At 37.2% G+C, this 57,671-nt stretch carries 36 protein-coding genes (2 of these 36 running past the window's edge); 22 read left to right on the plus strand and 14 right to left on the minus strand.

All coding sequences use genetic code 11. The features are described from left to right. The 3 genes from TERY_RS16665 to TERY_RS16675 form a co-directional block, all read left to right on the plus strand. A protein-coding gene (locus tag TERY_RS16665; RefSeq protein WP_011612905.1) for a glycosyltransferase family 39 protein crosses the window boundary here: on the plus strand, positions 1-1,061 show its 3' portion. The gene continues 757 nt to the left of window position 1, outside the view; only the last 1,061 of its 1,818 coding nucleotides appear in the window; its start codon lies off the left edge, out of view; the stop codon is at positions 1,059-1,061. A 184-nt stretch (positions 1,062-1,245) separates the two neighbouring features. Next, a complete protein-coding gene (locus tag TERY_RS16670; RefSeq protein WP_011612906.1) occupies positions 1,246-1,914 on the plus strand; it encodes a hypothetical protein in 669 nt (222 codons plus the stop codon). A gap of 462 nt (positions 1,915-2,376) precedes the next feature. Next, entirely contained in the window at positions 2,377-3,084 is a 708-nt protein-coding gene (locus tag TERY_RS16675; RefSeq protein WP_011612907.1) for a hypothetical protein, read from the plus strand. 612 nt (positions 3,085-3,696) lie between these two features. On the opposite strand, the gene TERY_RS16680 is transcribed toward TERY_RS16675, so the two are convergent. After that, entirely contained in the window at positions 3,697-5,172 is a 1,476-nt protein-coding gene (locus tag TERY_RS16680) for a hypothetical protein (protein ID WP_011612908.1), read from the minus strand. 213 nt (positions 5,173-5,385) lie between these two features. On the opposite strand from TERY_RS16680, the gene TERY_RS16685 reads away from it, so the two are divergent. Beyond that, entirely contained in the window at positions 5,386-7,080 is a 1,695-nt protein-coding gene (locus TERY_RS16685) for a glycosyltransferase family 39 protein (protein WP_011612909.1), read from the plus strand. Positions 7,081-7,230: 150 nt separating this feature from the next. Here TERY_RS16685 and TERY_RS16690 read toward each other — a convergent pair whose 3' ends face one another. From TERY_RS16690 to surE, 4 genes are all read right to left on the minus strand, one after another. After that, positions 7,231-7,473, minus strand: a complete 243-nt coding sequence (locus TERY_RS16690) for a hypothetical protein (RefSeq protein WP_011612910.1) — start codon at positions 7,471-7,473, stop codon at positions 7,231-7,233. Between the two features lie 363 nt (positions 7,474-7,836). Then, entirely contained in the window at positions 7,837-8,496 is a 660-nt protein-coding gene (locus TERY_RS16695; RefSeq protein ID WP_011612911.1) for a GNAT family N-acetyltransferase, read from the minus strand. A 228-nt stretch (positions 8,497-8,724) separates the two neighbouring features. Beyond that, positions 8,725-9,123, minus strand: a complete 399-nt coding sequence (locus TERY_RS16700) for a hypothetical protein (RefSeq protein WP_011612912.1) — start codon at positions 9,121-9,123, stop codon at positions 8,725-8,727. 364 nt (positions 9,124-9,487) lie between these two features. Beyond that, on the minus strand, positions 9,488-10,294 hold the full coding sequence (gene surE / locus TERY_RS16705; protein ID WP_011612913.1) for a 5'/3'-nucleotidase SurE: 807 nt from the start codon (positions 10,292-10,294) through the stop codon (positions 9,488-9,490). 665 nt (positions 10,295-10,959) lie between these two features. Here surE and pheS point away from each other — a divergent pair. The 7 genes from pheS (at position 10,960) to TERY_RS25615 (ending at position 29,710) form a co-directional block, all read left to right on the plus strand. Next, entirely contained in the window at positions 10,960-11,955 is a 996-nt protein-coding gene (pheS, locus tag TERY_RS16710; protein ID WP_011612914.1) for a phenylalanine--tRNA ligase subunit alpha, read from the plus strand. Positions 11,956-12,065: 110 nt separating this feature from the next. Further along, entirely contained in the window at positions 12,066-12,806 is a 741-nt protein-coding gene (locus tag TERY_RS16715; protein ID WP_011612915.1) for an SH3 domain-containing protein, read from the plus strand. Between the two features lie 584 nt (positions 12,807-13,390). Then, positions 13,391-15,256 (plus strand): ATP-dependent zinc metalloprotease FtsH, encoded by a 1,866-nt coding sequence (gene ftsH, locus TERY_RS16720; protein WP_011612916.1) that lies wholly within the window; start codon positions 13,391-13,393, stop codon positions 15,254-15,256. A 223-nt stretch (positions 15,257-15,479) separates the two neighbouring features. Beyond that, a complete protein-coding gene (locus tag TERY_RS16725; protein WP_011612917.1) occupies positions 15,480-16,262 on the plus strand; it encodes a transposase in 783 nt (260 codons plus the stop codon). 1,364 nt (positions 16,263-17,626) lie between these two features. Further along, positions 17,627-22,339 carry a filamentous hemagglutinin N-terminal domain-containing protein gene (locus TERY_RS30935; protein ID WP_011612919.1) on the plus strand — a complete coding sequence of 1,571 codons (4,713 nt, stop codon included), beginning with the start codon at positions 17,627-17,629 and terminating at the stop codon, positions 22,337-22,339. Positions 22,340-22,464: 125 nt separating this feature from the next. After that, positions 22,465-24,987 carry a CHAT domain-containing protein gene (locus TERY_RS16750; RefSeq protein ID WP_011612920.1) on the plus strand — a complete coding sequence of 841 codons (2,523 nt, stop codon included), beginning with the start codon at positions 22,465-22,467 and terminating at the stop codon, positions 24,985-24,987. Positions 24,988-25,534: 547 nt separating this feature from the next. Then, positions 25,535-29,710 (plus strand): filamentous hemagglutinin N-terminal domain-containing protein, encoded by a 4,176-nt coding sequence (locus TERY_RS25615; RefSeq protein WP_011612921.1) that lies wholly within the window; start codon positions 25,535-25,537, stop codon positions 29,708-29,710. Between the two features lie 151 nt (positions 29,711-29,861). Here TERY_RS25615 and clpB read toward each other — a convergent pair whose 3' ends face one another. From clpB to lipA, 4 genes are all read right to left on the minus strand, one after another. Beyond that, positions 29,862-32,579 (minus strand): ATP-dependent chaperone ClpB, encoded by a 2,718-nt coding sequence (gene clpB, locus TERY_RS16760; protein ID WP_011612922.1) that lies wholly within the window; start codon positions 32,577-32,579, stop codon positions 29,862-29,864. Between the two features lie 278 nt (positions 32,580-32,857). After that, positions 32,858-33,286 carry a lactoylglutathione lyase gene (gene gloA / locus TERY_RS16765; RefSeq protein WP_011612923.1) on the minus strand — a complete coding sequence of 143 codons (429 nt, stop codon included), beginning with the start codon at positions 33,284-33,286 and terminating at the stop codon, positions 32,858-32,860. 421 nt (positions 33,287-33,707) lie between these two features. Further along, entirely contained in the window at positions 33,708-34,154 is a 447-nt protein-coding gene (locus TERY_RS16770) for a hypothetical protein (protein WP_213960288.1), read from the minus strand. Between the two features lie 1,007 nt (positions 34,155-35,161). Then, complete coding sequence (gene lipA / locus TERY_RS16775; protein WP_011612925.1) at positions 35,162-36,085, minus strand: lipoyl synthase; 924 nt, start codon at positions 36,083-36,085, stop codon at positions 35,162-35,164. Between the two features lie 814 nt (positions 36,086-36,899). Here lipA and TERY_RS16780 point away from each other — a divergent pair. Together TERY_RS16780 and TERY_RS16785 are read left to right on the plus strand one after the other, a co-directional pair. Continuing rightward, positions 36,900-37,442: a response regulator gene (locus TERY_RS16780; RefSeq protein ID WP_011612926.1), complete on the plus strand. Its 543-nt coding sequence runs from the start codon at positions 36,900-36,902 to the stop codon at positions 37,440-37,442. Between the two features lie 737 nt (positions 37,443-38,179). Next, positions 38,180-39,262 (plus strand): PfkB family carbohydrate kinase, encoded by a 1,083-nt coding sequence (locus TERY_RS16785; protein WP_011612927.1) that lies wholly within the window; start codon positions 38,180-38,182, stop codon positions 39,260-39,262. A gap of 543 nt (positions 39,263-39,805) precedes the next feature. Here the strand turns inward: TERY_RS16785 and TERY_RS16790 are convergent. Continuing rightward, positions 39,806-40,441, minus strand: a complete 636-nt coding sequence (locus TERY_RS16790) for a hypothetical protein (protein ID WP_011612928.1) — start codon at positions 40,439-40,441, stop codon at positions 39,806-39,808. Between the two features lie 789 nt (positions 40,442-41,230). On the opposite strand from TERY_RS16790, the gene TERY_RS16795 reads away from it, so the two are divergent. Further along, positions 41,231-45,268 carry a tetratricopeptide repeat protein gene (locus tag TERY_RS16795; protein ID WP_370495701.1) on the plus strand — a complete coding sequence of 1,346 codons (4,038 nt, stop codon included), beginning with the start codon at positions 41,231-41,233 and terminating at the stop codon, positions 45,266-45,268. A 594-nt stretch (positions 45,269-45,862) separates the two neighbouring features. Here TERY_RS16795 and TERY_RS16800 read toward each other — a convergent pair. The 4 genes from TERY_RS16800 to ndhC all read right to left on the minus strand — a co-directional run bounded on the left by TERY_RS16800 (position 45,863) and on the right by ndhC (position 52,622). After that, positions 45,863-50,458, minus strand: coding sequence for an SdrD B-like domain-containing protein (locus tag TERY_RS16800; protein ID WP_011612930.1), 4,596 nt, complete (start codon positions 50,456-50,458; stop codon positions 45,863-45,865). 592 nt (positions 50,459-51,050) lie between these two features. Further along, on the minus strand, positions 51,051-51,554 hold the full coding sequence (locus TERY_RS16805; protein ID WP_011612931.1) for an NAD(P)H-quinone oxidoreductase subunit J: 504 nt from the start codon (positions 51,552-51,554) through the stop codon (positions 51,051-51,053). Further along, positions 51,547-52,269 (minus strand): NADH dehydrogenase subunit K, encoded by a 723-nt coding sequence (locus tag TERY_RS16810; protein WP_011612932.1) that lies wholly within the window; start codon positions 52,267-52,269, stop codon positions 51,547-51,549. The genes TERY_RS16805 and TERY_RS16810 overlap by 8 nt, the downstream gene beginning before the upstream one ends. Continuing rightward, positions 52,260-52,622 carry a photosynthetic/respiratory NAD(P)H-quinone oxidoreductase subunit C gene (gene ndhC, locus TERY_RS16815; protein ID WP_044136882.1) on the minus strand — a complete coding sequence of 121 codons (363 nt, stop codon included), beginning with the start codon at positions 52,620-52,622 and terminating at the stop codon, positions 52,260-52,262. Before ndhC ends, TERY_RS16810 begins: the two co-directional genes overlap by 10 nt. Positions 52,623-52,848: 226 nt before the next feature. Here ndhC and TERY_RS16820 point away from each other — a divergent pair, with 226 nt between their 5' ends. The 8 genes from TERY_RS16820 to TERY_RS16850 form a co-directional block, all read left to right on the plus strand. After that, positions 52,849-53,190, plus strand: coding sequence for a rubredoxin (locus tag TERY_RS16820; protein WP_011612934.1), 342 nt, complete (start codon positions 52,849-52,851; stop codon positions 53,188-53,190). A 33-nt stretch (positions 53,191-53,223) separates the two neighbouring features. Further along, positions 53,224-54,237 carry a photosynthesis system II assembly factor Ycf48 gene (locus tag TERY_RS16825; RefSeq protein ID WP_011612935.1) on the plus strand — a complete coding sequence of 338 codons (1,014 nt, stop codon included), beginning with the start codon at positions 53,224-53,226 and terminating at the stop codon, positions 54,235-54,237. Between the two features lie 324 nt (positions 54,238-54,561). Continuing rightward, entirely contained in the window at positions 54,562-54,810 is a 249-nt protein-coding gene (gene psbE, locus TERY_RS16830; RefSeq protein ID WP_011612936.1) for a cytochrome b559 subunit alpha, read from the plus strand. A 24-nt stretch (positions 54,811-54,834) separates the two neighbouring features. Beyond that, positions 54,835-54,969 (plus strand): cytochrome b559 subunit beta, encoded by a 135-nt coding sequence (psbF, locus tag TERY_RS16835; protein ID WP_011612937.1) that lies wholly within the window; start codon positions 54,835-54,837, stop codon positions 54,967-54,969. A gap of 12 nt (positions 54,970-54,981) precedes the next feature. Then, the gene (locus TERY_RS28440) at positions 54,982-55,107 is read left to right on the plus strand and encodes a photosystem II reaction center protein L (RefSeq protein WP_011612938.1); all 126 of its coding nucleotides are present in this window, start codon (positions 54,982-54,984) and stop codon (positions 55,105-55,107) included. 153 nt (positions 55,108-55,260) lie between these two features. Continuing rightward, a complete protein-coding gene (locus TERY_RS16840; protein ID WP_011612939.1) occupies positions 55,261-55,383 on the plus strand; it encodes a photosystem II reaction center protein J in 123 nt (40 codons plus the stop codon). A 591-nt stretch (positions 55,384-55,974) separates the two neighbouring features. Beyond that, complete coding sequence (locus tag TERY_RS16845) at positions 55,975-56,667, plus strand: VWA domain-containing protein (RefSeq protein ID WP_011612940.1); 693 nt, start codon at positions 55,975-55,977, stop codon at positions 56,665-56,667. A 125-nt stretch (positions 56,668-56,792) separates the two neighbouring features. Continuing rightward, positions 56,793-57,671, plus strand: partial view of a hypothetical protein gene (locus TERY_RS16850; protein WP_011612941.1) — the 5' portion only. Its footprint extends 978 nt past the window's final position; 879 of the gene's 1,857 nt are visible here — the first part of the coding sequence; it begins with the start codon at positions 56,793-56,795; its stop codon lies beyond the right edge, outside the window.

Consider the following 57,671-nt stretch of genomic DNA (forward strand, 5'->3'; position numbering starts at 1 on the left):
ATCTAGTAGCTTTAGGAACATTTGTTAGTTGTTTAGTTTGGTTACCCGTAGTCACCAGCGCTGCTAATAATAAACTTACTGGGTGGATATCAACCAGCTTCGATCTTGATGAAATTTGGCACCCTATCCCCCGTTTGTTAGGTTGGACTCTGACAATGGTATGGCTTTTGCCCGTTGAAGGAACAAATTTATTTGTAACTATCTTATCCGGAGTCACCCTTTTAGTTGCATTATTGTGGGTTATTCCCAAACTATGGCAAGGAGGGAAAGCACAGATGAGGGATCTTCCAAACCGTTTATTTTTTCAAATATTTGTGAGTTTTTTAGTAGGAGCGATCGCCTTATTTTTAGTAATTATTTATGGTATGGGTAGAGACTTATCTCTTGCTGCCCGCTATCAAATTGTTTATTTTCCTGTTGTAATTATTTTATTAGCCGCAATATTAGGGAAATGTTGGAACAGCTCAGAAAAAGAAACAGAAGTAAAAAAAGTTTTTTCTGACAAACAGACGGGTCAAGTCAAAAAGGAAAGAGTAATAAAAAAAGAGTTAATTATTAGTTCTGCCACAAGGATAATTGTTTCCAACTTAAAACCAATCAATAAAAGAGTTGTAATTGTAGTTTTGTTAATCAGTTTTTGGGGTGGGTTAACAGTAATTAACAACTATGGTTATCAAAGGTCAAGGCGTGCAGATATTCTAGTTAAAGAGATGCAAACACAATCTAAAGCAGCGCCATTAATTGCGACAACCTATCAAACCCATGCAGAAATTCGTGCTTTAATTGCACTTGGTTTGGAGTTAAAACGCCAAGAAGATAAAAGCAATACATCGGGAAATTTTCAACCTCAATTTATATTAGCTAAAAGACAACAAAATAAAAAATTAACCCCAGATTCAACTTTAGCTAAATTTCTATCTCAAAAATCAAAACCAATTGACTTATGGGGAATTAACTTAAAAATAGAAGCCAGGGAATTAGAAGCTTTTAACTGTCAAAAATATTCTGGGAATCAACCAAAAATTAATGGTTATAGTTATAGGTTGTATCATTGTCGTTAATTTTATTCAGATGAGAATTTTTCCAAGAATCTATCAAACCTAACTTTTTAGCTAGCGCACATAAAATGGTATTATAAAAATCATCACCTAAGATTCAGTTCCTCTGTAATAAAAACAGAAAAATATTTGCAAGTGCAAGAGAAAAAAAATCCATTTTACACCCTATTTTTTTTTAAAATTTCATATGAATAATTTATCTCCAAAACGGGTAATAAAATTTTTAATCTTTATTATTATCGGCTTAAGTATTACGAGTCTTATCGGACAAATTTTTGAGTATTTTACTCAACCTAGCCATCAAAAAATAATTGATAAGATAAACGTAGATGGAGAATATACAATTCCTTCATTATTTTCCTCCTTTAGTTTACTTTATTGCTCCATTATTCTGGGGTGGATTTCCCGGAAAAAATGGCAAAATCAAGATAAATATACTGGGAAATGGATAGGCTTATCTGTAATATTTTTTTATTTGGCACTTGATGAAACAATTAGCCTGCACGAACAGCTAATTCATCCTTTGCGAAAACTGCTAAATGCAACAGGAATATTTTATTATACTTGGGTAATTCCAGGATTAATGTTAGTAACTGTAGTTGTATTGATTTATTGGAAATTTGTTCAGGAACTACCGCCAAAAATAAAACATCTATTTTTTTTATCTGCAATATTTTATGTTGGAGGTGCAATTGGCATGGAAATGATTAACGGATATTACTCTTATTTATATGATAGTGAGATGTTTGTTTATGAAATATTAGTAACAATTGAAGAATTTTTTGAGATGTTAGGAGTTGCTGTATTTATTTATGGGCTTTTGTGCTATTTAAAATTAGACTTAATTGATAATTAATTAATATTTTTTAATATCCAAAATTATATCCATTTGAATAGTTATATAGCTAATTTTCAGCATCACAAACATAAGCTGTATAGCTATATTTAGTAAAAATAATTTAGTAGGATATTGCCAGGGTGAGGGTAGATTATCATTAGAAATATGCTGTAAATAACTAAATAGGAATAGGAGTCATAATTCAGGCATAATTATCTACATATATTTCTGATAGATAACTTTAGATATTAAAGCTAGCAGCAGAAAAATTAGAGAGAAATTATTACTAATAGTTCCTTTGTAATTGCTATTTATCCGTGATGAGCTGCTGACCTGCAACAAACCTCACCTATCACCACAAAACTTTTTCAGGAAAACCTATTTACCTTTTTTCCTAACCTCGTAATAACCAACTCAAGATATAAGCTAAAAAATTTTTTGAGAAATGGTATAAACTTTTTATAATTCAGGTTTTTTTCAATGAAATTTCAAATCACAATTTCTCCTTATAATGTTGCTAAATACTTAACCTTTGGTATAATATTTTTAACTATATGCAGCATTGCTATTCAGATAGGTAAATACATTTTTGATTACCGCGAACCCTGGACAAGAATATTTAATCTTGACCGAGAAATGAATATTCCCACTTGGTATTCAGGCTTAATGTTAGTATCTTGTGGATTAATTACTAGAGGTATTTTTTCCATCAAAAAACTAGAATCTGACCGTTGGTGGCGACAATGGCGGACCCTCTCAATTATCTTTTTTATATTAGCAGTTGACGAAATAGCTAGTATCCATGAAATTCTGATTATTGATGACTTAGCAGATGCTTTAAATCTTCCTAGTTTCTGGCATTCTGTGTGGGTAATTCCAGGAACAATTTTAGTTGGTATTTTTATCTGGAAATATTGGAAATTTATTCTAGATTTACCAAAAGAATTAAAACGAAATTTCCTAATTTCTCTTAGTTTATATATAGGTGGTGCATTGGGTCTAGAAATGGTCGGAAGTTACTATGATGGAATTGATGGTCAGCAAAACTTAGTTTATGCAATGTTAGCCACTATAGAAGAAGTAATGGAAATGATGGGATGTGTAGTTTTTATCTATGGGTTATTAACTTATTTAGGCAAGTTAAACTCAAGAATACAAGTTAACTTTAACATTAAAAATCAGGAGTAAACTTACTTGCTAGCCATAGATTTTTTTTAGGGTTTAGACTAACTACCCAAATAAATTAAACCCTAAAGTTTAGTCTAGTATTATTTTATCTAAGTTCCCTATTCAGCACCAAAAAAGTTGATGATTAACCAAAATTTAGAAATTCAATTTCAGATCCTTGATTCCTAACTTAAATTAATCATATAAAGTAAGTTAATGCTTATAATTTTGGTAGTAAGCATTTAGCCCTTAGCTATTAGTTATGAGCTATCAGCTATGAGTTATTAATTTATTATATTGGAAGGAGAAACTAGTCTCCAAGGAGAATTAAAAAGTTATGTTTTCAGAGCATAATTTTTGTGCATAACTCCCTCTATCAGTAAAGGAAAAAAATATTAAGAATGTCATGTAATTGTTCATCATTTAACCTTAAGTAATTGCTTGCATAAATTCAAAAATTGAAAGCTGGCTGCTAAAGAGCTAAATGTTTACCAAAGATTTATTATCAATATTTATCAATATTTATAGAGAGATAGGTAAAAGGTCTCAGGAGAAAGCCCATAAGCAGCACAATTTTTGATATTTGATATAACTTCTAAATAATAGCTAACAGCGAAATGGATAAGATTTCAATTATTTTTTCACATTTTTTACTTCAATAATCTTTTTCAATAAATTAAACCAAAAATCAGCCCCCATAGATATTGCTATTCCACTAATTATCCAACCCAATAATCTTTTTAACCATTTCAAGTAATCAGATGATTGATTTTCTACTGCTTGATCAGTTAGTACATCATTCCCCCAACCAATAGGTAATTTCACATCATCTAATGCAACATTAACCTGATTTTGAATATTCTCTATATCCATCTCATCAGAATTAGAACTATTATTAATTAACTCCTGAGAATAATAATTAATAGTTGCTCGCATCAACGAATCTTTTGATAAATGGTCGATTAAATTTAACGTATCAAGATTAGTAGCTATAGCAATAGTAATACCAAGCAAAAAAGCAACTCCCCTAGCATTACGCTTGTAAACATTAGCAGCTCTTTCCATCCCATTATCAAACCATTGCTCAACTTCTTTTTGAAATTGATTTAAAGTATCACCTGTTGTAGTAATTTTAGTTGTAGCTTGTTGAGCTAAAATATATAAACTATTTTGTAAAGATTCAGGTAGCTGTTCCAGGGTTTCCTCAACTTTTTTATATATTTTCCCCTTTCTACTTTGCAAATCTACTTGAGAAACTTTTGCCATTTCGGTCCACCTTCTCCAGAACTCTAGTAAATTAGAGAAACTTGGTTCAATCTCACTGACTAAAACTTCTCTCTCTTGGGGATTTGTTAATACTTGCTTAACTAAAATCATTTTCTCCTCAAATTTACAATGGGTTATTTGTGGCAAATCTTGTAAAGATTTTTTTATAAATAAATTTAACCGATTTAATATTCTGTCTAAAGTCAGGTTTATATTTGCTAAATCATTTTTTTTATATTTATTATATATAACATTTAACTCTTGATATAAATGATTTAAATTAGCTTTCATTTCATTTTTGGTAGCATCTTTTAAATCCAGATCATTTAAAATACTATTAATTTGTATCAATTTTTTATTGATAAAATCTTCGAGTTGATAATTACTAATTGTTTTAATTAAATCTGGAATTTTTAAAGTATCAATTAAACTAGCAGCAAATGTATTTGATGGAATCTGAGACGGAGCTGTTGTTTCCCCGTCAAAATTTTTTTTAACTCTAGTTAAACCACTAATTAAATCACTAATTCTATTGGTAAATTTTCTAAATATTCTTTCTAATCCAATTTTGCCACCACTGTAATTAAGATCTTTAATTAATGGATTTTTATATATAGAATTAGTTAGTTGCTGTACCTTTTTGATGTGTAAATCTGATTCTAAATTATCATTATCAATATAAGTTTGACCACTTATTAATTCTTCAATTGATTGTTTTAAATGGACTGCTCTCCATTGCAAAATAGTTGTCAAAATTGATTGAATTTCACTAGCTAGTAAACTGAAAGTAAGGTAAACAAAGATTAAGCCAATGACTATATCTAAAATAACAGGCAAGTTCATATTAAATAGTTAGTTTGAATATAGAACAAATATAAGTCTACCTCATTAGCTTGAGAAACGCTATATATTAAATTAATACAGGGCTAATACACCAAAACAATATAACTGGTTCATTGCTGTGATTATTGTATTTTGTACTTAAGGAAAATTTTGTTTGATCAACAAATTTCTAGATAAGCCCTACTCAGATAAACTTACTAATCAGATAATTGGATGCTTAACAAAATATTAACAAAGAAAAACTTACATTCTCATATAGATTTACTGCTAACGCTAGGCTTATTGCTAGCAGCAGTAGTACTTTTTTCTACTAATTTAGGAACATTGCCTTTACGAGACTGGGATGAAGGAATAGTTGCCCAAGTAGCCAGAGAAATCAGCCGAGACAAGTGGAATTGGCTTTATCCTACTATCAATAATACTCCTTATTTTAATAAACCACCATTGATACATTGGTTGATCGCTTTTATCTATAGTATTGCAGGAGTCAATGAATTCAATGCCCGTTTATTTCCCGCTTTGTTAACAGCATTTTCTGTACCTTTAATCTATGGTATTAGTCGAGAATTATTTCACCCACGCACTCCGGCAATTTTTACCGCTTTGGTTTACTTAACTTTACTCCCTGTAGTGCGACATGGGCGTTTAGCAATGTTAGATGGTGCAGTAGTTTGTTTTTTTTTATTAATGATTTGGTGCGTATTGCGCTCACGGCAAAACCTCCGCTATTCTCTCCCTATTGGTATTAGTTTTGCTTTAGTTTCCCTCAGCAAAGGAATTATTTTAGGATTACTTTTAGGAGCGATCGCTTTTTTGTTTCTCTGGTGGGATACTCCCCGACTATTAAGCAATAAATATTTTTGGAGTGGTATCCTATTAGGTATGTTACCAGTTTTTCTATGGTACACAGCTCAATTTTTTCATTACGGCGTTGAATTTTTCTATGCCAACTTTTTCCATCAATCTTTAAAACGTATTTGGCAACAAGTAGGTAATCATGATGGACCTATTTGGTATTATTTATTAGAAATTATTAAGTATAGTTTTCCATGGCAGCTATTCTGGTTACCAGGATTATATTTGAGTTGGAAAAATCGTAGTCTGAGTTGGGGTAAATTAGTTTTGATTTGGACTGGAGTTTATCTGTTTGCTATTTCATTAATGAATACAAAACTTCCTTGGTATGTGTTACCTATTTATCCAGCTTTTGCCTTAGCAGTAGGTAGTTATATAACAGAAATCTGGGATCAATTTCCATTAGACTTAGGATGCTTTTGGTTTTCAGGTGATAAATATCTTCCAACTCACGGAGATCATAAAAAACATCTCTGGAGTCTTCCCACTATTTACCATCGTTTAGTAGTAGCTTTATTTGCACTACTAGCAATAATAGCTTGGGCTGCTTCTGTTTACTTTAGTGGGATTTTTGATCTAGGGGAGCAAAATTTAGCAAAACCTAACTTACAGTTACAGTTAGTTGCTGTGGCTCTTGCATTGACAATGACAATGGTAACTCTACTGTTAAATAAACAACAGCATCAATTTTTATTAATTTTGATTTGGGGAACATATCTTTCACTGCTAATGTTTGTTAGCTCTCCTTATTGGATATGGGAATTGGAAGAAAATTATCCAGTCAAACCAGTCGCAGAAATGATTCAGAAAGATACCCCCCCGGGTCAGGTTATTTATTCTTTTGACACTAAAGACCGTCCCTCTTTAAATTTTTATAGCGATCGCCTCATTAAGCGTGTTGGCCCAAAAAAAATTCAACAGCAATGGCAAAAAACAACTCAACCCTATTTATTAGTTGAAGCATTAACTCTAAATAATCTCCCCCTAGAAAATTTTCAGGTTTTGAATACTGTCAAAGGATGGTCCTTAGTTACAAGAGAAGGTAAAAGATAAATATCAAGAAAGCAAACAGATAAATGTCATTAAAACACATACTCAATATACTTAGGACAAAGAGCATTGACTTCAACCTTAGAAAAACGATTAAATAAGTTTAAGAATTTTTTTCTATCAATAAAAATAATTAGCTCAGAACCATGTAGCTCACACTTGTACTCGCCTCTGTCTTCTAAATTCATAAAAACCCATATTAGTAACTACCTCTGCTACTTCTAGAGGTGGGTTATAGTTCGCTATCACAACTGATAGATAATGGTTTTCTATTACTATCCGGCTGTGGTTAAGAGCCAAGTAAGTAGTTAATTTTTGTTTGACTTTCAAGTTCCCCCATAGGCAGTCTGAAATCAGAAACTGACCCAGAGGTAAGCGATAGGCACCCCAACCCACTTCTATTTCCTAGGTGGGAGGGGAGCAAGAGTTGGTGCAGCAGCCTGAGTGAAGGGGTAGCTTTGCGCCAGTATCACCTCAACTCACCCTTGGGCTTCCCCTCGGTAAAGCTCCCTCGATCCCTAAGAACCGGAGAGGGTGTCAAAGTCGACATTTCCAAAATCAAAATTTGTCTTTAAAGAGTAGATATTTTTTATAAGGTAGGAACGTTTCATGAAACGTCCCTAAGTTTTAGTGAAGAAGGAAGACCAAAGTTGGAATAAATATCGCAAAAAAAAACGGACAAATTAAAAATTGATGGGAGTAGCTATTTTTAAGCTACCCTTATTGAAATGCACTTCACATTACGTTAGTGGATTCTTTTTAGGAAAGTGGTATAAGCAATTTTTCCATTAAAATACAACTTTTATGTTCTTTTATTCCCTCAAATATTTTGATTCCTTGATATTCATAGTTCTGGTAATCTATTGAACACTTATCCTTAAACCCATAGTTTCTAAAAATGTGCTGGGATTTATTGCCAGTAGCTTCTACTTTAACCAATGAAAATTTTTCTTCACTTGCTATTTTGAGATTATGTTCAAGTAATTTCTTACCAATATTTTTGTTTTTATATTCTTCTCTAACTCCTAATAAAAAAATATAAAATACCTTGCTTATCAGGTTTGTTTTATGTATTTCGTATTGCTCATTTAGCTCTTTTAAAAATTGAAAAAGAGTATCCATTTTTTGATTTTGACAAATATTATTGTAGATTTCTTCAGATAAGTTATTTGATAAATCCTGTGAAATAATAAACCCTACAACTTGATAATTAACCGGTTCTTTAGCAATCACAGATAATTTATCTTCTACAGCTTTTTGGCAAATTATCTTAGCAAAAGGATAAAACTCGTTAGGAGAAATTTTAAGTTCTTTTGTAATCGGCTCTGCACTAGTAAATACATCAATTAAACAGTTAATTGCTTGCTCTATATCTCTTTCTTGTAAAAGTTGATATATAATTCCATTTTGTTTTGACATAGTTATATTAACTCCTCAAACAATTTTGAACTCTTGAAACAACTTTGATATAAGATTATAGGAATTTTGATTTTTACTTAATGCTTAAGTATCGTAGTTTAATTATTCAAAAAGAATGGTATAAATCAATTATTTAAAATTAGGTTCAAAACTTTAATTAATGATTATAGCTAAAGTCATGATTATAAAGTCATTAGATATATCTAGAATTAGGGATATTTGATATGACTACGGATTCTTCTTACTATTCAATAAGTCTTTATCTTTTACCCACTCTAATACTCCATCAAATATATTCAACTTCAAATCAAATATACTTAGAGTAGCGATCGCTCCTCCAAATAATATGGCACTACCTATCACCATAGCTATTGGTAGATACTGACGAGTCAAGTCACGGCGCAACCTGGCCAAAGGTTTACTTTGTCTTCTGAGCATTTGTCCAATATATAGCTGTTGGAGCGCCAACGGGTCTCTGACATAGTGGCCACTCCAACTTATTACTAGATGGGAATGACAGTATGGACAGGTAAATAGTCCATTCAAAATTCCTACTGGTTGTGCAATACTGGAACGATTGCAAATTGGACAAAGTACATAATTACTGTTAGATGTTGGAGCATTCATATACGTTTTTGAAAAATCAACAAAAATTATTACCAGTTAGACAACTGAAGTTATTTAATCTGCAATATGAAATGCCTATTGCCTATTATTTATATATTGTAGCCTGATTTGATATTCTTTAGTCTTTTTAAATAAGACTTGAAAATACCAGATTTTTTTTTGAGGTTAAGGAAATCTAATAAATTCTAGTAAACTCAAATTTCGAGATTATTCGATTTATTTTCATTCATTTATCAACTGCTCTAATTTATTTTTTTTTTGATTTATCCATAATTAGACTAGAAAAATACTCGAAATTCAATTATAGTAAAATAACTGCTACTTATTGTCGCACTTATCACCGCACTAATAATAAAAAGCTATATTAATTGTAACTAAAATTATCAATTTTCCACTTTTGTAGATAGGTTAATTGCCTACCATAAGTTAGATTGTATTGCAAGGGAGTAATTGTGATATATTTTTCACGCATTGCTTCAACATCCGTATTATATTTGTCGGGTATTGCTTGATCCTTAGTTTCTTCAGTTTCTTCCAATAATTCTCCAGCTAGCCAATAGTAAGTTTTACCTCGCGGGTCAACCCGTTTTTTAAATATATCTATGTATCGACAAACTCCTTGACGGGTAATTTTTACTCCTGCTATTTCTGTTTCCTTAACTGCTGGAATGTTTACATTCAGTAACATTAAATTATCTAAAGGTTGGCTTTCTATTTTCTGCACTAGACTTTGAGCAAAATTGACAGCAACTTCAAACTCCCTAGAAGTGTAACTGCCAAGACTAAAGGCAATGCTAGGAATATTTTCAACTATCCCTTCCATGGCTGCAGAAACAGTACCAGAATAGAATATATCAGTGCCTAAATTTGGGCCATGATTAATTCCTGCTAATACTAAGTCTGGTTGAGTTTCTAATAAGCTAAATAGGGCTAATTTTACACAGTCAGCAGGAGTGCCAGAACAAGCCCAAGCTGTTATCCGATCATCAAAAATTGATTTGACAATTTCAGCCCGAATAGGTTGATGTAATGTTAAGCCATGACCTGTAGCTGAACGTTCTTTATCAGGACAAACCACAAAAACTTCATGGCCTACTGCTGCTAAACCATTAGCTAAGCTCCGGATACCTTCAGCAAAAATGCCGTCGTCGTTACTAACCAATATTTTCATTTTTTTAAGGTAATAGGGAATGGAATAGGTCGAGAAAAATCTTTCCTCAGTTTTAATTTTCTACATATGCAGGAGCCCAAATTATCCTATTTCTCACTAATAGTTGTCAAACTGACGGTTCTTTTAACTACCAAGGTTTAAGGACATTAGAAATTAGTACGACTAAAGTATAGATAGGGAAATTTATAGCTAATACCATTTCTGAAAAACTTTTCTATGTTTTGCAACAGTAGGAGAATTAGCCATAACCTCAACCGACCCACCTCTAACCCCTCTGATGGGGGGGGGAACAAGGAATAACCATAGAAAGTCAATACAGCATAAAAATAATGAACAGAGTTGGGGGGTTGCTAATTATCAAAAAGGTTATTAGTGTGTTAATTACTTAATAGTTAAAATGTCACCTAGATATGATATATCTGACATTATTTTTGGGAATTGGTGTAACACAATTTCCAGTATTTTATAAAATACGGTAATTAATGTGGTATGACTAACAAGGGAAATATTTTTTTGCTTGTTTATTATCCTGCAACTAATCTTCCCTATTCCATGCTCCCTTTCTATCTATTAAAATGATAAAACTAGACTAAAAATTACAGTTAATACTAAAACCTAGGCAAAAATCAAAAAAATTGTAAATATTATTGACCTATTTATTTATTATGCAAATAAGTGATATTAAAACCTTATTGGAAGAATTACGCCAAAAAGCAACCGAAGCGATCGCCACAGCAGAAAACCGAGAAAAACTAGAAGACTTACGGATATACTATCTGGGTAAAAAAGGTCAAGTATCTAAAATTCTTGGTGCGATGGGTAAACTGAGCCCAGAAGAACGACCAAAAGTAGGAGCGATCGCTAATGAAGTGAAACAAGCCATCCAAACTAACCTAGATGAAAAACGTAGTAACTTACAAGCCTTAGAAATTGCAGCCCAGCTTAAAGCCGAAACCGTAGATGTCAGTATGCCAGGGGTACATCGCTCCCAGGGAAAAATTCACCCTCTGAATGGTCTTATAGACCGTGCCCTTGATATTTTCGTTGGTTTAGGATATACAATTTCCACCGGCCCAGAATTGGAAAGCGACTACTATAACTTTGAAGCTCTAAACACTCCGCCAGACCACCCGGCAAGAGATATGCAGGATACCTTTTACCTGGCAGACGGAAATTTAATGCGAACTCATACCTCCTCAGTCCAGATCCGTTACATGGAAAAACATGAACCCCCTATTCGAGTTATTGCTCCTGGTCGTGTTTATCGGCGGGATACTGTAGACGCAACTCACGCTGCAGTGTTCCATCAAATTGAACTTTTAGCAGTAGATGAAGGACTGAGATTTTCTGACCTCAAAGGAACTATAAAAGAATTTCTCCGACAAATCTTTGGAGACTTACCTATTCGTTTCCGCGCTAGCTATTTCCCATTTACCGAGCCTTCAGCAGAAGTAGATTTAGAGTGGAATGGTAAATGGTTAGAAGTATTAGGTTGTGGTATGGTAGACCCTAATGTTTTGCAAGCAGTAGGTTATGACCCGGAAAAATATACGGGTTTTGCAGCAGGTTTTGGGGTAGAAAGATTTGCTATGGTACTACACCAAATTGATGATATTCGGCGTGTTTATGCTAGTGACTTACGCTTTTTGCGGCAGTTTTAACTGGCTTGACTTAAACTGAGTGAAGAGTGTATGTAAGAATTTATTAACAATTTATATTGCTTACATAAATTACTTTTGATTTTTGAAATTTAATTTTGGAATTAATAAATATGCGTCAGACAGTAACATTATTAGTATTAACATTAATGATAGTTGTTAATTTTGCTAAAAAAGCTACTACAACTATCAAAACTGATCAGGTATCTGAAGAAACTGTTCAGGTATCTCCAGAAATTAGTCATGTATTCCCAGAAACTACTGAAAGTTCTGAAGACACTGCTAGTTTATGTCGTCAAGTTAATGACCCAGCAGGTTTAAAAGTTCAAAAAAGACCTACTCCTAATTCTCCTATAGTTGGTAGTGTATATCCTGATCAAGAGGTGAAATTAATTAAAGATTATCGAAAGATTAGAGGTCCCGCTGGTCGCACCTGGGTACAGATCACTTCTCCTATTGTGGGATTTGTATCTAAGGGTTTTCCAGGAAATGAGACTAATTTAAGAGAATGTTTTGAAGTTGCAGAAGAAACTTCAGGAGAATTTTCTGGTCAAAATACTTCTGGTGATAATTTGCGGACACAAACATCTCCAAATTCTCCCTATCCCCCAGAAACAGATGAAAGTTTATGTCGTGAAATTGATAGAAAAAAAGCACCACGAGGTTTAGCAGTGCGTGGGGATGCTTCTAGACGTTCTGAGTATAGAGGAAAAGTACCTGTTGATAGCCAGCTTATTTTAGTAGACAATTATCAGTTAATTGGTGATAAAAATGGTGAAAAACGTAAGTGGGTGAAAATTATTTATCCTTTACAGGGGTTTGTTTCTGCTGGTAATTTGCTTGAGTGCAGGTAGTAGTTATTGAATCAAAGTTGAATCAAAGTAGGTTGGGTCAAACGAAGTGCAACCCAACCTATGGTCATTTTTAATAAGAATGGAACACTTTTGATACTGAAACTTAGTTATAGCAAAAAAGATTTGTTTCAATCTAAATTAAAACGACTACAGACCAAACTCAGTTTAGTTATCAGCTTTATCCTAATAAAGGTAATAGGCAGTTATCAAAAACAGACTAAATTAAATTGAGAAAAAAAGCTTGATTTTAAAAGTAAGATACTTCTGCTTAAAGTATAAGAAACATAGGGTTAGAGAGAAATCTGAAAAACATACTTTGCTTATGGGAATTTGATTTCAGTTATCAGTTATCAGTTATTAGTACCTGTGGCTGAAGCTAGAGAGTAAAAAAGACATAAAGCGATGGCGAATATTTTTCTCCCGAACCTTGCAAAAGGAGTCTTGAGATCTAATTTTTTGGTCATAGCAAGGAAGCAGAAGCAATCTTATGCTAACCCTGATAGTGCTTTTTTCCACAGAACGAAAAGTAATAATTAGGGTAACTTGACAGTATTGGTTGAATCATTCTTGAATCTATAATAAACATGAGCATTAAAAAGAATTCCAAAAATTCCCGTAACCGTAAAATTGGAACTGTTTTATTAATTTTGGCAGGTGTGTTATTAGCAGTATACTTCTTCATGCCACGTCGCAAATATCCTCGTGTTCCTTATAGTGTATTTATTCAACAAGTGGAAAAAGGACAAGTGGTGGGAGTTCAAATAGATAACAAAAAAATTGTATATCGCCTCAAAGGAGAAGAAGATCAACTCGGACCTTTACTTGTCACTACTACAATAAATGATCCTCAATTACTTAAGCGTTTAGAAGATAATAAAGTTACATTTCAAGCCGCACTCCCGAAAAGTCCTTGGTTTACTATTCTTTTAAATTGGGTAATTCCACCAATTATATTAGTAGCAGCATTTCAGTTTTTTATGAACCGTGGAACTCAAGGTTCTCTTTCAATTAGTAAGAGTAAAGCTAAAGCTTATGTGGAGGGAGAATCAGAAAAAATTACTTTTGCTGATATCGCTGGGGTGGAAGAAGCAAAGACAGAATTAACTGAAATTGTAGATTTCTTAAAAACACCAAAATGTTTTACTGAAATTGGTGCGAGAATTCCTAAAGGTTTGTTATTAGTCGGACCTCCGGGAACTGGTAAAACTTTATTATCAAAAGCAGTTGCTGGAGAAGCCGGAGTGCCATTTTTTAGTATTTCTGGTTCGGAGTTTGTGGAACTATTTGTTGGTACTGGTGCTGCTAGAGTTCGTGATTTGTTTAAACAGGCAAAAAAGAAGGCTCCTTGTATTATTTTTATTGATGAAATAGATGCAATTGGTAAGTCGAGAACTAGTGGCAATTTTTACAGTGGTGGTAATGATGAACGGGAACAAACTTTAAATCAACTGTTAGCTGAAATGGATGGTTTTGGAGCAGGAGATTTAACGGTTATTGTTTTAGCCGCGACTAACAGACCGGAAGCTTTAGATGCTGCTTTATTGCGTCCGGGAAGATTTGATAGACAGGTATTAGTAGACCGTCCAGACTTAGTTGGTCGGGAGGCAATTTTAAATATTTATGCTAAAAAAGTTAAGTTGGGAGAAGATGTTGATGTGCATAAAATAGCAGTTAGAACTCCTGGTTTTGGAGGGGCAGACTTAGCTAATATTGTGAATGAAGCTGCTTTATTAGCGGCCAGAAATAAACGGGAAACTGTTGCACAAGTAGATTTTTCCGAAGCTATTGAAAGAGTGGTTGCTGGTTTGGAAAAAAGGAGTCGGGTTTTGAGCGATCGCGAAAAGAAAATTGTAGCTTATCATGAAGTTGGTCATGCTTTGGTTGCGGCGTTAATGCCTGGTAGTGGTAAGGTGGAAAAAATTTCAATTGTACCGAGGGGAATGGCTGCTTTGGGGTATACTTTGCAGTTGCCAACTGAGGAGAGATTTTTAAGAGATGAAACTGAAATTCGAGGGCAAATTGCTACTTTTTTAGGAGGTCGTGCTGCGGAGGAAATTGTCTTTGGAAGTATTACGACTGGAGCTTCAGGAGATTTACAAAAAGCTACAGATCTTGCTGAACAAATGGTGACAACTTATGGTATGAGTAAGGTTTTAGGACCTTTGGCTTATGAACGCCGTGGTCAAGGAGGATTTTTAAGCAATGAAGGTGTTAACCCCCGTCGTTTAGTTAGTGAAAAAACTGCCGAAGCAATTGATAATGAAGTGAAAGAAATTGTGGAAAAGGCTCATCAGCAAGCTAGGGAAATTTTGAATTATAATCAAGGTTTGCTCCAAAAGATTTCTCAGTATATTTTGGAAAAAGAAGTCATAGAAGGAGGAGAGTTATATGGGTTATTGGAAGAGGTGCGAACGCCACCAAGGAAGGATGTTAAAGAAGTCGAAAGTTAAAAGTGAAGATAAGTCAAAACCAAAAGTATAATTTGCTTATTTATCTATTAATACCTCTTCATAAAGTATTTGCCCCTTACTCTGCCATTCCATTCATAGGCATTTTTGGAAAGGTCAATAAATAAACCAAATTCCTCCTGAAAAAAATCTGGTACCAATAGCACTTGGGGTACATGATGAAGTATATTTGAAGAGTAACCGACCCTACCCCACCAAATGCATTATGCCCAGAAAACCTCGAAATCTTTTAGCTGGATACTCCTATCACATTACGACTCGTTGCAATAACCGTGAATTTAAACTTTCACGGCGCCAATGTCGGGAGGTATTTCTTTATGCTATTAAAAAGGTTTCCACAAAATACAATTTTCGGCTTTATGCATTGTGCATTATGTCTAATCATGTTCATTATTTGATTGAACCCTTACAACCAGAAGATTTACCGAAAATCATGCACTTCCTCAACTGGTATACGGCTATGTGTTTCAACAGAATGTTAAAACGTACAGGGCATTTTTGGGAAAAACGATATTACTCTAATGGGTTTCCTTCCTCAGATAAAGAAAGAGCATTGAATACTTTGCGTTACATTCATGGCAACCCTAAAGCTGCCAAAATGCGTTGCGGCTTTTTCTACGACTTTAGCAACTATGGTAGCTACGAATGTTTGACTAATGATGGCCTAACTCAATGGCATCCTGCTTTCTTGGAGTTAGCTAACACTCTGGAAGAATGTGCACAAAAATATAAGGGATTTTGTCGTAAATATAAGCCCAAACAAAAAAAAGGAAAAAAGTGTCACTGGGGTAGTAAGTTTTTAGGGGGTATTGTTCTGTCTTTTGATGGCAGAAATTCTCGTTCTACGAAGAAGAACTCTACAAAAAAGAAGGAGTCAACCCTCTTTGACTTTCCGCCGACGGTAATGCCGGAGGAAAATAAAGAAATAGCAAGGGTAGTTAGTCAATTTGTTGTAGCCAATAGACCCTCAGTCAGATGGGGGGGGTAAACATCCTCGCCGGCTTCCCTGTTTCCCCCCGCGGCGCTCTATGTAGGCCACATGCTCCCCGCCGGCCGCCGCGGCCGCCGCCGCCGCTGCGCTGCGCTGTCATTTGGCCACCCCGCGCTCCCTCTCGCCGCGCTGTCCAAAAGTTCCGCTGTCCATCTGGGGTGTCCATCTCTGATGGGCCATTTTGTGTAGTGAGGTCCGCTGTCCATCTCTTTTCTTGTCAGACTTAGGGACTTGAAGGTGTCGGGCAAGGGGTCTGGCACGGAGGCAACGGCGCCACCCTGCGCTCCCTCAAGTTGGCTTGTGCTGAGTTGTCCAAACAAAAAATAACACCATCCATCACCATGAGTAGGGAGTTAGGATGATGGGGAGGAAGGCGCCACCCACCGAAGGCGCCACCCTGCGCTCCCTCGGGGTGTGCTGGTGCTGAGTTGGTGTCCATTGCGCTCCCTCTGCGCTCCCTCATGCGCTCCCTCAGGGGTGATCTGGTTCACGAGCGCCCACGCCATTGTGGCCCATGTGGCAAAAAGGCAGTTGGTGGCCCACAAAAGTAAAGGCCGCCACAAGGCCGCCATCGCCATACACATACTAAGGCCACAGGCCACTGGCGCGGATAACCGATCGGGAGGCGGCGGAACCGGGAAGGATCTAAGAATAAATCGGCGGGGCGCGGACCGGCGGAGGAGGAGGGGGCGCGGAAGAGGGGAAAACCACCCTGCGCTTTTTCTAGTTGGCTGCAGCAGAGTGGAGTCCATTGCGCTCCCTCGACTTCCGACTGACTTAAAAGACTTAGGTTTTTGCACGGGGGCGGCTGATCTGGCAGGCTGATCTGTGTGGTGTCTTGTGCTGAGTTGGTGTCCATTGCGCTCCCTCTGCGCTCCCTCATGCGCTCCCTCAGGGGTGATCTGGTTCAGGTTCAGGTTCGAACGTCCAAGGGGGACACAGGGGACACGCGTCGAAGGGCCTAGATGGCCACGGCGCTTCCGAGCGCCCTTATGCCATTGTGGCCCATGTGGCAAGGAGTTGGCAGTTGGTGGCCCACCATAGTTGGTGGCCCACGGCCCAGGGAGGCCGCCACAAGGCAACTTAACGATCAATCGATCCGAAATTAGGCACGCGGGCCGGCTGCTCAGGTAGGTATGGTGGCTCATAGTTGCATTGGTTGCAACCACCCTGCACTTTTTCAAGTTGGCTGCAGCAGAGTGGAGTCCATTCCGCTCCCTCGACTTTGGACTTAAGGGGTGAAGGGGTTGCAGGTGATCTGGGATAAGTGTGGTGTCTCATGTGGTTGGAAGTAGTTTTTTGATTTTATAATGGATAATTAACATTAGCATAGTTTTTGGATTTATGAACAGGATTTTATTATGAACAGATGTCTTATGGCTTTTCCTTTCCTTTCCATAGCCTTTCCTTTCCTTTCCGTCTGCACTTTCCTTGTTTTTTCCCCCTTCGCCCTCGCTCAACTCCTGCCAGATAATACATTGGGAGAAGAAAATTCTGTCGTCACACCCAATAATATAAAAGGGAAAGATCGCATCATAATAGATGGCGGGGCCCAAAGAGGGGCCAACTTATTCCACAGTTTTCAAGAATTCAACATTCAACAGGGACGAGGGGTTTACTTTAGCAACCCTGATGGAGTTCAAAATATCCTGACGAGGGTCACAGGAAACAAGGCTTCTCAGATATTTGGCACCTTGGGTGTAGATGGAAAAGCTGATTTATTTTTCATTAACCCCAATGGCATAATTTTTGGGCCAGAGGCTAAACTAGATGTCCAAGGTTCATTCTTTGGAGCTACTGCGGATAGTATCTTATTTAACAATGGATTTGAATTTGCTAGTTCAGACCCTCAAGCACCCCCACTACTAACAGTTAATGTTCCCATTGGTTTGAGGTTGCCCGAAAACCCTGGTAGTATTTTGGTTGAGGGTCTAGGTCATAACATAAATATGTCAGAGTACCTAGAAACGATATTCGACGGAAAGGAAAAAGGCCCTCGAGACGGAAAAGAGGACCGGAATCTTGGGTTGGAAGTTTCCCAAGGCCAAACCTTGGGGTTAGTTGGTGGTGATATATTCTTAAGGGGGGGAAACCTCACATCAATTGGAGGACGTGTTGAATTAGGAAGTGTTCACAATGGGGTAGTAGGAATCAGGAAAGACCAAACCCTTAGCTATGATCCCAACCTGAAATTTGGCCAAATACAAATATCTAAAGAGAGCTCTATAGATGTAAGTGGAAATGGAAGAGTTGAATTTCAAATTCAAGGAGAAGAGATAAAAGTGCGAGATGCTTCAATAATTACAGGAGAGATTAAAGGCGAAGGCGAAGGCGAAGGCGAAAAAGGGGGAAATTCAATTATTAAAGCGTCTAAGTCTATTAAAATAGAAGCCGGAGAGTATTCGGAACTAACTTTAAGGTTAACTTCCGATAAACTTCCGAAACAAGATTTTAATTTTAATAAGACTTACAGTGCTATTATTCTAAGCACTTTCGGTAAGAGAGATGTCGGGGAGTTGAAGGTGGAAACAGAAAGTTTAACGCTGCAAGATGGAGCCTTTATTTCTACGACTACTTCTGGTCAGGGAAATGCAGGGAATATTACAGTCTCTGCTAGAGACATAGAAATGAATGGTGGCGGTGACGGTGCTACTTTGGTTACAATGACATTTGCATTTGCAAAAGGTAACGCAGGGAATTTAACGCTGAAAGCTGCAGAAAGTTTAACGCTGCACGACGCTATCATTTCTACGGGATCTTTTGGTTCAGCTCAGGGAAATACAGGGAAATTAACAGTCTCCGCTAATGCTATAGAAATAAATGCCGTAGCGAGCGAGGGGGCTGGTTTTTTTAGCGAGCGAGGCAGTGGCAAAGGTAAGGGAGGGAATTTAACGGTGAAAGCTGCAGAAAGTTTAACGCTAGTTGGCAATGGATTTATTTCTACCAGTACTTTTGGTGATGGAGATGCAGGGAATTTAACAGTGTCTGCTAGAGATATAGAAATGAGTGGGACAAGTCGGATGGCGGCACAAACAGGTACAAGGCAAACAGGTGGCAAAGGTAAGGGAGGGACTTTAATGGTGAAAGCTGCAGAAAGTTTAACGCTGCAAGATAAAGCCTTTATTTCTACCGATACTAAAGGTGATGGAGATGCAGGGAATTTAACAGTGTCTGCTAGAGATATAGAAATGAACAGTGTCTTTGGTTTGCTTGCACAGACAGAAAACAAAGGTAATGGAGGGAATTTAACGGTGAAAGCTGCAGAAAGTTTAACGCTAGTTGGCAATGGAGTTATTTCTACCAGTGCTTTTGGTGATGGAGATGCAGGGAATTTAACAGTGTCTGCTAGAGATATAGAAATGAGTGGGAAAAGTCGGATGGTGGCACAAACAGGTAGAAGGCAAACAGGTGGCAAAGGTAAGGGAGGGACTTTAATGGTGAAAGCTGCAGAAAGTTTAACGCTGCAAGATGAAGCCTTTATTTCTACCACTACTTTTGGTGATGGAGATGCAGGGAATTTAACAGTGTCTGCTAGAGATATAGAAATGAGTAGTATTTTTGGTTCTGGTGTGTTTGCACAGACAGAAAACAAAGGTAATGGAGGGAATTTAACGGTGGAAGTTGCAGAAAGTTTAACACTGCAAGATGGAGCCATTATTTCTACCAGAAGTCTTGGTGATGGAGATGCAGGAAATATAACTATCTCTGCTAGAGATATAGAAATAATTGGCACATCTCCTGATGGTAAATACTTCAGTAGCTTAACCGCAGAAGGCAGAGCAAAAGGAGCAGCAGGAAGCATAACCATCAACAGCAACAACATCCGCCTCGAAAACCAAGCTAACCTCAAAGCTGAAACCCAAGCAGGGGGTGAAGGCAGCATTATCATCAATAATAACAAAGACCTCATCCTGCGCAACAAAAGCAAAATAACCACTAGTGCTAAAGGCAGGGCCACTGGAGGTAATATTACTATTAAGACGGAAAACTTAGTCGCCCCAGATAACAGCGACATCTCTGCTGACGCTGAAAAAGCATCTGGAGGCCAAGTCGACATCACCGCAGCAGGTATATTCGGCATAAAATTCCGTCCTGAAAAAACAGAAAGAAGTGATATCACAGTCACCTCAGAATTTGACAGAGATGGAGAAGTCAATATCAACACCCCCGATGTAGATCCTAGTGACGGACTAGTAGAATTTGACGATACCATCCCAGATATCTCCAACCTCCTCGACCAAAACCCTTGCCGAAAAGGACAAAACAGCAAATTCATCATTACAGGAAGAGGTGGCTTACCACCAACTCTCGAAGATCCCTTTACTCCCACCCACATCTGGCAAGGCTCAGAAACCTCAGTTACTCCTCCAAAAGCCATCACTCCATCAGAGCAAGAATTCATTGAAGCACAAGGTTGGATCTCTAATTCTCAAGGTATTGAACTGATCACCAACCCCGAAACTGCTACTCCCACCTCCCCTTGGTTAATACCTCCCAACTGCAAACAATTAGACGCCTTTGAACCCCCACCCTATCTACTCGCTAGCAGTAAGGGAAATATTCCCACCTCAACTTCTGAACCTCTAAAAGTTACTATCAAACAATTCAACTTTGAGGGTAACACAAAATTTAGCAACCAAGAGCTACAACAACAACTCACACCTTATCTAAATAAACCCATTACCTTTGCTCAACTCATAGCAGCACGCACTGCTATTACAAAATATTATACCAAAAACAACTACATCACATCGGGAGCATTTATTCCTCCCCAAACTATGTCTGACAATGGCACAGTTACCCTCCGAGTAGTAGAAGGAAAAGTTGGTGAAATCAACGTCAATATCCAAGGTAGATTAAATGAAAATTATATCAAAAGTCGGTTAGAAAAAGCTACCACAGCTCCTCTGAATCAAGAAAAATTGGTGTCTGCCCTACAACTATTACAAATAGACCCTTTAGTCAAAACTATATCTGCGGAACTTTCATCCGGAGTCCGCCCAGATACAAGTAGGTTAGACATAAGAATAGAAACAGCTAACCCCTGGCAAATAGAAACTATCAGTAATAATGGCAGGGCACCAAGTGTGGGAACATTCAGGCGAGGGGTAGAAGTAGGTCATAGGAATGTTACAGGTATTGGAGACAGTTTAAATGCTCTCTACACGAATACTGATGGCAGCGACATGGTAGAAGTATCTTATGCTATTCCTGTGAACTCCAGTAATGGTCGTATCGAACTATTTTATCGCCACAGAGATAATAAGGTAGTAGAATCACCTTTTGAAAGACTCGATATTGAGTCAAATTCAAATACTTACAAGTTATCATTTAGTCAACCAATAATGCAAACACCCTGGCAAACTTTAACTTTGGGTTTATCTGCAATAAAGCGAGATAGTCAAACTTCCATATTAGGAGAGAATTATCCATTATCTGAGGGTGCAGATGAAAATGGGGAAACGAAATTATCAATTTTGCAGCTTTTCCAAGATTATGAACTACGGGGAAAAAATCAAGTTTTGGCGTTTAATTCTCAGTTGAATGTAGGGTTGGGAATATTGGATGCCACAAAGAATAGTAGTGAACCGGATAGTCGATTTTTGTATTGGCGGGGTCAGGGACAATGGGTGCGTGAGTTAGCCAAAAATACTTTGTTGGTGGTTGGAGCAGATCTACAGTTATCTCCATTTGATTTGGTGCCTAAAGAGCAGTTTGGTTTAGGAGGTTATCGAAGCGTGAGAGCCTATCGTCAGGATACTCGTTTAACAGATAATGGAGCGTTGGGAACAGTGGAGTTGCGCTTGCCGCTGCCCTGGATATCTGGAAAAAATAGATTATTTCAGGTAGTGCCGTTTATTGATGGGGGGGTAGCATGGAATAGTGATGATGAAGAGGTAGAAGGAAGTAAGGCTTTGGCGGCGGCCGGGGTGGGGTTGCAGGTAAATTTATGGGAGAAGATAAATATGCGCTTAGATTATGGAATTCCTTTAGTGGATGTGGACTCGCCAGATAAAACGGCTCAGGAGGAAGGGTTTTATTTTTCTTTTTCTACTACTCCTTTTTCTTTTTGAGCAGGGAGGTAAACTGATAGGATGAAGCTTAGGTAATTATGACACGCCAGTTGAAAGTAATTGAAAGTAGAAGGAAGTGAAACCCAATACACTCTTTATTGTTTAGACATTTATATATATTTATTATGAAGATCATAAAATTGCTCGCTATTACTCTATTAAGTTTCTGTATCACTGTGGGAATTAATATTTTACCTCCCACTTTAGCTGAATCTTCTGCCACTCATCTAGTTCAAGAAGGAACTCAATTATTACAACAAGGAAAGGCAGAAGCAGCATTAGAAATTTGGCAAAAAGCAGAGGAACTTTATCGCCAAAATCAAAATCAAACTGGTATTATCGGTACCAAAATTAATCAAGCTCAAGCTTTAACCAGTTTGGGTTTTTATGGACGTTCGTGTAATACTGTCTTACAAGCATTTGGCAATGATTTAGAATGCGCTCGCTTAACTGAAAATGACTTAGAAAATGTTCTGGAAAAGTTTCAAACATCAAATACTAGCCTAAATTTTCAGGGATTACAAATTTTAGGAAATGGACTGCTGGCGTTCGGTAAATTGGAGTTATCTGAAAAGGTATTAGAAGCAAGTTATAAGTGGGTAAATTCTAACAATACTAAAGCTCAATTGTTGATAAGTTTAGGTAACAATAGGCTTTCTCAAGCTCAAAATATTGCTGTCGATCGTAGAAGTGGAAAAGATGAACGAGCGCTTCGAACCCTAGTTGATCAAAGTTTATCTAATTATCAAGAAGCTGCCAGTATTTCTACTGACAAATCAGTTCAAATTCAAGGAACTATTAATAATCTTAGTTTGCTAGTCAAATTTACTAAAGAAATTGGTGATTTAGATACTTATGTACAATTTCAGATTGAAACTTTACCCGAAATTATTGATTTTTTAAATCAAATTAATCCTACTCCTAAATCAATTAGAGCCAGAATTAAATTAGCAGAAATTTTTACAAATATTGAGGAAATTAAAGATCAATCAGCTTTTGTTGAATTTCAAACTAATATTACTAAGTTAACTCCACCTAGCGAATTATTAAATCAGGCAATTGAAGAAGCAAAAGATATTAATAATTTCCGTTTAGAAGCTTATGGACTTAGTACCAAGGCAAAATTGAATCTCAAAAAAGGAAACCTAGAAGAAGCACTTAAATTGACAAATAAAGCATTATTGACTGCTCAAAAAGTATCTGCTTATGATATTGTTTATCAACTCCAAGAACAATTAGGAGATATTTTTATTAAGCAAGGAAATTATTCAGAGGCACTCTTAGCTGACAAATCTGCTTTTAATACTCTCCAAGTTTTACGACAGGATTTAGTAGCATTAAATAGAAATATTCAGTTTAACTTTCGTGATAGTATTGAACCTTTGTATAGAAAATTACTAGACTTATTACTTCAACCTGAACTCGGCTCAAATCAACCCAATGTGGAAAATATTAAAGTTGCTGTTGAAGTAATTGAATCTCTACAATTGGCAGAATTGGATAATTTTTTCCAAGATGCTTGTGTGAATGCTCAGGATATTAATATTGATGAAATTGATGAGAATGTAGCTGTTATTTATCCAATCTTATTCAAGGATAGATTAAGTGTAATTCTTAAATTGCCTGGTACTGATAGTTTTCGTTATGCTACCGTGAGTGAGAATGACTTTCAAGCTAAATTTGAGAAAAACCTATTGGGACTCAGAGTTAATATTACGAGTCTAAAGCGAAAACCAAGACTAATAGGTGAAGTCAAATTCCAGTCAAATCAACTTTACAATTGGTTAATTAAACCTTTTGAGGGATATTTGGAAATAGATCTAAAAGATGATGCGAGTCAAATAAAAACCCTAGTTTTTGTCTTGGAAGGAAATCTCAGAAATATTCCTATGTCCGTTTTATATGATAGTAAACGGGAAAGATATTTAGTGGAACGATACGCGATCGCTGTGGCTCCCAGTTTGGAATTGCTCCCTCCCAAACCCTTATTAAAACAGCAAATACGAGTATTAACTACTGGAACAGATAAAGAAGCACCAAGTTATAGACAGAGAGGCTATGATGATTTACCTAATGTTAAACAGGAACTAGAGAGTATCAATAAAACGGCGCCACAGTCTGAGGCATTAGTAGATGAAAAATTCACAGAAATTAATATATCTGACAAAATTAATTCTGAGTCCTTTAACATCGTCCATATTGCAACTCACGGACAATTTAGCTCTAATTCTGATCAAACCTTCATTTTAGCATGGGATAAACCTATTAACGTTAAAGATTTCGATCAACTGCTCCAGAGTGAGAATTTGCAGCGATCACAGCGAGCTATAGAATTATTAATTTTAAGTGCTTGCCAAACAGCATTTGGAGATCAACGAGCAGCATTGGGTTTAGCTGGAGTTGCAGTTCGGGCGGGCGCTCGTAGTGTTTTAGGGAGTTTATGGAGGGTAGATGATGCCTCTACAGCAGAATTAATGAAACAATTTTATCAACAATTATTTCAGTCTAATACTTTACAACTGAAAAAAGCAGAAGCACTACGTCAAGTTCAAATTAAATTTATCAAAGGAGAGATTGAAACAAATTCAGAGGAATACAAGAAACCTTATTATTGGTCACCATTTATTATGGTCGGGAATTGGTTATAGCAATACAGGGAAAAGGGGAGACCCCTGTTCCATAATGTTCTAGAAAAAAACTTTTCTACTAAAAATATAATAGCCTAACAAAATTCCATGGCGACATTCCCTAGCCTCAGCATAATTAATAATTTATTCTCTTGTAGGTTGGGTTGCACTGACCGTTACAAACCCTTAAGCGAACACAAATATCTATCTATTAGACATCTAGACATCTGCCTCAACTAAGTTTTTACCCACAACAAAATCAGTTATTAGTTCAGGACTTATAGTCATTTTACAGCAGTTTTCATCTTGGTAGACCACAGTAGGGACGCCCTTATGCAATGTCCCTACAAAATTTTGGTTATGATGATGTAGTTCATCAATTTGAAAACTGCTATAATTTAGATTCAGGACTTACGTAAAGGCACTACTTGTAGTGTAAATATCTAAATTTATTGTCAAAAATGCACTATATATGCCGGCACTGCGTAAGTCCTGGAAATATTAAATTTATTTGCGAAAAATGTTTGATTATTAGATAATAATGACAGGATTATTTTAGTTAAAAAATATGAATTTTTATTTTGTTGTAACTCGTCAATATTTACTTAAATCTCACACAAATTTTACAATAACGCTACGCCGCAAATCATCTACAATAAATCGCTATTTAAGAACAGAATCTTTAAATTCAGAAGATTTATGGCGAAATCTTACTCTTAGTGTTTTTCTCCTCTTTGGATTTTTTTCCCCCTCTGCCCTCGCTTTTTTTATTCATTTTCTCCTCTTTGGATTTTTTTCCCCCTCCGCCCTCGCTCAACTCCAACCAGATAATACATTGGGAGAAGAAAATTCAGTCGTCACACCGAATATCAATATTAAAGGGATAGAAAGCGATCGCATAGATGGCGGGGCCCAAAGAGGGGCCAACTTATTCCACAGTTTTCAAGAATTCAACATTCAACAGGGACGAGGGGTTTACTTTAGCAACCCTGATGGAGTTCAAAATATCCTGACTCGGGTCACAGGAAACAATGGCTCTAACATATTAGGAACCTTGGGTGTAGATGGAAAAGCTGATTTATTTTTCATTAACCCCAATGGCATAATCTTTGGACCAGAGGCTAAACTAGATGTCCAAGGTTCATTCTATGGAGCTACTGCCGATAGTATCTTATTTAAAAATGGATTTGAATTTGCTAGTTCAGACCCTCAAGCGCCCCCACTACTTACAGTTAATGTTCCCATTGGTTTGAGGTTGCCCGAAAAGCCAGGTAGTATTCTGGTTGAGGGTCAAGGTCATAACATAAATATGTCAGAGTACCTAGAAACATATGGATATAGAAACAGAAAAGAGGACCGGAATCTAGGGTTGGAAGTTTCCCAAGGCCAAACCTTAGGGTTAGTTGGTGGTGATATATTCTTAAGGGGGGGAAACCTCACATCAGATGGAGGACGTGTTGAATTAGGAAGTGTTCAGAATGGTGTAGTAGAAATCACTACCGACCGTACCCTTAGCTATGATAAAAATCTGGAATTTGGCCAAATCATACTATCAGAAGCGAGTTCTATAGATATAAGTGGAAATGGAAGAGTAGAATTTCAAATTCAAGGAGAAGAGATCAACGTGCAAGATAATTCACTAATTTTAGGAAAGATATTGGGTGATGAGGACGGAGGAAATTCAATTATTAGAGCATCTAAGTCTATTAAAATAGGACCTACAAAACCTTTTGAGAAGATTCCTGTGAAAATAAAAATTGTTAATTTTACCTATACTTTTAATAAGACTATGAGTTCTATTTTTCTAAACACTTATGGTAAGGGAGATGTCGGAGAGTTGAGGGTGAAAACAGAAAGTTTAACGCTGCAAGATGGAGCCGTTATTTATACCGGTACTGTGGGTCAGGGAAATGCAGGGAATTTAACAGTCTCTGCTAGAGACATAGAAATAAATGGTGGGAATTATGCGACTGGATTTTTTCCAACGACATTAGCAGAAGGTAACGGAGGGAATTTGACGGTGGAAGTTGCAGAAAGTTTAACGCTGCAAGATGGAGCCGTTATGTCTGCCGGTACTGGGTATCAGGGAAATGCAGGGAATTTAACAGTCTCTGCTAGAGACATAGAAATGAGTGGTTTTGTTGTTGTTACAACAATCACTGAAACAACAGGTAACGGAGGGAATTTGACGGTGGAAGTTGCAGAAAGTTTAACGCTGCAAGATGGAGCCGTTATGTCTGCCGGTACTGTGGGTCAGGGAAATGCAGGGAATTTAATAGTCTCTGCTACAGACATAGAAATAATAGGCAAATCTCCTGATGGTAAATCCTTCAGTCGCTTAACCGCAGAAGCAACAAATGAATCAACAGGAGCAGCAGGAACCATAACCATCAACACCGAAACCCTCAACCTCCGGAACGAAGCCGAAATTATAGTCACCTCTGCTACCCAACAAGCTGCAGGTGACTTAATAATAAACAGCAACAACATCCGCATCGAAAACCAAGCTAGTCTCAAAGCTGAAACCAAAGGAGGTCAAGGCAGCATTACCATCAATAATAATAAAGACCTCATCCTGCGTAACAACAGCAACATCACCACTAATTCTGAAGGCACGGCTACTGGAGGTAATATTACCATTAATACGGAAAACCTAGTTGCCCGAGACAACAGCGACATCACTGCTAACGCTGTCGAAGGATTTGGAGGCCGAGTTAACATCACCGCAGCCGGCATATTCGGCACAGAATTCCGTCCCGAACAAACCGAAAAAAGTGACATCACCGCCACCTCAAAATTAGGAGCTTCATTCAGTGGAGAAGTCAATATCAACACCCCTGATGTAGATCCTAGTGACGGGCTAGTAGAATTTGAGGATACCATCCCAGATATCTCCAACCTCCTCGACCAAAACCCTTGCCGACAAGGACAAAAAAGCAAATTCATCATTACAGGAAGAGGCGGCTTACCACCAACTCTCGAAGAACCCTTGGCTCCCACCTACCTCTGGCAAGACTCAGAAACCTCAGTTACTCCTCCACCAGCTATCACTCCATCAGAGCAAGAGTTCATTGAAGCACAAGGTTGGATCTCTAATTCTCAAGGTATTGAACTGATCACTGACCCCGAAACTGCTACTCCCACCTCCCCTTGGTTAATACCTCCCAACTGCGAACAATTAGACACCTTTGAACCCCCACCCTATCTACTCGCAAGCAGTAAGGGAAATATTCCCACCTCAACTTCTGAACCTCTAAAAGTTACTATCAAACAATTCAACTTTGAGGGTAACACAAAATTTAGCAACCAAGAGCTACAACAACAACTCACACCTTATCTAAATAAACCCATTACCTTTGCTCAACTAATAGCAGCACGCACTGCCATTACAAAATTTTATACTAAAAACAACTACATCACATCGGGAGCATTTATTCCTCCCCAAACTATGGCTGAAAATGGCACAGTCACCCTCCGAGTAGTGGAAGGAAAAGTTGGTGAAATCAATGTCAATATCCAAGGTAGATTAAATGAAAATTATATCAAAAGTCGGTTAGAAAAAGCCACCACGGCTCCTCTGAATCAAGAAAAATTGTTGTCTGCCCTACAAATATTACAAATAGACCCTTTAGTCAAAACTCTATCTGCGGAACTTTCATCCGGAGTCCGCCCAGATACAAGTAGGTTAGACATAAGAATAGAAACAGCTAACCCCTGGCAAATAGAAACTATCAGTAATAATGGCAGGGCACCAAGTGTGGGAACATTCAGGCGAGGGGTAGAGGTAGGCCATAGAAATGTTACAGGTATTGGAGACAGTTTAAGTGCTCTCTATACTAATACTGATGGCAGCGATATGGTAGAAGTATCTTATGCTATTCCTGTGAACTCCAGTAATGGTCGTATCGAACTATTTTATCGCCACAGAGATAATAAGGTGGTAGAATCACCTTTTGAAAGACTTGATATTGAGTCAAATTCAAATACTTACAAGTTATCATTTAGTCAACCAATAATGCAAACACCCTGGCAAACTTTAAGTTTGGGTTTATCTGCAATAAAGCGAGATAGTCAAACTTCTATATTAGGAGAGAATTATCCATTATCTGAGGGTGCTGATGAAAATGGGGAAACGAAATTATCAATTTTGCAGCTTTTCCAAGATTATGAACTACGGGGAAAAAATCAAGTTTTGGCGTTTAATTCTCAGTTGAATGTAGGGTTGGGAATATTGGATGCTACAAAGAATAGTAATGAACCGGATGGTCGATTTTTTTATTGGCGGGGTCAAGGACAATGGGTGCGTGAGTTAGGCAAAAATACTTTGTTGGTGATGGGAGCAGATCTACAGTTATCTCCATCTGATTTGGTGCCTAAGGAAAGGTTTGGTTTAGGGGGTTATCGAAGTGTGAGAGCTTATCGTCAGGATACTCGTTTGACAGATAATGGAGCGTTGGGAACAGTGGAGTTGCGGTTGCCCGTGCCCTGGATATCTGGAAAAAATAGATTATTTCAGGTAGTGCCGTTTATTGATGGGGGGGTAGCATGGAATAGTGATGGTAAAGAGGAGGAAGGAAGTAAGGCTTTGGCGGCGGCCGGGGTGGGGTTGCAGGTAAATTTATGGGAGAAGATAAATATGCGCTTAGATTATGGAATTCCTTTAGTGGATGTGGACTCCCTAGATAAAACGGCTCAGGAGGAAGGGTTTTATTTTTCTTTTTCTACTACTCCTTTTTCTTTTTGAGCAGGGAGGTAAACTGATAGGATGAATGATTACAGGGAATAGTGGCTAAGTTTTTCTTTGAAGTTTAATGGTAAAATTATATTAAGCTACTTCTATATCTAATAATTTATAATTTAACCATAGGCGAGCTAGAAGCTCGCAATTTATATAATCACCTTTTTACCAATTTTCCCTCCTCTTTTTTCTTAAAAACTAAACCACTATCTACAAAATCAATGATCACAACATCCCCACAAACAAACCTATTCTCCAAAATTTGATTTGCCAGAGGATTTTCTAATTCTCGCTGAATTGCCCGCTTTAAAGGTCTGGCTCCATAAACTGGGTCATATCCTACTTCAGTAATGTGATCTAAAGTCGCATCAGTCAACTGCAAACTAATCTTTTGTTCTCCTAATAACCGTTCAATTCTCTTGACTTGAATTTCCACAATTTGACGTAATTCACTCTTCCTTAGAGTATGGAATAAAATAATCTCATCTACCCTATTTAAAAATTCAGGGCGGAAATGTTTTCGCAGTGCTCCCATCACCCGCTTATACATCTCCTCATACTTAGAATCATCTCCCGCCACATCTAAAATATACTCACTACCAATATTACTAGTCATCACAATTACAGTATTACTAAAATCAATAACCCGACCCTGAGAATCAGTAATTCGACCATCATCCAAAACCTGCAACAAAATATTAAACACATCTGGGTGCGCCTTCTCCACCTCATCAAACAATACCAAAGAATAAGGATGTCGCCTGACTGCCTCCGATAATTGACCCCCTTGGTCATAACCCACATATCCAGGGGGAGCACCCACCAAGCGAGCAACAGCATGTTTCTCCATATATTCCGACATATCAACTCGTACCAAAGCATCATCCCGGTCAAAGAGAAACCCTGCCAATGCCCGCGCCAACTCAGTTTTACCAACCCCAGTCGGACCCAAAAACATAAACGAACCAATGGGTCTTCCTGGGTCTTTCATTCCTGCTCTCGCCCTTCTAATAGCTGCTGCTACAGCTGCTACAGCTTCTGACTGCCCAATAACCCTTTGATGAAGATGTTTTTCCAGTTGTAGTAATTTCTGCCGTTCCGACTCCAATAAACGATTTACCGGAATACCAGTCCACTTAGCAACAATTGTAGCAATATCCCCATCAGTCACCTGTTCTCGGAGGAGAAAAGAACCTTGAGCTTGCACTTTTAATAACTCTGCCTCTTGGGCTTCGCGATCGCGATGAACTGTTTCTAATTGCCCATATTTTAACTGAGCTGCCGTATTCAGATCATAAGCTCGTTCTGCTTGTTCTATTTGTACTTTAATTTTATCTTCTTCTGCCTTCAAAGAATTAATAGAATTTAACAACTCTTTTTCCCCAGACCATTGAGAAGAAAATTTCTCCTGCTTTTGCTTTAAACTATTAATTTCATTAGTAATGCGCTCTAAAGCAGGAGATACCTTTGTAGACAGAATAGCTTCAGAATTTTTTTCCTTATTAGTACCTGACAACTCTCCCTCAATAGAAAGTTTCTCCATTTCCAACTGCATTATCCGTCTGTCAATAGCTTCTAACTCAACTGGTTTAGAAGTAATTTCCATTTTTAATTGAGCAGCAGCTTCATCTACCAAGTCGATCGCCTTATCTGGCAAAAAGCGGTCAGAAATATATCGGTTAGACAAAGTAGCAGCAGCAACCAAAGCCGCATCAGTAATTTTCACACCGTGGTGAGTTTCGTAGCGGTCTTTCAACCCCCGCAAAATAGAAATAGTATCCTCAACACTAGGCTGACCAACCTCTACTTTTTGAAACCGACGTTCCAGGGCAGCATCTTTTTCTATATGTTTGCGATATTCATCAATAGTTGTTGCACCGATACAACGCAGTTCACCACGAGCCAGCATTGGTTTCAACAAATTTCCGGCATCTACACCAGAACTGTTACCCCCACCAGAACCTGCTCCAACAACTGTATGTAACTCATCAATAAACAGAACTATTTGACCATCAGAATGGGTAACTTCTCGTAAAACCGATCTAAGACGTTCTTCAAATTCTCCTCTAAACTTAGCCCCCGCAATGAGACTACCCATATCAAGACTAATAAGTTGACGTTCTTTAAGAGACTCTGGCACATCACCATTAACAATACGTTGAGCTAAACCCTCCGCGATCGCTGTTTTTCCCACCCCCGGTTCTCCAATAAGTACAGGATTATTTTTTGTCCGACGAGATAGACAACTAACCACCCGCCGAACTTCCTCATCTCTGCCAATAACCGGGTCAAGTTTACCTACTTTCGCTAACTCTGTCAGGTCACGCCCATATTTAGCTAAAGCATCATAAGTAGCTTCTGGGTTTTGGTCTTCGACTTTGCTACTACCTCGAAATGCTTTAATAGTTGCCTCTAGTTCTTTAAATTCAATTTGTAGAGTAGTTTGGGGGGGAGCAAAACCAGGGCGAGTTGGTAGTTGGGGAGTTCCACCACCAATAAGTTTATTACCCAGACGTTTATCTTCGTGAAAAGCGAGTAGAAAGTGTTCCACAGCAATAAATTTATCTTCCCACTTTTCTTTAGCTTGATCAGCCAGGTCTAAAAAAGTTTCCAGACCTTGACCTAAATATAGATGTTCTATACTGCCAACTTTAGGTTGACGTCTCACAAAAGCATCTACTTGTTGTAGGAGCTTTTCTGGTTCTATACCAGAACGGCTTAAGATTTTATTCGCTGTGCCTTGTTGTTCTAGGAGGGCAATAATTAGGTGTTCTACTTCCAGTTGTTGGTTTTGGTAGCGTTTGGCAACGTCTTGGGATTTTACTATAGCATCCCAGGCTTGTTCTGTAAATTTGCTTGGGTCAGTTGGCTGCATTTGAAGTATTTTAAATTTTTTCCTTTAAGGTTTTTTCTGGTATAGCACTTATAGATAATGGGGGATGACTGTAATATTTTTGTATAATGGGCATTTTGCCCATTTATTTTTTAGACTGGTATAGCAGTCCCCAAGGTACTTAGGATATTTTCCCTACACTTAAATTTAGTCTGTGCTGCGAGTTTAAGTTTTGATTTATGAGTTCTGAATTTTGATTTTAGTTATAGGGTAACTACCCCACTTATCATTCATTCTACTCCTCAGCAATATCTAACTTTTCAATTAGTATTAGCTGCAACTTTTTTTTCTAAGCTGCTGTTGTCACTCTTTAACTCAATTAGCTCTACTTTATATCCATTTGGGTCTTCTATAAAAGCAATAACTGTAGAACCATGCTTCATTGGCCCTGGTTCCCTAGTAACTTTACCCCCTTGTTCTTTAATTTTTTCGCAAGTGCTATAAATATCATCAACACCCAAGGCAATATGGCCATAAGCATTGCCTAAATCGTATTTATCAGTGTCCCAGTTATAGGTCAGTTCTAATACTGTATGGTTTAACTCATCGCCATAACCAACGAAAGCTAGAGTAAATTTGCCACCAGGGAAATCTTTTTTACGTAGTAGTTTCATGCCGAGGACATCACAGTAGAATTCTATAGATTTTTCTAAGTTATTGACTCGCAGCATGGTGTGTAAGAGTCGCATGGTTTACTCCTTATTCTTTGACTATATTTATATTGTGAGGCAATTTGGTTAATATTGGGAGTAGATATAGCATAAGTCAATAGGAGGGAATAACCATTCTCTGTATATTCCCAGCGCGGACTAAATTTAATTTAAGGGTTTGAGAATGTCCTAGTCATAACTACTCTGGCGACTGCTATATTGCTGTTGAGCAAAACTAGGAGCTTTCAAGCCTCTGGTCTTAGTAAAAGAGGTAGTAATGATATGAAAGTAAGACCATAGAGGGCGGACAACTAGACAATTTCAAAGCTATTACTACCTGTAAAGTTTTGATTCAACCTGAATGCTGAATACTATTACTGATAACTGAAGATACTTATATTATTAAATTTTCAATTCTCCAAATAAGATAACCTATAATCTTTTTTACTTCTGTTTTTTTTTAATACTTAAGGTTACTAATTTTCTCCAATCTAAGTTTTCTTTCAACCACAGCCTGGTCAATTTTTTGAACTCCTTCTAGTGAGATTAGTGACTTACATTGATTAACTAAACTATTCCAATTTAATAATGTTTTAATTGAGTTTGAATTCTCTATTTTTTTGACATAAAACTGTGCCCAAAACTTAGGTACATACTTTTGCTTTCTAGTTTTTATTCGCTTTCGCCATTTAGCAAAGTCTGCTTTTCTTGGTGGTTCTACTCCTATTACTGGTGGCATATCTGCATAACTGACAAACCTACTTTTTCCTTTTCCTACAACATGAATTACATATTTCCAACAGCTAATTTTATAAATGTTATCCCATTGAATTCCTAAATGAAATGATAGTGCATCTATAGTTACAAATCTACCTAAAGGATGAGTATAAGTATATTTATTTTCCATACTTCTTTTCATAAAATATACCTGAAGGTTTAATATATGATTGTGGTCTTAAATTTTTATCTATATAGTTATATATTAATATGTATTAAATATAACTTGGGTATTTTGTCAACACACAGTTAATCAGCTATTTTTTACACAAAAAAATTATTAAGCTCTAGGCAAAATTCAAAAGACAAAAGTTATCCAAGGCATTTTTACCCTGAAATATAAAACTATATATTTTTATTCTACCAAATACTAGTGTAAAACCTACATTCCACAGGTCAAAATCTAGTATTTTAGATTGACCATTCAAAACTTTGCTTGATAATACTAAGAAAAATTATAGATAACAATACATACTATATAAACTATTAATAACTGACTATTAGCACTGCTAAATATGTTAAATTTAAGTAGGATTTGTTGTTTGCTGATTTTGTCTATAAAGCCAATATAGTAAGTAGTTTTGGTGGGCTTAGGTTGGGTGGTACCCAGGAGGATAAAAAATTATTGAAGTAAAAATTTATTCAGAAAAAACTAGACCAAAATCAATGGATTTTGTAGTAAGATGTCATCAGTTTGTGAATTTTTAAACCCTTAACCTAATACTTGAAACGAGATAGCTGAACTATTAATCAATAACTAATTTTATTTTTTGTTTCTACTGGGCAGTTTAATAATAAATAATAATAGAGGGACGTAGAGGCAAGGCCATAGAGGCAAGGCCAAAATACTCCCATCTAAAAGATGGGAGGGGTTCGCTGAGGGTTAGGTGCAGTAGTCTGTAAAGGGTCAACCGTGTAGGAAAATTTTGGCTTCCTAGAATTATGCCCTTCCTCAATAGCCAAGGAGGATATCAAAAGACAAATTTATGTGAGATTCTATTCTGGAATACCAATGTTTATTAGCTAAAATCTTAGGAGTCCCAAATTTATTGTCCTTGGTTATTAGATGAATGGCAGTATATGTCTTGTGAATAGAGGCAGAATATTCTGGAAGTTATTCCCAAATAATCTTAAATACTATATCTCTCCAGCATGATAGGAGCTACGAACTAAGGGGCCAGAACGAACATGAGAAAAGCCCATTGAAAGAGCGATCGCCCCAAGATGATCAAATTCTTCTGGTGTCCAATATTTTTGTACTGGTAAATGTGCCAGGGAAGGTCGCATATACTGACCCAGAGTTATGCGATCGCATCCTACCTTTCTCAAGTCTCCCATTGCTTCTACCACTTCAGTTTCCTTTTCTCCATGTCCCAACATCAAACCAGACTTAGTAGGAATACTGGGGTTTAACTCTTTAACAATTCGCAATACATCAAGCGATCGCTGATATTTGGCCCCACGACGTACAGGCCCTTGCAACCTAGAAACCGTTTCAATATTATGATTATAACAAGCTGGTTCAGCATTTACCACAATCTCAATCCGTTTTCTTTGTCTTTGAGCTAGAGGAACAGATAACTTTTCAGCCCCCCTGACCTTCTGACCACCCCAAAAGTCAGCAGTCAAAACCTCTATTTTCGCCTCTGGCTTCCGATCCCTAATAGCCATCATTGTAGCTACAAACCAACTAGCACCACCATCAGAGAGATCATCTCTAGCTACAGAAGTCAGTACTACATACTTCAAACCCAATAATTCCACTGCTTCCGCTACTTTTTGCGGTTCTTCTGGGTCCAAAGCCATTGGAGCGTGACCCTTATCTACTTGACAAAAAGCACAAGACCTAGTACAGGTAGGACCCATTAACAAAAAAGTAGCAGTTTTTTGGGCATAGCATTCTCCTCGGTTAGGACAGCGACCTTCCTCACAAATTGTATGGAGCTGACGCTGTTTGATAGTTTTTTGTACAGTAGAAATCTCACTAGCTTTACCCAAAGAGGGGCGCAGCCACTTTGGCATACTCTGAATTTGGGCTTTCATCTTAATTGAATTGACCATTTTTTTGTAGCCTTGACATTTTTCCGAAGTTAGGTAATCGTGAAAATAAATAGAAAATTTCTCAGTTTTCTTTCTGCCTCTGGTGCACTTATCTGCAAGAGTTTGATGTACACTTTTCTGACTCTGGCGCACTTGCCTGAAGTGAGTATTACTTCTAGTATATTGACAATAACTCCATAGTAGTTAAAATATCCGACGGCTCGCCGAGTCACTACTATACCAGTCAGCTAAGGTATAATAACACGTTTAAGAATAGTGTAAGAAGTGAATGCAATGATTTTTCTTCTTATAAAACTCTCAATTGAGCTTATAGCAGGTTTTCGGCCAAAGTTATTACATGCATGCACATCTGTCAACTTGTAACCTTAGAAATAATATAAAAATCCTCATCTTGGTAAGCATTTGTAATACATATATCCTATTTATTAAAATTTTTTCAAAGTCAAATTCTCGGAAAAATATTAAACATAAATACTTGCTTAATTACTTACTCCTATTGAATAATATAATTTTTCTTAACTTCTTTTGTTGAGAACAAATAGCTATTAGCTCCTACAACTCAAGAACCCTGATGATATACTACAGATTATGTTTCAAAATGAAGATTATAATAGTTATGTAAAAAATTAAAAATAATAACTTTGTAGATTTTTTACATAAAAACAAGTGAGTGTAAAAACAATGATGCTATCCTTAGCATCAAAAAGCCCAGCACAATAGAATATCGGGTGGGAGTTACTACCCGTATTTATTGCTGATCATAACAATATAAGATGAAATTAAAAACACCAACTCATCACTAGAGGAGCAAGTTGTGGCAGGACATAAAATTTTAGTTATTGATGATAGTAAGGTCATTAGAGTCAGAGTCAAAGAAATGCTTCCTCAAGGAAACTTTAATGTTTTAGAAGCAAAGGATGGCCAAGAGGGACTTACAAATATTCTAAAGGAACGTCCTAACTTAATTATGTTGGATTTTTTACTGCCTAAAGTGACTGGTTGGCAGGTATTTCAAAAAATTCAATCCCAACCTCAATTAAAAAAGATTCCGTTGGTACTTATGTCAGGTCGTAAGGAAGAGGTAGCAGAAAAAATTCCTGAACCCTTTGAAAAACATTATTTTGCCTTTCTAGAAAAACCTTTTGAGAAAAAAGAATTAACAGCAGCTATTCAATTAGCTTTTCAGTTGGCCAAAAAACGTCCTACTGAGGCTCAACCTCAGAGTACAGTAGATGGGGGAGATAGTTCTGGCAAAATACAGGCATTGGAAGCTAAAGTTAAGAAAATGGAGTCTGAAATAGTGACATTGAAAAAACAAATGACTCAACTTGTAGCTATTGTCAAAAAGTTGAAGTAGGAAAATTAGATAACAAAGGAGTATGAAATTGATTTAGGGTGAGTTAAGCTTTCTACCATAAACTACTGTTGAACTATCAAACATGATATTGCACTGTAAGGCACTGTTGAGTAGTGTACTCTCAAAAATTGATTTGATACGGTAATTTATTAAATTTTTTCCATTGTGCACTTTATCCCCTTGTCTTCTGAATTTAAGTTTTAACCTATCATTTCAAAGTAGACAAACTACGTAGATAGTTTGTAGTCGTAGTAGATTAAAATAACTAAAGTTATGTATTACAACAGATTGCTAAATACTTTGTAATATCTTTTCGCAGTAGTTAAAATCTCCCCTTGCTACCTCAAGTCCTAGAATTAAACCCCCCCTTACTCTAACAAGGAGGCAGTTTATCTATGAAGACTTTATGGGCTCAAAACTTTGAGGACCTTAGTAAGTTTAGGAAATTATTTCACATATATTATTATAGTTGAGTTTAAAACTATTTGTAATATTGTTTTTTTCACTCTTGGTATAAGAGTTGATAGCAGTTTTCATTAACAATGTAGGTATTTGTAGAACAAGGTGAAATCTAACACGCCCTCTATTTTCTGTGGTTAGCAACTACTAAATCTTGCTATGTCCTTAGCAAAACTTACCTTTAATTGTACTCAGATCTTAACAGTTCATATCATTCCAGTAAGGTTTTTCAAGCCATATAATTCTTATTTAGAGTATACAACGCTAAAAAATAAATTATGGTACTAGACTCGGAATATCTCGCTCAACTCAAAAATTCTACCCCTCGACTAATGAACTTGCTGGCAGGTTTTTCTCAAGTTAGTGTGTTAGTGGTGGGAGACTTAACCCTTGATGAATTTATGACTGGTCAAGTTGAGCGTATTTCTCGTGAAGCACCAGTATTGATTTTACGTCATGAAACTACAGAGCAAGTACCCGGGGGTGGAGCTAATGCAGCTTATAATTTTGCTAAGTTGGGCGCTCAAGTTAGGGCTATTGGTTTGTTGGGAGAGGATGAGCAGGGTATGGCGCTACGTCAGATCCTTGAGTCTGCTGAAGTTGATACTTCTGGAGTTTTGCTTGACTCTGAGCGTCCTACAGTGACTAAAACTAGAATTTCTGGTCATGCTCGTCAGTCTGTGACTCAACAAATTATTAGGGTGGATCGAAAATCTGATAATTTGCCATCTGTTGATTTACAATTACAATTGGCGGAGTTAATTCGGCAACAAGTTGATAAGGTTTATGCTGTTGTTTGTTCTGACTATGGAGATGGTGTTCTCACAAAACCAGCTATTGAGGCAAGTATTTCTAATTCTCACAAAACTATTGTTGATACTCAGAAAAATTTGGAACTTTACAGGGGTGCAACTTTGTTTACTCCTAATATTCCGGAGGCGGAGAAGGCAGTGGGATATGCTATTTCTAATTGTGATAGTCTTTATCGGGCAGGATGTGATTTGTTGGAGTTGACTGATGCACGGCAAGTTTTAATTACTCAAGGTGATGAGGGTATGAGTTTGTTTGATCGCGAAATTCCTTCTCAGTTTTCTCCTCCTGCTTTAACTATTTATGAAAATGGGAGTTCTAATGTTTATTGTTGGCATGTTCCTGCTTTTAACCGGACTGATGTTTTTGATGTGACTGGTGCTGGGGATACGGTTGTCGCTGCTTTGACTTTGGCTTTGGGTGCTGGTGCTTCGACTTGGGAAGCTGTAGTCATAGGAAATTTGGCGGCTAGTGTTGTGGTGCGTAAGTTTGGCACGGCAACTACTACAGTGGATGAGTTGCGGGAGACTTTGAGAGTACTTGTGGGTTAAGGGTCTTAGGGTTTGTCTTAGTTCTTACTTCTAAGGTTAATTTTTCCATGGGTTAAAGCTCTATTACAAACAAAAATTTTATGATCACTAATTATCTAGGTCTGTTCTAGTTATTAAAATAACCAATGAGGTTTTTTTCCCGAAATGGAGAATGGTAACCTTGATCAATTTCTGGGTAGGGCTTAGTTGGGGCGCAATTCCAGATTATTTTTTACCATTCGGAGCAAACGAATTAGGATCTTCGGAGAAAATATCAAAGTAGGGAGGCTGCATACAACATCCCAGAGTTGCTAATCATTTTTTTGATGTTGGCAACTCTGGGAACTGTTGTAATTTTTGTTATATTGTTGTTGAAAAATATACTCCAACAATATAATACAGATGTTCTTTAAAACATCTTGAATGTAGACTTAAATATACTTGTTGTTTTCTTTACTAGTCTCTAGGATAGTTTGAATATTCTCCAGCTCTAAAATTTAATTTATGCTAGTAATTTAACTTCTAAATTTAGCTATAAATTTTGATTCCTGATTATCTAGTTTCTTAATCTACTAAGGCACTAACTAGAATATTTGTCATAAATTTTTCTTTGATTTTATACCATAGTTTTGTATCTACAATATCACATTTGGCACCAACTTGAACAAGGCGATCGTCAAGGTAGTTTAGATGTTCTTTTGTCACTTGATCTTCTCCTACTTGTAAAAAACTAATTCCTAGTTCATAGCTCTTTTGTGTACCTGGAATAAAATTAATTTTCTTAGTAGCATTGATAATTAAATTAATCAGTGCTTTTTGCTCGTGAGATATTTTATCTACTAATACTAAAATAATATCTCCATTTTGAGTTTTCTTGGCATCTCGACGTTGAAAATAGTCGTTAATAGCGTCTTCAAGGCTAGTTACTAAATCCATTCTTTTTGGCGGGTTTTTAATCTGAAATAGTCTGGCTAATGTTATGACCTCTGTGTTTGTCTCCTTAACAAAAGGTTTTGATGCCAAGTAAACAGTAATTCCACTATTATCTAATGATTGACAAAATTTTGCTAAGTTAATGATTTTTGTTTGGGCTGCAAGCCAATGCTCATAATGAGGATGAGAAAAAGACCAGCTTTCATGACTTCTGGCGAAAATAAATGTGTAGTCTCTATTTTCGAGCGACAGATGGTTCTCAGCCATAGATTTTTTACCTAAGATTTTAGTGAGGAATAATGTAGCTTTTTGTTCTTAATGATCAAAATAGTGGTAATCTTAATTAATCTATGTAAATTTGAATACTAAAAATTTTTATTTGAACGGAAATTAATCTTGATTTGTTAGGATTTCTTGACTTGCTTGAAGTTTAACGTTATCAAGTGTTATCATATAATAATCATCTCAAATAATAGCCTGGTAAAATTTTTTAAACTAAGGACAACTTCTGAAATATGTTTGATAAGTCCTGATTAATTATGAGATACTCGGGTTTTCTTAAGTAGGCGATCGCACTGTGAGAAATAGTCATGAGAAATAGTCAAAAGTAACTTCTTCAAAGGTGAAAGGAAGTTAAGAAAATTAAAAGTTTAAAAATCAAGTTAATAGTTAATAGTTAAGGGTAAGATTTTATGGGTTCAAAATAATGATAAATATGAGGATAGTATGATCGGAAAAGTCAAAGGTTACCTATTCAAAGGTAAGAGGAAGTTAAAGGTTAAAATTCAAAAGTTAGAAAAATTCAAAAGTTAGAAAAGGTTAAGAGTTCAAGGTTAAATGTCAGGCTTTATCCCTTCACAATAATGATAAATATGACTATAGTATTATTAGGTATAAAATACTCGGCTGTTGTGAAATAGGGGAGCGATCGCTATAGTAAAAATAGAATATTTTATTGCTCAAAACATCATAAGTTAAGATCAAGTTTGAGCTTTAAAGTTGATGTTCTCCGGGGAAATTAGTGATAATTTATTGCTGATTCTGTATAATTATGGTATGATTGTTATAAAAAATCCTGTTATAATTTTTGACCCGGCTTTTGTTTTTATGTTTACCAGAATCTTCAGCATCACTTATTTGGCCCAAACTTGCCTGGCAGCTATTGTTATTATCAATGGCCTAGAAGCTTTGGTTGTGCAGCCTGTATGGGCACAGACTTATGTCTTTCCACAAGAACCATCAACAACCGAAGCAACTGAGGAGCTGATAATTAATGGGACTCTCAATGAAAATAGTGAGCTGTTGGAAGATGGGAGTTACTTTCAGTGGCACACTTTTACGGGCAAGGCGGGTGAAGCTATTACTATTGAGTTGAGTAGTTCTGAGTTTGATGCTTACTTAATGTTAGTAGACCCAAGATCCAATAAAATTGCTGAGAATAATGATGGAGGGGAAAATAATAATGCCAAAATTACAATAACTCTACCTACAACAGGAACTTATACAGTTATTGTCAATACCTATGAAAAAGGTCAACAAGGAAGTTACAAACTGAGTTGGCGACAGGCTTCAGCTAAAGACCAGTCCCTAGCTTCTGCCACAGAACTTAATGACAAAGCTATTGAACTATATAAACAAGGTAAATATGATGAAGCAGTTCCTTTATTAGAGCAGTCTTTGAAAATTAGGCAGCAGGCGCTGGGGGCTGAACATCCTGATGTTGCCGCCAGCCTCAACAATTTGGCTTTTCTTTACAATGCTCAAGGAAGGTATACAGAAGCGGAACCTTTGTATATACAAGCATTAGAGATGAGAAAGAAGCTCCTGGGTGCTGAACATCCTGATGTTGCCTCCAGCCTCAACAATTTGGCTTTTCTTTACAAAGCTCAAGGAAGGTATACAGAAGCGGAACCTTTGTATATACAAGCATTAGAGATGAGAAAGAAGCTCCTTGGTGCTGAACATCCTGATGTTGCCACCAGCCTCAACAATTTGGCTTCTCTTTACGAATCTCAAGGAAGGTATACAGAAGCGGAACCATTGTATATACAAGCATTAGAGATATTTAAGAAGCTCCTGGGTGCTGAACATCCTGATGTTGCCACCAGCCTCAACAATTTGGCTTTTCTTTACAATGCTCAAGGAAGGTATACAGAAGCGGAACCTTTGTATATACAAGCATTAGATATGACAAAGAAGCTCCTGGGTGCTGAACATCCATCAGTTGCCACCAGCCTCAACAATTTGGCTTTACTTTACGAGGATCAAGGAAGGTATACAGAAGCGGAACCTTTGTATATACAAGCATTAGAGATGAGAAAGAAGCTCCTGGGTGCTGAACATCCTGATGTTGCCACCAGCCTCAACAATTTGGCAGGACTTTACAATGCTCAAGGAAGGTATACAGAAGCGGAACCTTTGTATATACAAGCATTAGAGATGAGAAAGAAGCTCCTTGGTGCTGAACATCCTGATGTTGCCACCAGCCTCAACAATTTGGCTTCTCTTTACGAATCTCAAGGAAGGTATACAGAAGCGGAACCATTGTATATACAAGCATTAGAGATATTTAAGAAGCTCCTGGGTGCTGAACATCCTGATGTTGCCTCCAGCCTCAACAATTTGGCAGGACTTTACAAGGATCAAGGAAGGTATACAGAAGCGGAACCTTTGTATATACAAGCATTAGAGATGAGAAAGAAGCTCCTGGGTGCTGAACATCCTGATGTTGCCTCCAGCCTCAACAATTTGGCAGCACTTTACAAGGATCAAGGAAGGTATACAGAAGCGGAACCTTTGTATATACAAGCATTAGAGATGAGAAAGAAGCTCCTGGGTGCTGAACATCCTGATGTTGCCTCCAGCCTCAACAATTTGGCAGGACTTTACAATGCTCAAGGAAGGTATACAGAAGCGGAACCTTTGTATATACAAGCATTAGAGATGAGAAAGAAGCTCCTGGGTGCTGAACATCCATTAGTTGCCTCCAGCCTCAACAATTTGGCAGGACTTTACAATGCTCAAGGAAGGTATACAGAAGCGGAACCTTTGTATATACAAGCATTAGAGATATTTAAGAAGCTCCTGGGTGCTGAACATCCATTAGTTGCCACCAGCCTCAACAATTTGGCAGGACTTTACAATGCTCAAGGAAGGTATACAGAAGCGGAACCATTGTATATACAAGCATTAGAGATGAGAAAGAAGCTCCTGGGTGCTGAACATCCTTATGTTGCCACCAGCCTCAACAATTTGGCTTTACTTTACTATGCTCAAGGAAGGTATACAGAAGCGGAACCATTGTATATACAAGCATTAGAGATGAGAAAGAAGCTCCTGGGTGCTGAACATCCTGATGTTGCCTCCAGCCTCAACAATTTGGCAACACTTTACAATGTTCAAGGTGACATTGCTTCAGCAGTGCAATACCTTAAACGCGGCTTAGAAGTGCAAGAAAAAAACCTAACTTACAACTTAGCCGCCGGGGCTGAACCTCAAAAAAACAAATATCTCCAAACCATCTCAGGAGCAAAGGCTAGAGCCATCTCTCTCCATCTGCAAACAGCACCAAATGACCCAGCCGCGACCACTCTAGCATTAACCACCATCCTACGCCGCAAAGGTCGCCTCCTCGAATTCTTCACCACCAGCAGACAAATACTCCGACAACAACTCGACACTCAAGGACTACAATGGCTAGACGAACTTAATAATATTTATAGTGAACTTTCCACTCTGCTCTATAACGGACCAAAAGATCTTCCTCTAGAAACCTACAAGGAAAATTTTGCCCTCTTAGAACAACAGGCAAAAGAACTAGAAGACAAAATTAGTCGCCGCAGTAGCCAGTTTCGGGCAGCCACCCAACCTGTAACCTTAGAAGCTATTCAGGAGTTGATACCCGCCAACGCTGCCTTAGTAGAATTTGTCCAGTATTCTCCTTTTGACCCCAAGACAGGCAAATTCGGTAAACCACGCTATGGGGTTTACGTTCTAAGTAGAGAGGGAGAACCCCAAGGCATGGACCTGGGAACAGTTGAAGAATTTAAAAACATCATAAAAGTGTTTAGAACTTCTCTACGAGACAAAAGCCAAACTCCCCTAAAACAGCTTAAAGACACAGCCAGAGAACTTGACCAAAAACTGATGCAACCTGTACGTCAACTACTGGGGTCACAAAAACAAATTCTGATTTCTCCTGATAGCAATCTCAATTTAATTCCTTTTGAAGCATTAGTTGATGAGAATAACCGCTTTCTCGTAGAAAACTATAGCTTCACCTACCTAAGCTCAGGACGGGACTTACTCACATTTACCTCCACACCAAGAAACACCTCACCAGCGGTATTGCTAGGATACCCTACATACTCGGAAAAAGATCAGGTAACTATTAAGTCTAAGGGTAGGTTCGGTGTCTCCGACTTAGGTCTTTCTGGACTACCAGGAACCGAAGAGGAGGTCAAAGCCATTGGTGAGTTGCTTGGAGTTGAACCTTTACTACGAGAGGCAGCCACTGAAGAAGCCGTAAAACAAGTTCAAAGTCCTTTCATATTGCATATTGCTACTCATGGTTTATTTGAAACAATTGAAGATCCTGAGAAATATCCCACGATAAATAAAAATTCCCTACTACGGGCAAGTTTAGCTCTGGCTGGGGTTAAAGAGGAACAAATAGATGGAGATAATGGTTTATTGACCGCTTTGGAAGCCGCCGGGCTGAATTTGCTAGGCACAGAGCTAGTGGTATTATCCGCCTGTGACACAGGGCTGGGGGGAATAAGTCCCGGAGAGGGGGTTTATGGACTTAGACGAGCATTCGCGATCGCAGGTTCCCAGAGTCAGGTAATTAGTTTATGGAAAGTTGATGACCAAGGGACGAAAGACTTAATGGTGAAGTATTATCAACGGTTGTTGGGAGGAGACATGGGACGAACAGAAGCTTTAAGGCAGACTCAACTGGAGATGCTGGGGGGGGAAGCCGGGGAAAAGTACAGTCATCCTTATTTTTGGGCGAGTTTTATTCCCTCTGGAAATTGGCTGGCGATCCCTCCCAGGGTAGAAAGTAAAAAATCAAAAGTCAACAGTCAAAGGTAAGAATAGTCAAAAGTTAAAGGTTAAAAATCAAAGGTAAGAGTAGTTAGGATCAGTCAAAAGTTAATAGTTAAAAATCAAAAATAAGAGAATTCAAAAATCAAATTTCAAAAGTCAAAAATCAAAAGTAAGAGAAGTTAAGAAAAGTCAAAAATTAATAGTTAAAAGTCAAAAGTTAAGAAGATTTGTTAAATAAGCGATCGCCGCAGTAAATATAGAAGAAAAATTAGTTTCAGTAAAAATTAATCAAAGAAAAATTATCATCTCTTCATCAATTCTCAATTATAATTCAGCTCTAAAAAACTATCTCTGGTCAATAGGTATCAGAGAGCCAGAAATACTGAAGAAACTCAGAAAAGAAACATCAAAACTCAAAAGTAGGTGATGCAAATATGCCCAGAGCAAAGTACCTTTATTCTAGTATAACTTCTCTTGAAGCAACTCATCAAAATTCATACTAAATATCTCTAAAAAAAACAGAAAAGCGTAGTCAAATCTCTAATAATGATTAACTACGCTAAAAATTTTACCTTTAACTTCAGCCTCAGTTTTGAGCCTGAATTCTAGTGCTATCTAAACACTAGATAAATCTAGAAATTATACACGGGCATTACCAAAATTCACATCAGAAACATTTTGACCACCAGATACGTTGATCAAACTTGCTTGACCAGAAGGGGGAGCAGTTTGATTAAAGATAGCGCTCTGCTCTGGGTTTAAGTCCTGACGAATTGTATAACCAGCATCTGCCAAACCAGGGAAGCTATAGTTACCATTGATATCACTAGCAACAAGTACTTCATTAGCATCTTGAATAGAGTTGTTATTCTGATCCAAGTAAAGAACAACACCACCAATACCAGGTTCACCAGGATCTAGCAAACTATTAGCATTGAGATCCTCAAAAGTTATCCCACTAATACTACCTGTACCTGTAGGTGGTGGTGGCGGTGCCACAGGTAATATTGGTTGTGGCGTAGTGCTATTACCAAAGTTGACAAAATTAGCATCATCCCCTGCAAACAGTGTCACAACAGGGTTTTGACCAGTTTGGAATAGACCTGGTAATGGTAACTGTTGAACTTTGTAAGTACCAGGTGGTATCTCAAAATCATATACTCCCAACGAATCTGTAACCGCCTTACGTTCCTCATTATCAAGGATTAAGTTATCATTGCGGTCAAGGAATACAGTAGCACTAGGAATACCATTCTCTCCTGGACCTATCAAGCCATCACCATTGATATCATTGAAAACAACACCACCAAGATTTGCAGTAGTAGGCACAGCAGGCGGGAGATTTGTAGGAGCATTCGCAAGGTTAACAAACTCAGCATTGTCCCCTGCTGCCAAAGTAATTACAACAGGAGATGGAGTACTAGAGTCAGTGAAACCTGGTTGTGCTTCCTGACGAACAACATAAGTTCCTGGAGCTACAAACGGGATATCGTAGCGACCAAATTGGTCCGTTAAAGCAAACCGCTCATTACTATCTCGTTCCCCGTTCTCATTAGCATCTATGTAGATAGTAACATCAGGCAGTTGAAGTTCACCAGCCTCTGCCTGACCATCAGCGTTATCGTCTATAAATGCAATACCAGAAATATTAGCAAAATCAGGAGGAGGAAGAACCGGAGACTGCCCAAAGTTAATTACTATGTTAGAGTTCTCAAACGCATCAACCGTAATTGGAAGATCTGTTGGAGTTGTAGCAGTATAACTTTGTGAAACCACGTTGGGATCATTCGGGTCTGTAATAGGGTCTGGTGGAATTAGTCGTAATGTGTAAGTACCAGGCAACAAACCAACAATTGCATAGTCTCCGTTAGTATCTGTGAACGCATTAGGTTCAATATCTCGGTTGTCAAGAATACCATTCTCATTTAGATCTACATATACCTGGAAACGAGGTACACCCATTTCTACACGCTCATCAGGATCAAGGATGCCATTGACATTAGTATCATTAAAGTCTTGAATACCATTACTATTAAAGTCTTCAAAGACATTTCCTGTAATTAGGGTTTGTGGTTGGTTTCCAAAGTTGTAAACAACACTACGACCACCGCCAACTGTTACTACTGCTGGTGGAGTAGTTTGCACAAACCCTGTACGATCAAGAATTTGTAGTAGGGGAAATGATCCTTTTTTACCAGATGCATCTAGACCATAAGTACCATCAGGACCACTAAGTTGATTTGGTTCAAAGCCTTGTATTTGTCCGTCTGTGTGAGTGTCTAAGAAAACCTCAACACCAGGTAAACCTACTTCCCCTTTTAGAGGTTCAAATAGTCCGTTACCATTATTGTCAGCAAATACAATACCACTAACAGTATCTTTCTCTGGTGATGTGACGTTAACACCCACATCAATATTAGTTACACTTTGACCAAAGGGAAGATTAATCGAAGTTGGTGATACATTAGGGTTTGGTACCACCTCACCGACAGTAACATTAATAACTGGGCGAGTGGCAGTTAAGAATAAGTTTTCTTGCTGAACAACACCAATTGTATAATTAGCAGGAGTTACACCATTAAATGTATAACGACCATCAGGAGCTGTAAAAGTTGCAACTTCGTCAACATCAACTACACCATCGCCATCTATGTCTTGTTCGCCTTCATTTATTATCCCGTCACCGTTAAGATCTTCACGGCTATCTAGTCGTCCATCACCATCTATATCTAAGAAAACTTCAGCAGTTGGAATACCTGCTTCTCCTGAATCTTGGACTCCATTGTTATTACTATCAGTAAAGATGATACCACTAATACTGGTATTCGGGTCAAAGATACTGGTATCACCAAAATTGTATACAACAGTCTGACCGGGAACAACTGGAACTAGGGGAGTAGGAGTAGTGTTAACAAAACCTGCAGGTGGTGTTTCTAAAACTCTAAAGTTTCCTGGCTGCAATGTAAAGCGATATTCCCCGTTAGGATCTGTTCGGGTAATTGGTTCATTAGCTTCTGGGAAACCATTACCATTTTGGTCTACAAAAACTTGAACATCTATGAGTCTTGGTTCGTCAGGACCTGCTAAACCGTCAGCATTGCGATCGTCAAATTTAACCCCAGTAATTGTACCAGAAGCAAAGGTATTCATAGGGGCATTTAGAGGAAGTGTTACTGATGCATCAACTTGGCTACCAATATTGACGAAACTAATATTGTTACCTTCAGTCAAGTTAATTACTGGATCGGGAGTAATTTGTCTGAAACCTTGTTCCTGAATTACCTTGATCGGATAAGTATTAGCTGGGATATTCTCAAAGCTATAACGACCCTCTACATCAGTCATAGACTGAGGTTCACCCGCACTTAACTTTTTGTCATCATTAAGGTCTAGATAAACAGTGAACCCAGGAAGACCAGGCTCTTCAGGATCCATTACATTGTTACCATTGATATCATTAAACTTAGTACCAGCAATTCTGCCTGTTCCTGTTAGTTGGCTAGCAGTTAGGTTACCGTCTTCTACTGCTTCTGGAGCAGGTGCTGGAAGTGCTTCTGGAGCAGGTGCTGGAAGTGGTTCTGGAGTAGTTGGCACAGAATTACCTACATTCAATATAATAGGTCGATCACCTTGTAGAAGGTTAATTGGTTCAACTATATTAATGCTCTGATCTGGAGTAGTTTTAACAAAACCAGGTTGAGGTATTTCCCTCAAAGAGTAAGTTCCTACCGGAAGAGAATCAAAGCTATAGTCACCAGCAGGATTTGATATTGAAGCTGGTTCATTAGCGTCTAGTACATTGTTACCATTCAGGTCTAAATATAAAGTAAAATTCGCTAAACCTGGTTCTCTTGGATCTAAAAGTCCATTGGAATTAAAGTCGTTAAATTTCTTACCTCTTAATTGACCTTGAAGTAAAGGAGTGTCAGGAACTTGACCTATATTAACAATATTAATATCTTCGCCACTTGTTACAGCAACAACTGGATCTGGAACTGTTTGAGTAAAACCAGGTTGGGGCACTACTTCGACAACGTAAGTACCTGGAGGTAAGGTATTAAAACTATATTCACCTTGATGACCAGTAATTCTAAAAGGTTCATTTTGCTCAAAGATACCATTTTGATTTAGGTCTAGATAGACAGTGGAGTTAGATAAACCTACATCTCCTGGATCAATGGCACCATTAGAATTATTATCTAAGAAATTAATACCTGAGATACCATTGATTTGAGCATTAGCAAAGTTAACCCCTGGTAAGGTTCCTCCCATAGGTACATCAACAGTCATAGTCTGAGGTTGGGTTACTACATTAAATTTTAGTTGTTGCTCTGCTTCGCGAATATTGAGGCGGGTGGCTGGCAAATTAGCTAAGAAGTAGTTACCCTCCTGGTTAGTGACATCAAATGGTTCTTTTGGATCTAGAATATTATTACTATTGATATCTGCATAGATAGTAAAGTTTGGTAAACCTTCTTCCCCCAAATCAAACATACCATTAGTATTACTGTCTAGGTATTTAACACCTTGAACATTACCTGTACCAACAGGAGTAATGAGACCGATATCTATAGCTACGTTTGGTATTTCTTCTTCTGTTCCAGTAAAGATGATAACTGGGTTAAGAGTTGTTCTTGCTTCATTTGGTCCACGGACTACATCCACGTTTAATAGACTAGATGTAACCCCTGTAAATGAGTAAAAACCAAATTGATCAGTTACACTAGTAATCTCCCCTTCATCTAAAACTCCATTTCTATTACTATCAAGAAATACTTCGTACCCAGAAATGATTGGTTCATTAGAATCTTGGGTACCGTTAATGTTTAGGTCTTTAAATAATACACCACTAATATTACCGCCTGGGCCAGTTGCAGCGCTACCAAATAGAAAACCGGAAACATTAGGTTCTTCTGGGCTCAGACTAATAAATGTAGGGTCTGGGATAGTTTGAACAAAACCAGGTTGATCAAATCCCCGAAGAGTGTAAATCTGATTTAAGGGTAAATTAGTAAAACTAAAGCTACCATCATCCCCACTAATTGATGATAGTTCATCAGGATCTAATTGACCATTATTATTTTGATCTAAATATATAGTAATTCCTGGTAAGCCTGGTTCTAAGGCGTCCCGAAGGCCATCACGATTAAAGTCATTGTACTTGATACCAGAAATATTACCCAGGACAGAATTTAAAGGAACTGTCTGTCCACCTATGTTGTTGTCTATACTCACGTTCTAACTCCTCCACCAAAAAATCTATACTTAATAGTGATTTGTATTTAACTAATGGCTAAAAGCCACTGAATTCAATAAAATAATATACATTTTATCAATATGATCCTTATCATCCATGACGATTCAAGGGAAAGCGCAGACGCTGAGGATTATACCAGGTTGACTTGAATATGACAATTAGATTAGAAAATATATTGGAACAATTTACTCTTAAAACCATAAGCAAAAATTTTAAGTATTAGGTCTAGTGTAACCAGGTAAAAAAACCACCAGTTATAAAATACTCAAAGCTTTAAGAATCATTTTGAATTTGGGATTTTTCAGTTGTGTTAACTAGTAATAGTAAGCACCCCCCCTTTTTTTTTGGGTGGGTGCTATCTGGTGTCGGGACGTTACTTATTCCTGACAAGTTCCAATTTCAGAGAAAATTTATTATCTCAACTCAAAATGCGGCAAAATTGCTAGACGGCAAATAAATATAAGCTTTTGGTATTTCCAAAACAATAAGATATCGTACCTGAGCTGAGCTCTTGGCCAGAACTTCCTTAATAGCTTTTTGAGCCTGGACCAATTTTTTTTGACCTAAATTTTAATAGGCATCTTGTAATTCGTAAAATTCAGGAGAAATATAATCCTTACGTAATGGCCAACCTACCCAGTCTTCCGGCATCAAAATTCGTTTGAGATTAGGATGTCCTTCGTAGATAATGCCATACATATCATAAGATTCTCGCTCTTGGAAATCCGCTGACTTCCAAATCCAGTAAACGGAAGGAAGTCTAGGATCATCTCTGGGTACGAATACCTTTAAGCGTATTTCTTCTGGCTGTTCTACATCGTCACTGACTTTGACCAAATGATACATACTTACCAAGTCTTCTCCAGGTCCAGCATCATAAGCACATTGACATTGTAAATAGTTAAACCCATAAGCATATAAAGCTGTGGCTAGAGGAATTAAAAAATCCCTATTACCTTTGATAATTTCTATTCCCTGATGATCAGGTGCTAGAAATTCATGATCAAAGCCATTGTCTGTGAGCCATTTTGAAACTTTTCCGGCTTCAATAATTGGAGCTTCAGATTCAGCCAAGACTTACCTCCTCTTTTGGTATAGCTTGCAGTGCAGGTGATACTGGCATACCTATTGCTTCAGCTAGCTCTTTTGGCACTGCTTTACGGTCAGATGTTTGTAGATACTGACCTGTTAGTATTGGTTCAACAACTTTCATATTGTGCTTAACACAATAGTAACGATGTGTTTGCTGTAGTTGACCCCTTTCTTGCAAGGAATCATTAGCAATTTTTTTCCTCAGCTTAATGACAGCATCAATAATTGCTTCTGGACGTGGTGGGCAGCCAGGAATGTAAACATCCACTGGAATTAATTTGTCTACCCCACGAACTGCTGTTGGTGAGTCCATGCTGAACATTCCACCTGTAATTGTACAAGCACCCATGGCAATGACATATTTAGGTTCTGGCATTTGTTCATAAAGACGTACTAGGGTAGGAGTGTACTTCATGGTGATTGTACCAGCAGTAATTAGTAAGTCCGCTTGCCTAGGGCTAGACCGTGGAACTAAGCCAAAGCGGTCAAAGTCAAATCTGGAACCGATGAGAGCTGCAAATTCAATAAAGCAACAGGCTGTACCATATAATAAAGGCCATAAACTAGATAGTTTGGCCCAGTTATAAAGATCGTCAACTGTAGTTAAAACTATATTCTCTGAAAGTTCTTGAGTAACTGTCGGAGATTCCTCAATAGGATTAATAATTTTTTGGTTTTGATTAGGACTTAAGACCATTCTAAAGCTCCTTTGCGCCATGCGTATACTAGAGCAACCACTAAGATTGCGATGAAAATCAGTGCTTCTATAAAGGCTAACAGTCCCAACTGATGAAAGGCCACTGCCCAGGGATATAGAAATACTGTCTCTACATCAAAGATGACAAATACAAGGGCAAACATATAATAACGGATATTGAACTGTATCCAAGCTCCACCAATTGGTTCTACCCCTGATTCATAAGTAGTTCTTCGCTCTGGGCCACGAGTTTTTGGCCGCAGTAGCTTAGATGCAGTTAAGGCAATGATTGGTACTAGACTACTAATCATTAGAAAGCCTAGAAAATACTCGTAACCACTAAGAAAAAACACAATTAATCTATATTTCCTCAATAAATATGACTCTCTGTTGAACATTATAGAGACCACAAGAGACCATAAAAGTTATTCTAATGTCAATCTAAGTATAAGTCACAAGTCAAAATTAACAAGTCAAAAGCAATAGCTATTTATTAGTGCTTATATCCTCGAATTGCACTAATTCTGTAATAATAATTTAAAGATATTTTCATAATCCCTGATTCAATCTTTTAGAACTATGAGTGAGGAAACCACTGAGGCAAATACACAGGAACAGGATCGGTATGAATGCCGAGCTTGTGGCTACATATATGAACCGATCAAGGGAAGCTCTGCTAGTAATGTTCCTCCAGGAACTGCTTTTGCAGATTTGCCAGTGCGTTGGCGCTGCCCCGTTTGTGGAGTATCTACAGCCCAATTCGTGAATGTTGGACCTGTTGAAGGACCTTCGGGATTTAAAGAAAACCTTGGTTATGGTTTTGGTGTCAATACTCTCACACCCAGCCAGAAAAATATCCTCATTTTTGGTGGATTAGCCCTAGGATTTCTGTTCTTCCTGAGCTTATATGGTTTACGATAAGATGGCCTATTGGCTAATTACTGATTAAATGTGATGTACTCAATATTAAAATTCTGGAAACAAATTTTCATAATACTGACAGTGGTTATAGTTTGTAGCGGCTGCAAAAATGCTTTTTTACCAGCAATAACTTACAATCCCTGGGAGGTAGTTAAACTACCAACTGAGGCTACATTATTTGATATCGAATTTACTGATAATCTTGAACATGGTTGGGTTGTTGGTTCTGATGCGACTCTCCTTGAAACTAGTGATGGTGGTGAAACTTGGCAACCTAAAACTATTGAGCTAGAAGAAAAAGCTCGCTTGACATCAGCAAGTTTTTATGGTAAAGAAGGATGGATTGTGGGGCAGCCCTCTATACTTTTACATACTGATGATGAAGGACGCTCTTGGAATCGTATTGCTCTGAGTGCTAAACTGCCTGGTGCTCCTAATACTATTACTGCTCTGGGGCTAAATTCTGCGGAAATGACTACTGATGTAGGAGCTATCTATCGAACTGAAGATGGAGGCCAAAATTGGCATGCTCAGGTAGAGGATGCTGTGGGAGTAGTAAGAAATATTTCTCGTTCCCCTGATGGTAAATATATTGCTGTTTCAGCAAAGGGTAATTTTTATTCTACCTGGGAACCAGGACAAAAGTCTTGGGTTCCTCATAACCGTCAAAATTCCCGTCGTTTGGAAAATATGGGCTTTACTGATGATGGTCGTTTGTGGTTATTAGCACGAGGTGGTCAACTGCGTTTTAGCGATCAAGAAAACCCACAAGAGTGGGGAGAAGCTATTAATCCTGAGTATGCTACAAGTTGGGGTCTTTTGGATTTGGCTTATAGGACTCCTGATGAAATTTGGGTTTCTGGTGGTAGTGGTAATTTACTTCGTAGTACTGATGGTGGTGAGACTTGGGAAAAAGACCGTGAGGTAGAGAATGTTCCCGAAAATTTCTACAACATTGTATTTATGAACTCAGAAACAGGTTTTATTCTTGGTCAAAGAGGAAGTATGCTTAAATATAATAGTTCTCTGGTTTCAGAGGCTAGTTAAACACATAATGTATACCACTATAATACTAGGGAAATATCATTTTTCATAATTTAATTGAGTAGTATTACTCAGATTGTCAGATGTGATTTCTCTACATTTGTTATTGTTTAATTTTGTAAAAATTAGACTGAATGTGTTAAGATTGATCCCGTCTGACTTAAATATTAAAATGACAATTTTAAAGAAGACAAAAAGTTAGTCGATCTTTACTGTTAATAAAAACAAAAAAACCTCATATCATTAACAACTATGGCATGAGTATTCAGAAAGGTTTTAGGACTATCTCAAAATGATGGTTTAAGATTATTTGGAGGAGAAGATAAGATGGCTGGTGGCAGTACAGGTGAGCGTCCATTTGGAGACATTATTACAAGTATTCGTTATTGGGTGATTCATAGTATCACTATTCCCGCTCTTTTTATTGCAGGCTGGCTATTTGTCAGTACTGGGTTAGCTTATGATGTTTTCGGTACACCTCGACCTAATGAGTATTACACTGAACAAAGACAAGAATTACCAATTTTGTCAGACCGTTTTGAGTCTAAACAACAAATTGATGATTTTATCAAATAGATAAAAAATAAGGAAATTAAAACAATGACTAGCCAAAATCCAAATCAACCAATTAGCTATCCAATTTTTACAGTAAGATGGTTAGCAGTTCATACCCTTGGTGTACCTACAGTTTTCTTTTTGGGCGCCATTGCAGCTATGCAGTTTATTCAAAGATAGGAGCATAGAATAATGCCTTTAGACCGTAATAATAATCCTAATCAGCAACCAGTAGAATTAAACCGTACTTCACTTTACCTTGGTCTGCTGTTAGTCTTTGTTGTTGGTATTCTTTTTTCTAGTTATTTCTTTAACTAATTCCGAAAGTAGAATAAGCAGGTTATTAGATATAAAAGTCACCCAAATAGGGTGACGTATAGATAGTAAAATTAGATAGAAAGTTAATAGGCAAGTTGCTGAAAAATTATCTAAAAATAGTATTTAGTTTAGAAGTAATTGAGGTTAAGTATTATGATGTCTGAACCAGGAAGGATTCCATTATGGTTGGTTGCTCTTGTAGCAGGAACTGGCGTACTTGTAGTTGTAGGTCTTTTCTTTTATGGCTCCTATGTTGGTGTAGGTTCTTCTTTATAAGAAAAGGTTGAAAAATATTAGGTTTGAGTTAGTTAAGGCTCAGATTTTTTTGAATAATCTCATCTCACTCTTTTTAGGGATGAGGTTATTTTTATTTATGGGTATATAAAAGCAATTACAGTGGTTTTGAGAATGCTTTGACACAAACCTTAAAGGGTTTCAGGATATGTAACTTTTGTTTTTCAATTCAAATCTCAGTATTTTAGGTTAATGGATTAATGGAAATTGCTATACTAAAAAACAAACTACCGCAAAACATAGCCTGATCATATTAAACACATAAGTCAGTAGAAACATTTTTTATATCTAACATATAGGCAGTTTTTCAGATACTCTTCTAAATAATCTGCCGAAAAAAAATAAATAATCTGTCAAATAAATCTGAAGATTATTCTCAAATAACTAGTATTTGGATTTGTTACGCAACTTATTTATTACGGAGGCCAAAAAAATATTATATTATTTTATTTTATGAGATTATTTCCTTTTTTTTATTTTATTTTAGCAAAATCAGCGTGATATAACTGTATGAATTATGACACAAAATCAGTATAATATTGTTTATAAAATCAATTTCTACAATTAAGGCCAATGTCAGAAGAAAAATTATCCCCTAGTCAAGAGATAAAATATGCAGTTGACTTAGTAATATGTATTGATGCTACAGGTTCAATGACCCCTGTTATTGATTTAGTAAAATCAAGTGCTCTTAGCTTTTACAAAGATATAGAATCTAGGATGAAGGAGAGGCAAAAAAATGTAGATCAACTTAGGGCAAAAGTAATTGTTTTTCGAGATTATTGGGCAGATAAACCTGAGGAGGTAATGGTCAATTCTGAATTTTTTGATTTGAAGCAAAAATCTTCTGAATATGCTAGATTTGTATCTTCAATTTATGCGAAAGGTGGAGGTGATGAGCCAGAAAATGGTCTAGAAGCTTTGGCAATAGCTTTAAAGTCAGAATGGGAAAATGGGCCTAACTTTGCTAAACAGCGTCATCTTATAGTTTTTTATACTGATGCTAGTGCTCACTCTTTAGAGAAAGAACCAAAACCTAGTTATTATCCTAATGATATTCCTAAAAATTTTGATGAATTAACAGATTTATGGGGAGAAATGTCAGATTCAGCAAAAAGATTACTCTTATTTGCGCCAGATGCTACACCTTGGACAATGATTTCTAGCTCTTGGGAACAAACTATCCATTATCCCTCTAAAGCTGGAGAAGGTCTGAAAGAATTTGAAAATGAAGAAATTATAGCAGCAATTATTAATAGTATCTAAAAAGTTTCTGTTGATTAAAGCAAGAGTTATGATGGTAGTAACTTAGTATTACTACCAAGTTATTCTCCAATTTATAAGTATCTAATAACAACGTAAAAATATATATAGTTTCGTGCATAAAAATAATGAATAAAGAACAAGTTTTAGTTATCAGCTTAGAGAATAAATTAGGTCAAGGTGAAGATTTTCAGATTGCAGAAGACTATGAACAAGCAATTGTCATAGGAGTTTTTGATGGTTTAGGGGGAAGAATTTTAGGTACTGCGAAAGAAACAGGAGGAAGAATTGCTTCTAGAAAAGTTGCTGAAATTACTAAGGATATTTTAGCAGAATCACAAGGTAATTTAGATCAAGACCGAGCTTCAGAAATTAAAGGCAAGAGTTGTCAAATACTTAAAGAGTTTGCTGACAAAAATCTTCCTACTTCCAGAATTAGAGGGAAATTAGCTTCTAAAAGATTATGTTCTACTATAGGGGTTGCGAGTCTTTTTAAGAGATTAACTGACGAGCAAAAATATTTGGTTCAAATAGCTTGGATGGGGGATTCTCGTATTTATTATTTGCACCCTCATCAAGGGTTACAGCAGTTAACTAAAGATGACTTCAAGGAAAATAAGAATGCTCTAGAAGTTATTTATCAAGATCTACCTATGTCTAAGTTTTTAACAGCAGATCCAGACGCTGATTGGGAAATTAATTACAAAGAATTTGAGTTTTCAGAAGAAGGGTTTATTTTTGCTTGTACTGATGGATGTTTTCAGTATTTACCTGCTCCGTGGGAGTTTGAAAAACTTTTACTAAAAACTTTAATAGAATCTAATTCTATGGAAGAATGGCAAAATTTACTAACTAATTTTTATAAATATAATAAGTATGATGATGTTACTCTTTTGCTTTATCCATTAGGAAAGAATGAGCTAAATTTTCAAGATTTTCATAGTGCTTACCAATCACGTTTAGAGCATCTAAATAAAAATTATAATATTCACAGTAAAAGTAATCCT

Source organism: Trichodesmium erythraeum IMS101, from assembly GCF_000014265.1.
Classification (GTDB): Bacteria; Cyanobacteriota; Cyanobacteriia; order Cyanobacteriales; family Microcoleaceae; genus Trichodesmium; species Trichodesmium erythraeum.

Excerpts from the sequence above, each read along its gene's own strand:
- TERY_RS16670 (WP_011612906.1), top strand. The coding sequence starts at position 1,246 with ATGAATAATTTATCTCCAAAACGGGTAATAAAATTTTTAATCTTTATT.
- TERY_RS16675 (WP_011612907.1), top strand. The coding sequence starts at position 2,377 with ATGAAATTTCAAATCACAATTTCTCCTTATAATGTTGCTAAATACTTA.
- TERY_RS16680 (WP_011612908.1), bottom strand. The coding sequence starts at position 5,172 with ATGAACTTGCCTGTTATTTTAGATATAGTCATTGGCTTAATCTTTGTT.
- TERY_RS16685 (WP_011612909.1), top strand. The coding sequence starts at position 5,386 with ATGCTTAACAAAATATTAACAAAGAAAAACTTACATTCTCATATAGAT.
- TERY_RS16695 (WP_011612911.1), bottom strand. The coding sequence starts at position 8,496 with ATGTCAAAACAAAATGGAATTATATATCAACTTTTACAAGAAAGAGAT.
- TERY_RS16700 (WP_011612912.1), bottom strand. The coding sequence starts at position 9,123 with ATGAATGCTCCAACATCTAACAGTAATTATGTACTTTGTCCAATTTGC.
- surE (WP_011612913.1), bottom strand. The coding sequence starts at position 10,294 with ATGAAAATATTGGTTAGTAACGACGACGGCATTTTTGCTGAAGGTATC.
- pheS (WP_011612914.1), top strand. The coding sequence starts at position 10,960 with ATGCAAATAAGTGATATTAAAACCTTATTGGAAGAATTACGCCAAAAA.
- TERY_RS16715 (WP_011612915.1), top strand. The coding sequence starts at position 12,066 with ATGCGTCAGACAGTAACATTATTAGTATTAACATTAATGATAGTTGTT.
- ftsH (WP_011612916.1), top strand. The coding sequence starts at position 13,391 with ATGAGCATTAAAAAGAATTCCAAAAATTCCCGTAACCGTAAAATTGGA.
- TERY_RS16725 (WP_011612917.1), top strand. The coding sequence starts at position 15,480 with ATGCCCAGAAAACCTCGAAATCTTTTAGCTGGATACTCCTATCACATT.
- TERY_RS30935 (WP_011612919.1), top strand. The coding sequence starts at position 17,627 with ATGAACAGATGTCTTATGGCTTTTCCTTTCCTTTCCATAGCCTTTCCT.
- TERY_RS16750 (WP_011612920.1), top strand. The coding sequence starts at position 22,465 with ATGAAGATCATAAAATTGCTCGCTATTACTCTATTAAGTTTCTGTATC.
- TERY_RS25615 (WP_011612921.1), top strand. The coding sequence starts at position 25,535 with ATGAATTTTTATTTTGTTGTAACTCGTCAATATTTACTTAAATCTCAC.
- clpB (WP_011612922.1), bottom strand. The coding sequence starts at position 32,579 with ATGCAGCCAACTGACCCAAGCAAATTTACAGAACAAGCCTGGGATGCT.
- gloA (WP_011612923.1), bottom strand. The coding sequence starts at position 33,286 with ATGCGACTCTTACACACCATGCTGCGAGTCAATAACTTAGAAAAATCT.
- TERY_RS16770 (WP_213960288.1), bottom strand. The coding sequence starts at position 34,154 with ATGGAAAATAAATATACTTATACTCATCCTTTAGGTAGATTTGTAACT.
- lipA (WP_011612925.1), bottom strand. The coding sequence starts at position 36,085 with ATGGTCAATTCAATTAAGATGAAAGCCCAAATTCAGAGTATGCCAAAG.
- TERY_RS16785 (WP_011612927.1), top strand. The coding sequence starts at position 38,180 with ATGGTACTAGACTCGGAATATCTCGCTCAACTCAAAAATTCTACCCCT.
- TERY_RS16790 (WP_011612928.1), bottom strand. The coding sequence starts at position 40,441 with ATGGCTGAGAACCATCTGTCGCTCGAAAATAGAGACTACACATTTATT.
- TERY_RS16795 (WP_370495701.1), top strand. The coding sequence starts at position 41,231 with ATGATTGTTATAAAAAATCCTGTTATAATTTTTGACCCGGCTTTTGTT.
- TERY_RS16810 (WP_011612932.1), bottom strand. The coding sequence starts at position 52,269 with ATGGTCTTAAGTCCTAATCAAAACCAAAAAATTATTAATCCTATTGAG.
- TERY_RS16820 (WP_011612934.1), top strand. The coding sequence starts at position 52,849 with ATGAGTGAGGAAACCACTGAGGCAAATACACAGGAACAGGATCGGTAT.
- TERY_RS16825 (WP_011612935.1), top strand. The coding sequence starts at position 53,224 with ATGTACTCAATATTAAAATTCTGGAAACAAATTTTCATAATACTGACA.
- psbE (WP_011612936.1), top strand. The coding sequence starts at position 54,562 with ATGGCTGGTGGCAGTACAGGTGAGCGTCCATTTGGAGACATTATTACA.
- psbF (WP_011612937.1), top strand. The coding sequence starts at position 54,835 with ATGACTAGCCAAAATCCAAATCAACCAATTAGCTATCCAATTTTTACA.
- TERY_RS28440 (WP_011612938.1), top strand. The coding sequence starts at position 54,982 with ATGCCTTTAGACCGTAATAATAATCCTAATCAGCAACCAGTAGAATTA.
- TERY_RS16840 (WP_011612939.1), top strand. The coding sequence starts at position 55,261 with ATGATGTCTGAACCAGGAAGGATTCCATTATGGTTGGTTGCTCTTGTA.
- TERY_RS16845 (WP_011612940.1), top strand. The coding sequence starts at position 55,975 with ATGTCAGAAGAAAAATTATCCCCTAGTCAAGAGATAAAATATGCAGTT.